The 57,671-nt window shown below is 35.5% G+C and carries 52 protein-coding genes, 4 tRNA genes and 1 riboswitch (2 of these 57 cut by a window edge); of the genes, 37 read left to right on the top strand and 19 right to left on the bottom strand.

Annotated features, from left to right (window positions below):
* From C1634_RS00860 to C1634_RS00770, 18 genes are all read left to right on the top strand, one after another.
* Window positions 1-3,089, top strand: the 3' portion of a protein-coding gene (locus tag C1634_RS00860; protein WP_109737775.1) for a CusA/CzcA family heavy metal efflux RND transporter. It extends 1,273 nt beyond the left edge of the window; only the last 3,089 of its 4,362 coding nucleotides appear in the window; its start codon lies off the left edge, out of view; its stop codon occupies window positions 3,087-3,089.
* Window positions 3,090-3,171: 82 nt separating this feature from the next.
* The gene (locus tag C1634_RS00855; protein ID WP_103234490.1) at window positions 3,172-4,401 is read left to right on the top strand and encodes an efflux RND transporter periplasmic adaptor subunit; all 1,230 of its coding nucleotides are present in this window, start codon (window positions 3,172-3,174) and stop codon (window positions 4,399-4,401) included.
* Window positions 4,402-4,522: 121 nt separating this feature from the next.
* Window positions 4,523-5,404 carry a bestrophin family protein gene (locus C1634_RS00850; protein WP_103234489.1) on the top strand — a complete coding sequence of 294 codons (882 nt, stop codon included), beginning with the start codon at window positions 4,523-4,525 and terminating at the stop codon, window positions 5,402-5,404.
* Between the two features lie 17 nt (window positions 5,405-5,421).
* Window positions 5,422-6,318 (top strand): cation diffusion facilitator family transporter, encoded by an 897-nt coding sequence (locus C1634_RS00845; RefSeq protein WP_103234488.1) that lies wholly within the window; start codon window positions 5,422-5,424, stop codon window positions 6,316-6,318.
* A gap of 11 nt (window positions 6,319-6,329) precedes the next feature.
* A complete protein-coding gene (locus C1634_RS00840; protein WP_034691375.1) occupies window positions 6,330-6,749 on the top strand; it encodes a Fur family transcriptional regulator in 420 nt (139 codons plus the stop codon).
* Window positions 6,750-6,793: 44 nt separating this feature from the next.
* Entirely contained in the window at window positions 6,794-8,776 is a 1,983-nt protein-coding gene (locus C1634_RS00835; protein ID WP_103234487.1) for a heavy metal translocating P-type ATPase, read from the top strand.
* A 759-nt stretch (window positions 8,777-9,535) separates the two neighbouring features.
* Window positions 9,536-9,898, top strand: coding sequence for a hypothetical protein (locus C1634_RS00830; RefSeq protein WP_109737774.1), 363 nt, complete (start codon window positions 9,536-9,538; stop codon window positions 9,896-9,898).
* Between the two features lie 209 nt (window positions 9,899-10,107).
* Window positions 10,108-10,383, top strand: a complete 276-nt coding sequence (locus C1634_RS26235; protein WP_185145107.1) for a YHS domain-containing protein — start codon at window positions 10,108-10,110, stop codon at window positions 10,381-10,383.
* A complete protein-coding gene (locus C1634_RS00815; RefSeq protein WP_103233375.1) occupies window positions 10,370-11,047 on the top strand; it encodes an SCO family protein in 678 nt (225 codons plus the stop codon). Before C1634_RS26235 ends, C1634_RS00815 begins: the two co-directional genes overlap by 14 nt.
* A 165-nt stretch (window positions 11,048-11,212) precedes the next feature.
* Window positions 11,213-11,887 (top strand): superoxide dismutase, encoded by a 675-nt coding sequence (locus C1634_RS00810; RefSeq protein ID WP_103233376.1) that lies wholly within the window; start codon window positions 11,213-11,215, stop codon window positions 11,885-11,887.
* Between the two features lie 4 nt (window positions 11,888-11,891).
* Complete coding sequence (locus C1634_RS00805; protein WP_228409902.1) at window positions 11,892-12,260, top strand: hypothetical protein; 369 nt, start codon at window positions 11,892-11,894, stop codon at window positions 12,258-12,260.
* 196 nt (window positions 12,261-12,456) lie between these two features.
* Window positions 12,457-13,287: an MbnP family protein gene (locus C1634_RS00800; RefSeq protein ID WP_103233378.1), complete on the top strand. Its 831-nt coding sequence runs from the start codon at window positions 12,457-12,459 to the stop codon at window positions 13,285-13,287.
* Window positions 13,280-14,329 carry a cytochrome-c peroxidase gene (locus C1634_RS00795; RefSeq protein WP_103233379.1) on the top strand — a complete coding sequence of 350 codons (1,050 nt, stop codon included), beginning with the start codon at window positions 13,280-13,282 and terminating at the stop codon, window positions 14,327-14,329. The genes C1634_RS00800 and C1634_RS00795 overlap by 8 nt, the downstream gene beginning before the upstream one ends.
* A gap of 12 nt (window positions 14,330-14,341) precedes the next feature.
* Window positions 14,342-15,289: a transporter gene (locus C1634_RS00790; protein WP_103233380.1), complete on the top strand. Its 948-nt coding sequence runs from the start codon at window positions 14,342-14,344 to the stop codon at window positions 15,287-15,289.
* Between the two features lie 92 nt (window positions 15,290-15,381).
* Window positions 15,382-15,567: riboswitch (cobalamin riboswitch) on the top strand.
* A gap of 109 nt (window positions 15,568-15,676) precedes the next feature.
* Window positions 15,677-17,710, top strand: coding sequence for a TonB-dependent receptor plug domain-containing protein (locus C1634_RS00785; protein ID WP_109737773.1), 2,034 nt, complete (start codon window positions 15,677-15,679; stop codon window positions 17,708-17,710).
* Entirely contained in the window at window positions 17,707-18,840 is a 1,134-nt protein-coding gene (locus C1634_RS00780; RefSeq protein ID WP_103233382.1) for a YncE family protein, read from the top strand. Before C1634_RS00785 ends, C1634_RS00780 begins: the two co-directional genes overlap by 4 nt.
* A 14-nt stretch (window positions 18,841-18,854) precedes the next feature.
* Window positions 18,855-20,048, top strand: coding sequence for a cell surface protein (locus tag C1634_RS00775; RefSeq protein ID WP_103233383.1), 1,194 nt, complete (start codon window positions 18,855-18,857; stop codon window positions 20,046-20,048).
* A 36-nt stretch (window positions 20,049-20,084) separates the two neighbouring features.
* Window positions 20,085-22,343: a T9SS type A sorting domain-containing protein gene (locus C1634_RS00770; protein WP_109737772.1), complete on the top strand. Its 2,259-nt coding sequence runs from the start codon at window positions 20,085-20,087 to the stop codon at window positions 22,341-22,343.
* A gap of 190 nt (window positions 22,344-22,533) precedes the next feature.
* Here the strand turns inward: C1634_RS00770 and C1634_RS00765 are convergent, their stop codons facing one another.
* The 8 genes from C1634_RS00765 to C1634_RS00730 all read right to left on the bottom strand — a co-directional run bounded on the left by C1634_RS00765 (window position 22,534) and on the right by C1634_RS00730 (window position 27,947).
* Window positions 22,534-23,322 (bottom strand): T9SS type A sorting domain-containing protein, encoded by a 789-nt coding sequence (locus tag C1634_RS00765; RefSeq protein WP_103233385.1) that lies wholly within the window; start codon window positions 23,320-23,322, stop codon window positions 22,534-22,536.
* A gap of 224 nt (window positions 23,323-23,546) precedes the next feature.
* Window positions 23,547-24,320, bottom strand: coding sequence for a T9SS type A sorting domain-containing protein (locus C1634_RS00760; protein ID WP_103233386.1), 774 nt, complete (start codon window positions 24,318-24,320; stop codon window positions 23,547-23,549).
* Window positions 24,321-24,638: 318 nt separating this feature from the next.
* A tRNA-Glu gene (locus C1634_RS00755) sits at window positions 24,639-24,710 on the bottom strand.
* Between the two features lie 66 nt (window positions 24,711-24,776).
* Window positions 24,777-24,848, bottom strand: a tRNA-Glu gene (locus C1634_RS00750).
* An 85-nt stretch (window positions 24,849-24,933) separates the two neighbouring features.
* A tRNA-Glu gene (locus C1634_RS00745) sits at window positions 24,934-25,005 on the bottom strand.
* 10 nt (window positions 25,006-25,015) lie between these two features.
* Window positions 25,016-25,270, bottom strand: coding sequence for a 30S ribosomal protein S20 (gene rpsT, locus C1634_RS00740; RefSeq protein WP_103235339.1), 255 nt, complete (start codon window positions 25,268-25,270; stop codon window positions 25,016-25,018).
* A gap of 66 nt (window positions 25,271-25,336) precedes the next feature.
* Window positions 25,337-25,657 carry a hypothetical protein gene (locus tag C1634_RS00735; protein ID WP_109737771.1) on the bottom strand — a complete coding sequence of 107 codons (321 nt, stop codon included), beginning with the start codon at window positions 25,655-25,657 and terminating at the stop codon, window positions 25,337-25,339.
* A gap of 961 nt (window positions 25,658-26,618) precedes the next feature.
* On the bottom strand, window positions 26,619-27,947 hold the full coding sequence (locus C1634_RS00730) for a hypothetical protein (RefSeq protein WP_103235337.1): 1,329 nt from the start codon (window positions 27,945-27,947) through the stop codon (window positions 26,619-26,621).
* Window positions 27,948-28,167: 220 nt separating this feature from the next.
* Here C1634_RS00730 and C1634_RS00725 point away from each other — a divergent pair, with 220 nt between their 5' ends.
* The 10 genes from C1634_RS00725 to C1634_RS00680 all read left to right on the top strand — a co-directional run bounded on the left by C1634_RS00725 (window position 28,168) and on the right by C1634_RS00680 (window position 39,161).
* Window positions 28,168-29,100: a helix-turn-helix transcriptional regulator gene (locus C1634_RS00725; RefSeq protein ID WP_109737770.1), complete on the top strand. Its 933-nt coding sequence runs from the start codon at window positions 28,168-28,170 to the stop codon at window positions 29,098-29,100.
* Between the two features lie 588 nt (window positions 29,101-29,688).
* Window positions 29,689-30,801 (top strand): site-specific integrase, encoded by a 1,113-nt coding sequence (locus tag C1634_RS00720; RefSeq protein WP_109737769.1) that lies wholly within the window; start codon window positions 29,689-29,691, stop codon window positions 30,799-30,801.
* A gap of 370 nt (window positions 30,802-31,171) precedes the next feature.
* Window positions 31,172-32,239 (top strand): tyrosine-type recombinase/integrase, encoded by a 1,068-nt coding sequence (locus tag C1634_RS00715; protein ID WP_103234613.1) that lies wholly within the window; start codon window positions 31,172-31,174, stop codon window positions 32,237-32,239.
* 14 nt (window positions 32,240-32,253) lie between these two features.
* Window positions 32,254-32,562, top strand: a complete 309-nt coding sequence (locus C1634_RS00710) for a helix-turn-helix transcriptional regulator (protein ID WP_103234612.1) — start codon at window positions 32,254-32,256, stop codon at window positions 32,560-32,562.
* 217 nt (window positions 32,563-32,779) lie between these two features.
* Complete coding sequence (locus tag C1634_RS00705) at window positions 32,780-33,769, top strand: hypothetical protein (RefSeq protein WP_123921338.1); 990 nt, start codon at window positions 32,780-32,782, stop codon at window positions 33,767-33,769.
* 390 nt (window positions 33,770-34,159) lie between these two features.
* Entirely contained in the window at window positions 34,160-35,398 is a 1,239-nt protein-coding gene (locus C1634_RS00700) for a hypothetical protein (protein WP_109737768.1), read from the top strand.
* Window positions 35,395-35,733: a hypothetical protein gene (locus C1634_RS00695; protein WP_103234609.1), complete on the top strand. Its 339-nt coding sequence runs from the start codon at window positions 35,395-35,397 to the stop codon at window positions 35,731-35,733. The genes C1634_RS00700 and C1634_RS00695 overlap by 4 nt, the downstream gene beginning before the upstream one ends.
* A gap of 71 nt (window positions 35,734-35,804) precedes the next feature.
* Window positions 35,805-37,979: an EndoU domain-containing protein gene (locus C1634_RS25855; protein ID WP_165835243.1), complete on the top strand. Its 2,175-nt coding sequence runs from the start codon at window positions 35,805-35,807 to the stop codon at window positions 37,977-37,979.
* A gap of 19 nt (window positions 37,980-37,998) precedes the next feature.
* Window positions 37,999-38,343 (top strand): hypothetical protein, encoded by a 345-nt coding sequence (locus C1634_RS00685; RefSeq protein WP_103232455.1) that lies wholly within the window; start codon window positions 37,999-38,001, stop codon window positions 38,341-38,343.
* Window positions 38,344-38,579: 236 nt separating this feature from the next.
* Window positions 38,580-39,161 (top strand): hypothetical protein, encoded by a 582-nt coding sequence (locus C1634_RS00680; RefSeq protein ID WP_103232456.1) that lies wholly within the window; start codon window positions 38,580-38,582, stop codon window positions 39,159-39,161.
* 26 nt (window positions 39,162-39,187) lie between these two features.
* On the opposite strand, the gene C1634_RS00675 is transcribed toward C1634_RS00680, so the two are convergent.
* Window positions 39,188-39,718: an ImmA/IrrE family metallo-endopeptidase gene (locus C1634_RS00675; RefSeq protein ID WP_103232457.1), complete on the bottom strand. Its 531-nt coding sequence runs from the start codon at window positions 39,716-39,718 to the stop codon at window positions 39,188-39,190.
* Entirely contained in the window at window positions 39,711-40,067 is a 357-nt protein-coding gene (locus C1634_RS00670) for a helix-turn-helix domain-containing protein (RefSeq protein WP_103232458.1), read from the bottom strand. The genes C1634_RS00675 and C1634_RS00670 overlap by 8 nt, the downstream gene beginning before the upstream one ends.
* A gap of 195 nt (window positions 40,068-40,262) precedes the next feature.
* Between C1634_RS00670 and C1634_RS00665 the strand changes: the two genes are divergently transcribed.
* The 3 genes from C1634_RS00665 to C1634_RS00655 are packed head-to-tail and all read left to right on the top strand — an operon-like array spanning window position 40,263 to window position 42,383.
* Window positions 40,263-40,748 (top strand): Pycsar system effector family protein, encoded by a 486-nt coding sequence (locus tag C1634_RS00665; protein ID WP_123921336.1) that lies wholly within the window; start codon window positions 40,263-40,265, stop codon window positions 40,746-40,748.
* 4 nt (window positions 40,749-40,752) lie between these two features.
* Window positions 40,753-41,745 carry an adenylate/guanylate cyclase domain-containing protein gene (locus C1634_RS00660; protein WP_123921334.1) on the top strand — a complete coding sequence of 331 codons (993 nt, stop codon included), beginning with the start codon at window positions 40,753-40,755 and terminating at the stop codon, window positions 41,743-41,745.
* Window positions 41,730-42,383 carry an SEC-C metal-binding domain-containing protein gene (locus tag C1634_RS00655; RefSeq protein ID WP_109737767.1) on the top strand — a complete coding sequence of 218 codons (654 nt, stop codon included), beginning with the start codon at window positions 41,730-41,732 and terminating at the stop codon, window positions 42,381-42,383. Before C1634_RS00660 ends, C1634_RS00655 begins: the two co-directional genes overlap by 16 nt.
* Window positions 42,384-42,743: 360 nt before the next feature.
* Here the strand turns inward: C1634_RS00655 and C1634_RS00650 are convergent.
* A tRNA-Glu gene (locus C1634_RS00650) sits at window positions 42,744-42,815 on the bottom strand.
* 59 nt (window positions 42,816-42,874) lie between these two features.
* Complete coding sequence (locus C1634_RS00645; RefSeq protein ID WP_103232462.1) at window positions 42,875-44,161, bottom strand: N-acetylmuramoyl-L-alanine amidase family protein; 1,287 nt, start codon at window positions 44,159-44,161, stop codon at window positions 42,875-42,877.
* A 44-nt stretch (window positions 44,162-44,205) separates the two neighbouring features.
* Between C1634_RS00645 and C1634_RS00640 the strand changes: the two genes are divergently transcribed.
* From C1634_RS00640 to C1634_RS00630, 3 genes are all read left to right on the top strand, one after another.
* Complete coding sequence (locus C1634_RS00640) at window positions 44,206-46,800, top strand: putative LPS assembly protein LptD (RefSeq protein ID WP_103232463.1); 2,595 nt, start codon at window positions 44,206-44,208, stop codon at window positions 46,798-46,800.
* A 143-nt stretch (window positions 46,801-46,943) separates the two neighbouring features.
* Complete coding sequence (locus C1634_RS00635; RefSeq protein ID WP_034694591.1) at window positions 46,944-47,324, top strand: RidA family protein; 381 nt, start codon at window positions 46,944-46,946, stop codon at window positions 47,322-47,324.
* On the top strand, window positions 47,324-47,779 hold the full coding sequence (locus tag C1634_RS00630; RefSeq protein ID WP_103232464.1) for a hypothetical protein: 456 nt from the start codon (window positions 47,324-47,326) through the stop codon (window positions 47,777-47,779). Before C1634_RS00635 ends, C1634_RS00630 begins: the two co-directional genes overlap by 1 nt.
* Window positions 47,780-47,850: 71 nt before the next feature.
* Here C1634_RS00630 and C1634_RS00625 read toward each other — a convergent pair whose 3' ends face one another.
* The gene (locus tag C1634_RS00625; protein WP_109737766.1) at window positions 47,851-49,380 is read right to left on the bottom strand and encodes a trypsin-like peptidase domain-containing protein; all 1,530 of its coding nucleotides are present in this window, start codon (window positions 49,378-49,380) and stop codon (window positions 47,851-47,853) included.
* A 337-nt stretch (window positions 49,381-49,717) separates the two neighbouring features.
* Here C1634_RS00625 and trhO point away from each other — a divergent pair, with 337 nt between their 5' ends.
* Entirely contained in the window at window positions 49,718-51,079 is a 1,362-nt protein-coding gene (gene trhO / locus C1634_RS00620; RefSeq protein WP_103232466.1) for an oxygen-dependent tRNA uridine(34) hydroxylase TrhO, read from the top strand.
* Between the two features lie 72 nt (window positions 51,080-51,151).
* Window positions 51,152-51,727, top strand: coding sequence for a 5-formyltetrahydrofolate cyclo-ligase (locus tag C1634_RS00615; protein ID WP_103232473.1), 576 nt, complete (start codon window positions 51,152-51,154; stop codon window positions 51,725-51,727).
* On the opposite strand, the gene C1634_RS00610 is transcribed toward C1634_RS00615, so the two are convergent.
* Window positions 51,676-52,257: a hypothetical protein gene (locus tag C1634_RS00610; protein ID WP_103232467.1), complete on the bottom strand. Its 582-nt coding sequence runs from the start codon at window positions 52,255-52,257 to the stop codon at window positions 51,676-51,678. The genes C1634_RS00615 and C1634_RS00610 overlap by 52 nt on opposite strands.
* Window positions 52,241-53,422 (bottom strand): hypothetical protein, encoded by a 1,182-nt coding sequence (locus tag C1634_RS00605; RefSeq protein ID WP_109737765.1) that lies wholly within the window; start codon window positions 53,420-53,422, stop codon window positions 52,241-52,243. Before C1634_RS00605 ends, C1634_RS00610 begins: the two co-directional genes overlap by 17 nt.
* A gap of 183 nt (window positions 53,423-53,605) precedes the next feature.
* Between C1634_RS00605 and C1634_RS00600 the strand changes: the two genes are divergently transcribed.
* A complete protein-coding gene (locus C1634_RS00600) occupies window positions 53,606-53,947 on the top strand; it encodes a hypothetical protein (protein WP_103232469.1) in 342 nt (113 codons plus the stop codon).
* A 145-nt stretch (window positions 53,948-54,092) separates the two neighbouring features.
* On the opposite strand, the gene C1634_RS00595 is transcribed toward C1634_RS00600, so the two are convergent.
* The 4 genes from C1634_RS00595 to rmuC all read right to left on the bottom strand — a co-directional run.
* Window positions 54,093-54,860, bottom strand: coding sequence for a TrmH family RNA methyltransferase (locus tag C1634_RS00595; RefSeq protein WP_103232470.1), 768 nt, complete (start codon window positions 54,858-54,860; stop codon window positions 54,093-54,095).
* A gap of 20 nt (window positions 54,861-54,880) precedes the next feature.
* Window positions 54,881-55,672 carry a CPBP family intramembrane glutamic endopeptidase gene (locus C1634_RS00590; RefSeq protein ID WP_103232471.1) on the bottom strand — a complete coding sequence of 264 codons (792 nt, stop codon included), beginning with the start codon at window positions 55,670-55,672 and terminating at the stop codon, window positions 54,881-54,883.
* A 90-nt stretch (window positions 55,673-55,762) separates the two neighbouring features.
* Complete coding sequence (locus C1634_RS00585; RefSeq protein WP_103232472.1) at window positions 55,763-56,602, bottom strand: LytTR family DNA-binding domain-containing protein; 840 nt, start codon at window positions 56,600-56,602, stop codon at window positions 55,763-55,765.
* Between the two features lie 12 nt (window positions 56,603-56,614).
* Window positions 56,615-57,671, bottom strand: partial view of a DNA recombination protein RmuC gene (gene rmuC / locus C1634_RS00580; RefSeq protein ID WP_109737764.1) — the 3' portion only. 449 nt of this gene lie beyond the right edge of the window; 1,057 of the gene's 1,506 nt are visible here — the last part of the coding sequence; its start codon lies beyond the right edge, outside the window; its stop codon occupies window positions 56,615-56,617.

The following is a 57,671-nucleotide window of genomic DNA, read 5'->3' as shown; positions in this document are numbered from 1 at the left end:
CTGTCCGCGCATTGACGCAATCTGAAATGGATGAAGAAGTATTCCTTTCTGCATCAAAAATAAGAAGCAGCGCAGCCTTCGGGGAAATTATCATCCTTATTGTATACATTCCGATTCTTACACTGGCTGGTGTAGAAGGGAAAATGTTTACTCCAATGGCAAAAACAGTAGGGTTTGCTATTTTGGGAGCATTGATTTTGTCTTTGACCTATATTCCAATGATGAGCGCCCTGTTTTTATCAAAGAAAATATCCCATAAAGAAACCTTTTCCGATAAAATGATGAACCGCCTGCAAAAGGTCTATCAGCCATTATTACATAAAGCCATTAAAATAAAATATATTATTGTTTCAGCTACAGCTGTGGTTTTTCTTATTTCAGCTTTCATTTTTAAAAATATGGGTGGTGAATTTATTCCGCAGTTACAGGAAGGAGATTATGCATTCCACTGTATTTTACCACAGGGAAGCTCGCTTAGCCAGAGTATAGAAACCTCCATGCAGGCATCAAGAATTATCAAACAATTTGATGAGGTGAAAATGGTGGTTGGCAAAACCGGTTCTGCTGAGGTTCCTACAGATCCGATGCCACCTGAAGCTACCGATATGATTGTCGTATTAAAACCGCAAAGTGAGTGGAAAACCAAAAAATCCTATGACGAACTTGCTGATGAGATCAGTGAAAAGCTGGAAACCATTCCGGGCGTATTCTTTGAGAAAAACCAGCCTATTCAGATGCGTTTCAATGAACTGATGACAGGGATCAGACAGGATGTTGCCGTAAAGATCTTTGGGGAAAATCTGGATTCTCTGGCGATGTACGCAGATAAAGTTGGGAAAATCATTCAGACTGTTGACGGAGCTACTGCCCCTCAGATTGAAAGAGTGAGTGGTCTTCCGCAGATCAATGTACAATACGACAGAACAAGAATTGCCAATTATGGATTAAATATCGAAGACGTCAATAATGCGGTAAGTACGGCCTTTGCAGGGAAATCGGCAGGGCAGGTTTTTGAAAATGAAAGACGTTTTGATCTTGTAGTCCGTCTGGACAGTCTTCATAGAACTGATATTTCAGATGTGAATAACCTCATGATCACTTCCAGTACGGGAGCACAGATTCCATTATCACAGGTGGCCAATATAAGCTACAAATTGGGACCTGCACAGATCAGTCGTGAACAGGGTAAACGGAGGATTGTAATCGGATTCAACGTAAAAGATCGTGATGTGGAAAGCGTAGTGAAAGATATTCAGGTAAAACTGAATAAAGTGAAGCTTCCCTCCGGATACTATTTTACCTACGGAGGACAGTTTGAAAACCTTCAAGAGGCTAGCAAGCGTCTGATGATCGCTGTTCCGGTATCGTTGCTTCTTATTTTTATGCTACTGTATTTTACTTTCCGCTCATTCAAACAGGCTGGATTAATTTTTACAGCAATTCCTATGAGTGCCATTGGTGGTGTATTCGCACTTATAATAAGAGATATGCCTTTCAGTATTAGCGCCGGAATTGGGTTTATTGCGCTCTTCGGAGTAGCTGTGCTTAACGGAATAGTTCTGATAGGAACATTCAACCAGCTGGAAAAAGAAGGTGAAACAGATATTCTGAAAAGAGTATTTGAAGGAACAAAAACCAGATTGAGACCGGTATTAATGACCGCTACAGTAGCCTCATTAGGATTTTTACCAATGGCGATTTCCACCGGTGCAGGAGCAGAAGTACAGAAACCTCTGGCAACGGTAGTAATTGGGGGGCTGGTGACAGCTACATTCCTTACTTTATTCGTTTTGCCAATGCTGTATATCATTTTTAACACAAAGATTTTGAAAAGAAAAAATAATAAGGCGGGAACATTTACTGCAGTTCTTGTTTTAGGATTTATGATGCTTGGACAGACTTTTAAAGCACAGTCCAGACCTATTTCTGTAGAACAGGCAGTAGAGCAGGCGGTGAATAATAATTTAACCCTGCAGTCAAAAGACTTAAGTATAAAATCTGCTGAAGCATTGAGGCCAACAGCAAAAGAGCTTCCTAAACTAGGCTTTGAAGCACAGCTAGGACAGTACAACAGTCCGAAGTTTGACCAGTCGTTTGCCATCTCACAGAGTATTCCTTTTCCAACACTGTTTAAAGCCAGGAAAGACTTAATCAATGAGAATATTAAAAGTAAAAAGATTGATAAAGAAATTACGTCCAACGAACTGATAAAGCAAGTCCGTACTTATTATTATCAGATTGAATATCTCCAATATAATAAAGCTCAGCTGACAAGTCTGGATAAGTATTATGAGGAATTTATCAGAATTGCAAGCGTAAGATTCAAAGCGGGAGATATCAAAAAGATTGAAATCAGTACAGCGGAAACTCAGAAAGGAGAAATTGATCTGCTGCTCAGACAAAATGAAGTGTATCTGAATAATGCTTATAAAAACTTAAAGACCCTTATGAACACTTCAGAAGATTTTGAAGTTCCGTTCAATAAAGACTATGCCCCTTTAAAGGCAGAAAATGTACTCGACAGTGCCGTGGTAGCAAACAATCCATCGGTAAGAGCCTTTTATCAGGAAATGGAAATTGCTGAAAAAAACAAAAAGGTAGAAAAATCCCTTGGATTGCCAGATTTCAGTTTAAAATATACCAATCAGTCCTTGATAGGTCTTCATACCATCAACGGTCAGGAGAATTTTTATGATTCAGGGAAACGTTTTCAGTCAGCAACTGTAGGAGTAGCAATTCCTTTGACATTTGGGGCTACAAAAGCAAGAATCCAGGCATTGGAATATGACAAGCAGGTAGCAGAAACCAATGCAAAGATGCAGCAGAAGCAGCTTTCAGCACAGCTGGAAAATGTTTTCAGTCAATATCAGCAGGATATCCAGCAGTACGAATATTATATAAGCCAGGCATTGCCGAACGCTGAGAAAATTGTAAAAGCAGCTCAATTAGGATACAAAACAGGAGAGATCTCGTATGTAGAATATCTTTTTGCACTGCAGACTGCAACCAATATTCAACTAAAATACCTGGAATCAATCCAGCAGGTGAACCAATCTGTCGTTACCATTAATTCAATCATTAATAAATAATATGAAATCGCTATTAATAGAATTTTCTGCCAGACAAATGAAGACGATAGCAGATAGCATAAGAAAAAATACATATTCGCATATGAAACTCAAATATAATATCATCCCCTTTATCCTGATCTCACTGTTGATAACAAGTTGTGGGAAAAAAGAAGCTACAGAAGAAAAAGCCCCTGAAAAAACAGAGCAGAAAGAAGCTGCCCATGAAGAAGCTCCGGCAACTATTGCTTCTCTCACAGAAGATCAGATGAAGTCTGTAGGGGTAGCTTTAGGAACGGTAGAAATGAAGGAGTTGACATCTACCATCAAAGCCAATGGTCTGCTGAGTGTACCCAACAGTAATAAAGCGACCATCACTTCTCTGTATGGAGGAATTATTAAAACCATCAATATCCAGGTAGGAAGTATTGTGAAAAAAGGACAGGTTATTGCCACTATTGCCAACCCGGAATATATACAGCTTCAGGAAGATTATCTGACCACAAACAGCAGGATTACTTATGCAGAACAGGAATACAGAAGACAAAGAGAGCTTTTTGATAATGATGCAGGAGCCAAGAAAAACCTTCAGAGTGCCGATGCTGAACTGAAAACTTTAAAAACAAAAAGAGCCTCCCTGTTGAAACAGCTTCAGATGATGGGAATAAGTCCGGGAAAAGTAAGCAATGGGAATATGAAATCCGGGTTGGTGATTACAGCACCTATCAGCGGGACGATCAGCAGTATTACTGCGCAGATTGGAAGCTATGTAGATATTTCTTCTCCCGTTGCAACAGTGATAGATAACGGTTCTATTCATCTCGATCTTCAGGTGTTTGAAAAAGATCTTCCGAAAATGAGAGTAGGGCAGATTGTTCACTTTAAGCTGACCAACAATCCGGAAACGGAATACGATGCAAGAATTTACAGCATAGGATCTTCTTTTGAAAATGAAAGTAAAACCATCTCTATGCACTGTGAAGTGATCGGAAACAAATCTGGTTTGATTGACGGAATGAATATCACCGGAATTGTAAGCCTTGATAAAAGTACAACTCCCGCAGTTCCTACGGAAGCTATTGTAGAAGCAGACGGAAAATACTATGTTTTTATCCAAACCGACAAAAAACAGGAAGAAGAACATGACGAAAAAGGAAAACCTCATCCGAAAACCTTAAACTTTGAAAAAATAGAAGTGGTAAAAGGAACATCCGATATGGGATATACAGCCATAACATCGGTAGGGAATATTCCTGACAATGCAAAAATTGTAGTGAAAGGAGCCTTTTTTGTAAATGCTAAACTGGTGAATTCAGGAGAACACGAACATTAATGAAAGCAGTCGGAACCAGTAAATGTCAATTTTTATCCTTAAATTAGAACTGTTTACGGAATTGTGTTAGGCTGGAAAAGAGTAAAGATCATCTCACCGAATTTTAATAAATAACCCGATTATGTTATTAAACAAAAAAATATCAGTCTGGTATTTCATCCGTGAAATAAAATCCCAAATTCTGTTTATCGGAATATTTGCCGTAGCCATTGGCCTTTTAGACATGCTGCCAGGGTTTCGTAAAATATCGCTTCCCTTGAATATTCCTGCATTACTGGGAACGGCAGTATCATTACTGCTGGCTTTCAGGACTTCCCAATCTTACGAAAGATGGTGGGAGGCAAGAACTGTTTGGGGTGCTATTGTGAATGATTCCCGAACTTTTGTAAGACTGATCATCCAGTTTGTGCCCGCAGGAGATGAAAAAGCAATAAAAGATTTCGCCGAAAGACAGATCATCTGGACCTATGCACTTGGAGAATCTCTGAGGAAATTACCGTTTTCAGAAAAAGTTCAGCAATATCTGGATAAACATCAGATCAAAGGAGCAAATATTCCCAACGCGATTCTGGATGAACACTCCAGACAGCTGAAAGAAATTGCAGCTTCCAAAGGATTGACCGATTTTCAGCAGATGCAGCTCAATGATATCATCACAAGACTCTGTGACAGTATGGGGAAATGCGAAAGACTAAAGAATACAGTTTTTCCGCGCTCCTACAGTGTTTTAGTTCATATTTTGATCTATGTTTTTGCGGCCATCCTTCCTTTTGGACTTGATGATTCTCAGCTGGTGGTAGAAATTGCAATTACTTTCCTGGTTCCGATTACCTTCATTGCTATTGAAAAAACATCCATCATCATGCAGGATCCATTTGAAAATGGTCCTGTAGACACTCCGATGACTTCTCTGGCGCAGACCATAGAAATCAATATCAGACAGATGATCGGTGAGCAGAATGTTCCTTCTAAAAAAGAAAATACATCCTATTATGAAATGTAATTAAACCATAATACAATATGGAAAACACACCAACACAAACAATCTCGGCAGCAAGCAGACATAAAAAAAACCTCCTGATCGTACTCTGCCTTAGCGGAACCTATCTCATTGCTGAGGTAATAGGAGGTGTCATTACCAATAGTCTCGCTTTACTGGCAGATGCAGCACATATGCTGACCGATGTGGTAGGCTTATTGCTGGCATTTATCGCCATAAAAATAGGAGAAAGAAAAGCAGATCCTTCCAGAACATATGGCTATTACCGGACAGAAATACTGGCGGCAGTCATCAATGCTGTTGTTTTATTGGGAATTTCGATCTATGTTTTGTTTGAAGCATATAAACGGTTTCAGGATCCACCGGAAGTGCAAAGCAAATCGATGCTGATTGTAGCCGGAATCGGATTGATCGTCAACATTGTCGGAATGATGATTCTAAGAAAAGACTCAGGAAGCAGTCTGAATATGAAAGGCGCCTATTTTGAAGTGCTTTCAGACATGCTTACTTCTGTAGGAGTGATGATTGCAGGAGTGATTATGCTGACAACAGGCTGGTATTACGCCGATCCGTTGATCTCAGCAGCAATTGGGCTATTAATCTTCCCAAGAACATGGAAGTTGCTGAAAGAAGCCATCAATGTTTTATTGGAAGGAACTCCTAAAGATGTGGATATTCATGAGCTTCGTCAATCATTGGAGAAAACTCCCGGAGTGAAAGATGTTCATGATCTGCATGTGTGGTCGCTTACATCAAGTGTCAATGCAATGAGTGCCCATGTCGTAAAAGATACCGGATATTCTCAAAATCAATTATTAAAAACATTGACGGATACTACGGTGAATAACTTTAAAATCAGTCATACCACTTTTCAGATAGAAGACGAAGGTTATGAAGAAAGTGAAGTCCATCTGTAAAATTTTAAACAATGAAAAAAGATATAGAACACAAGCTCATTGATAAAAATACCAAGCCTACGAGTATGAGGATTTTGGTCTACGATTTCTTAAGCTCTCAGGAAGCGGCTTTATCCCTTTCTGAAATAGAAAATCATTTTGAAAATGCTGACAGAATTACGATCTACAGAACATTAAAAACTTTTGAAGAAAAAGGAATTGTTCACAGCATTCAGGAAAATACAACCACAAAATATAAACTATGTGAAGACGACTGTGACGAAAAAACACATAAAGACTGGCACTTGCATTTTTACTGTAAAATATGCAAACAAACCACCTGCAAAGAAGATATTTCCTTCCCTGAAAACATACAGACCAATTTCAGGATTGACGAAATACGATTGTTTGCCAAAGGAATATGCGAAAACTGTCTTGAAAGTTTGCAATAGCATTGCATCAGTCTCACCTTTACATTTGTATAAAAATATTAGTTATGGAAAAATGCTGTAGTACAACCCCGGAAAAACCAGATACAAAAGGACACAAACATAATCACGCAGAAGGAGATGGGCATGACCATGACGGCCATGATCACTCTCACGACTCCGGAGATCAGACGGTCTTTCAGATGTTTCTTCCTGCTATTATATCCTTTATCATCTTATTATTAGGAATTGCCTTTGACAACTATATAAAACCCACATGGTTTACAGGCTGGGTACGTTTAGTATGGTTTCTGGCAGCCTATATTCCTGTAGGATTTCCGGTATTAAAAGATGCCTATAAAAGTATCATTAAAGGCGATGTGTTTTCAGAATTCTTTTTGATGAGTATCGCTACTATTGGAGCCTTTGCCATCGGAGAATATCCTGAAGGAGTAGCAGTAATGCTTTTTTATGCGGTAGGAGAGGTATTCCAGTCTATGGCGGTTACCAGAGCGAAAGGAAACATAAAAGCTTTATTGGATCAGCGTCCCGATGAGGTAACGATTATGGAAAATAATCAGCCCAAAACGGTAAAGGCAAAAGAAACTAAAATTGGAGATATCATTCAACTGAAACCCGGTGAGAAACTGGCGCTGGATGGCGAACTGCTTTCAGATTCAGCTTCATTCAATACAGCAGCCTTAACAGGGGAAAGTAAGCCGGATACCAAAAATAAAGGAGAAGTCGTTCTTGCAGGGATGATCAACATGAACAGTATCGCTTTGGTAAAAGTAACGACCGCTTATGAAGACAGTAAGCTGAGTAAAATTCTGGAGCTTGTTCAGAATGCTACGGCTCAAAAAGCCCCTACAGAATTATTCATCAGAAAATTTGCGAAAGTATATACCCCTATCGTTGTATTTCTGGCCATAGGAATATGTTTGCTGCCTTATTTCTTTGTAGATGACTATCAGTTCAGAGACTGGTTGTACAGAGCATTGATATTCCTTGTGATTTCTTGCCCTTGTGCCTTGGTGATCTCAATCCCGTTAGGATATTTCGGAGGAATTGGTGCGGCAAGCCGAAACGGAATTTTATTCAAAGGAAGTAATTTTCTGGACAGCATCGCGGAGATTCAGAATGTAGTGATGGACAAAACAGGAACCATGACAGAAGGCGTATTCAAAGTACAGGAAGTAAGTTTCAGCTCTGAATTTGATAAAAATGAAATCCTTCAGATGGTCAATGTTCTGGAAAGCAAAAGTACCCATCCGGTAGCGACCGCTATTCACAATTACGTAGGAGATATCAATCATGCTATTCCCTTAGAAAATGTAGAAGAAATTGCAGGCCACGGACTGAAAGCAACCGTTAACGGAAAAGAACTGATGGTAGGAAACTTTAAACTGATGGATAAGTTCAATATCAGTTACGATATCAACCACGCTAATATTGTGTATACTGTAATTGCAGTGGCGTATGATAAAAAGTTTGCAGGATATATCACAATCGCAGACAGCATAAAAGAAGATGCCAAAGAAACGGTAAACAATCTTCACAAAATGAACGTAAAGGCCACTATGTTAAGTGGTGATAAAAGTACCGTTGTAAAATATGTAGCAGATCAGTTGGGAATAGACAATGCATTCGGAGACCTGCTGCCGGAAGACAAAGTAAATAAGGTTAAAGAAATCAAAGCCAAAAAACAAACAGTAGCCTTCGTAGGAGACGGAGTGAACGATGCGCCAGTAGTTGCTTTGAGTGATGTAGGAATTGCAATGGGAGGTTTAGGAAGTGATGCTACCATTGAAACGGCAGATGTTGTGATTCAGGATGATAAACCAAGTAAAATCCCGATGGCCATCAATATCGGAAAACAAACGAAAAAGATCGTTTGGCAGAATATTATTCTCGCCTTTGCTGTAAAAGCAGTGGTATTAGTCCTTGGTGCAGGCGGTCTGGCAACGATGTGGGAAGCTGTTTTTGCGGATGTAGGAGTAGCGTTGCTGGCTATTTTAAATGCAGTAAGAATTCAGAGAATGAAATTTTAAGAAGCAAATAATAAACACAACTAAATTATATTCAATCAAAGCTCTGCTGAATTTCAGTAGGGCTTTTGTTTTTTTAAAATATACATCATGCTAGTCATTCCGTTGAAGTCCCAACAAAACAAACTTTATTCTATCAATACATCTGCTTAATCACTCTCATCTGCGAGAGAAAATAAACCCACCGTACAATTTTATCGCAGATAAAATCCTTGCGCCTTTAATATACAGTATCTATAAAAAAATTGCGTCTTTGCGTTTCAAACATAGCAGCCCAACATTTAATTTAAAAAAAGGAACATGTTTTTTGTTGGAAATCGCAAGGGCGCAAAGGAAATAAAAATTGTATTGCTTTTTAGGACGCAAGAAAATCAAAGATTTTCAGCAAGGTTACTTATTAATTCTCATTCTCATTCAGAATCATGATTAGGTTTATTAAATTTTATCGGAGATAAAATCCTTGCGCCTTTACTTATGTGGTATCTATAAAAATCTTGCGCCTTTGCGAATCCCAACAAAATAAGAAAAAGCTCTGCCAAAAACATCAGCAAAGCTTTTATCAACAAGATTAAATTTGATATAAAGAACTAAATTTTTCACTTAGATCTTAATTTTCAATCAAAGTTCGGGATAAAATAATACTGGTAACAGCCACAGTTTTGTAATTTTTGTGGGTAACAGTAAGCAACCCTAATGACATTCATCATAAATCATGCATAAAACAGTTTTGAAGTAGTATATTTGTAACAGAGAACAGAATCGTTGAGGTTATTCATTTCCATATTCATCATTTTTACTGTTGCAATACGTCCCGTTTTGCCATTGGTAAACTATGCTGTGAACTATGATTATATTGTGAAAAACCTTTGTGAGAACAGAAATGTACCACAATCAACGTGTAAGGGAAAATGCTACGTGGAAAAAGAACTGGCAAAAACAGAAAAACAATCCAATAGCTCCCAAACAATAAAGATTGCAGGATTAGATGTTTTTATTTCTCATGATATTCTTTCCTTCTCCTGTCATTTGAACTCAGAATCACTTTCTGAAATTCCTGATTCAAGTTACTTTAATTCTCATTCTTCAGAATACTTTTCAAGGATATTCCATCCTCCGTTAGCTTAATTTTTATCATAAACTATATTTTTAGTTAATGAAGTGAAAGTGCTTAAGGCTTTTATTAATAAGTCATTAAAGATATAGCCAACAATTAAAATGAACAATGGTAAGCCGTTAGAAATCCCTTGATTCTTTTGAAGAATTCTGTGGTTTTTCAGACTTGTACACTGTGTCATAACTTTATTTAACATTATTAATTTCAATTTAACATTAAAATGAAATCTCCCATTATTTTGACTGCCCTGCTGTCAATAGCATTACTGTCGTGTGCCAAGGAAACGCCTAAGGTAAAGCACGCAAGCCACATGGACTCCTCTGGAAAGCACGTGGAAAATGTACAGGTAGTGAATGAAGAAGATCCTATCTGCCACATGAAAACTGCCGGATCTATTAAAGATACAGCCGTATATAAAAATAAAACGTATGGTTTTTGCAGTGTATCCTGCAAACGTGAATTCAAAAAAAGCCCCGAGAAATATGCCCAAAAATAAAAAAAACAATAATAAAAGTAAGGTGATCATACCGATCGCGTTATTTGCATTGCTTTTCTTGGGAATTGGTGTAGGAATGGGGTATTTTAAAAAGAACCTTTATACCGTAATGAAAGTTCCCGATTTTGAACTGACAGATCAGAACAGTAAGAAAATTACCAATAAAGATATGTTAGGAAAGGTTTATCTAGTAGAGTTTTTCTTCAGCAAATGTCCTACGATATGCCCGGTGATGAATACCAATATGAAGGCTATTCAGAATCAGATCGATGATCCCAATTTCGGCATTATCTCCATCAGTATTGATCCGGAAAATGACACCCCTGCAGCATTGAAAGAACATGCTCAAAGAATAGGGGCAAAATCTCCAAACTGGCATTTCCTGACCGGAGACCGTACCTATATTGGTGATCTTGCTGATAAATTTAATATCTATGTAGGCGATAAAGAAGATGAAGGAGAAAGCCTGAATCACAGCGGAATGATTGCCCTGGTAGATCAGGACGGAAATATCCGATGCAGATACAACAAAGAAAATATGCCTATTCTGTATTATTCAGGATTAAACTATGAAGATCCGGAAGGTAAAACTCCCAAACTGACTGGGAAATACCACCCAGACAGAGAAATTCTGATTGAAGATATTAAGAAATTATTGAAATAGAGAAGAGGGAGGCTCGATGTTTGAAGCTCTGGCGATTTTTGAGATAGCTGTAAAAGCAAAATAGAAGTTGAAGAAGTTATTCTTTAAAAATAAATTGCTTCCAGCCTCCATCTCCCATCTTCCCGCTTAATAAGAAAACATTGTTAAACCATAAACAAAAACGTTATGAAGATTTTGAAAATAGCTGCTCTAAGTGCAGTTTTCGCGGCCCAGTTTGCAGTGGCTCAGTTTAAGCAGACACCTCTGCCATATGCTTATAATGCTTTGGAAGGAAATATTGATGCCCAAACGATGGAAATTCATTATTCAAAACATGCCGCAGCGTATGTAGCTAACCTGAATAAAGCCATTACAGGAACTCCACAGGAAAAAGAAACTTTGTTTCAGATTCTTTCCAATGCTTCAAAGCTGCCTGCTGCAGTGAGAAACAATGCAGGAGGACATTACAACCATGAACTGTTCTGGACTGTTCTTACGCCTCAGAAAAATACACAGCCTTCAGCAAAATTAGCAAAAGCCATCACTGAAACTTTTGGAAGTATGGATGCTTTTAAAGAAAAAATGGCTAAAGCCGGAGCAGACCGTTTTGGATCAGGATGGGCATGGCTTTCTGTGGATAAAAACGGAAAACTATTTGTTTCTTCAACACCCAATCAGGACAATCCTTTGATGGATGTAGTGGAAGAGAAAGGAACTCCTATCTTCGGAATTGATGTATGGGAACACGCTTATTATTTAAAATATCAGAATAAAAGAGCAGATTATCTTACCGCTATCTGGAATGTTACCAACTGGAAAGAGATCAGCAGAAGATATGATGAAGCGATAAGGAAGAAATAATCTGATGAAATTATTTTACAGCATACTTTTTACTTTTTATATGGTGCTAAGACCTTTGGTGCCATTGGTAGAGTATGCTGTAAATTATGATTATATTGTCAAAGTTCTCTGTATTAATAAAAGCAGGCCGGAGGTTCACTGTAACGGAAAATGTTACCTGAGTAAAGAATTGGCGAAAACCAATGATTCAGAATCTTCACCCTTTCAGAAAATAAAAAATTCAGGACAGAAAATCCTTGATACTTATATCCTGCCTGAAACCACAGAGATCATTACTACTGAAAAACGCCCGTTTTTCAATTTCAACTTTACTTACGAAGCAGCTTACTCTTTTCTGTTTCTTACCCATATTTTCAAACCACCGGTCTTTTAAGTTAAACTATCACTATTCAACCACAAAAGTCACAAAGCTTACATCAATTAAAAATCAAAGATTTTAAAAAGCTTAAGTGTTCTTAGTATGCATAAAGCTTATCACTTAAAATAACTTAAGTGTAAGAACTTTTGTGCCTTTTGTGGTAAAAAAATGTCCGCATTTCAACATTATAATTCAACTTAAAAAATCAACAATGAAAATTTATAAATTTTTATCACTATTCTTTATTGCCTTTACTTTATTCTCTTTTGTAGCCTGCGAAAGCAGCAGGGATGATGATAATCCACAGGATACCACCCCCGGAAATCTTCAGATCAAATTTGAAAACGGATTTAATAATGTAGGAGATATCGTCTTGAACCAAACGACTCAGACTTCTTCTAATGGACAGAAACATAATTTTTCCGCTTTGAAATATGTAATCAGTAATATCGCCCTGATAGACGAGAACGGAAATGAATTTAAATACAATGAAAACAATCCTGATAAAGGCGCTTTTATCGTTGACCAGGCAGATGCTGTAGCCGGAGTGATATATTTGAATTTAGATGGTATTCCAAAGAATAGTTACAAAAAAATAAGATTTGGATTGGGTATCAGTCAGAAAGCATACTTGCTGGGACAAGACGGACAAGCAGAATTCTGGACAAGAGCCAAGCAGAAAGGAATGACGTGGTCATGGGCTGCCGGATATGTCTTTGTAAAACTGGAAGGGAAATATGGGAATGATGCTCCTTCAAAGGAATTTATGAATCACACAGGAAATATGGGGAATGTTACAGCTAATGAGCAGCCTGACCTATACCGTGAAATTACATTGAATCTTCCGACAACAGCAAGAGTAACCGGAACAATCCGCCCTTCTGTTCATATTTTGGCAGATCTTAACCAGTTTCTGAGCGGAGAAAAAGCTCTTAGCCTGACAACAGCTAATGATATGTTGATGGGTTCAAACCAACACCTGGCAGATGTTACCAATAATCTTACAAAAATGTTTAAAGTAGACCACGTTCACAATGATTAATTTTTTTGTTAAAACGATACTGGTTCTGCTTGTATTTCTGTTGAGTTGTATTTCCTGTTCTGATGAGGTGATCCAGCCGTTGGAAAAGGATGAAGCATATAACCTGCAGTTTCCTTCTTATTTCCCGGAAATGACTTTTGATAAATCAACTAATCCTGTGACAAAAAATGGAGTGGAGTTGGGACGAAAATTATTCTATGAAGGCAGACTTTCCAGAAATAATACCATTTCATGCGGTTTCTGTCATATTCAGGAAAATGCGTTTACCCATCACGGGCATACTGTAAGTCATGGTGTGGATGACAGAATAGGAATCAGGAATGCACCACCTATTCAGAATATGGCTTTTCTGAAGAGATATATGTGGGACGGAGTGATTCATAATCTCAATGAACAGCCCATCAGTCCGATTACAGATGTCAATGAAATGGACAGCTCCATACCGGAAGCTATTTCAAAGATAAAAGATGATCAGAAGTATAAAAAACTTTTCAAAGAAGCCTATGGAGACGAAACGATTACAGGAGAACGAATTCTAAAAGCTTTGTCGCAGTTTATGGCCTCGTTGATCTCTGCGGATTCAAAATACGATAGATTCAAGCAGGGAAAAGAGCAGCTAACTTCAGCAGAATCCCAGGGAATGGCTTTGTTCGGGCAGAAGTGCGCTTCTTGTCATAGCGGAGAACTGTTTACTGATGAGAGTTTCCGGAATACAGGAATGTATTATAACACGGAATTCAAGGATGCAGGACGTTACAGAGTAACCCTTAATCAGGTAGATTGGATGAAATTCCGTGTTCCGAGTTTGAGAAATGTAGAATATACAGCGCCTTACATGCATGACGGGAGGTTTTACACCTTAGATGCGGTCCTTAATTTCTATTCGGATCAGGTAGAAGATAATACCAATCTGGATCCACAGCTGAAACAGAACGGTCATATAGGAATTGCCATGAACAGTCAGGAAAAACAGTCGATCATTGCATTCCTGAAAACACTCTCCGACAAAAGTTTTATATCCAATCCAAAATTTGCAGAATAATTTATAGAAAACATGAAGAAGATTATATTGATAGTAAGTTTGATCCTGTTTAGCCAGAATCAGGCGAAGACCATTAGAGACAGTGTTTATAGTGCTCCAAATACCTTTAGCAGATTCGATTTTGATGATGATTGTGATGCTTGCGGCTGTGCAGCAGGAAACGGATCTTCAGGTTTTGAGTCTTTATTGAATCCACAGTTTATCGGAATCAAATACTTTGCCCAGCATTACAAAGCCAAAGAAAATTTATTTGTAAAAGATCTTACGCAGGATCAGTATTTCAATACCCTGCAGCTTTGGGGGAAAATTCCATTGACTAAAAAACTGAGTGTATATGCAAGTCTGCCCTTCCATTTCCATGAAAAGAAAACCTTACAGGGAGATATCAAAATCAATGGAATAGGGGATCTGAATCTGATGGGAATCTACCAGCTGATGAGCTCTAAAGATAATTTCCACCATCTGAGTGGAGGTTTAGGAGTGAAAATTCCTTTGGGGAAATTTGATGAAAAAGGAGTTTCCGGTGTCAATCCGAGTTTTCAGCTGGGAACCGGAAGCTGGGATTATCAGGCCGCTTTGAATTATAAGTTTCAGCAAAATAAAGTGGCGGTAATGGTGAATACAGACTATACAGTCAAGACGGAAAATAAGAAAAATTACCGTTTTGGAAACCAATGGAACTATGCTGCGACAGGTTTTTATCAGGTTGCGGGAAATGAAAAATCTATATTATCTGTAAAGACGGGTGTTCAGGGAGAAGTGTATGCCCAGAATAAACAATTCGATGAAGCTTTACCCAATACTGCAGGAAGTGCGTTATATGGGAAACTAGGATTTGAAGCCTCTTATAAAAAACTGAGTTTGGGAAGTGAGCTCATGCTTCCCATGTACACTCATCTGGCAGGAGGAGATATTGAAGCAAAATCAAGATTCAGTATTTTTCTGAATATTGGAATTTAAAGTGAAACCCTTAATAAAATGATGTTAAAGCTCCTTCGGGAGCTTTAATTGTTTATGAATCATGATTTTAATTGGGGGTTAGGAATAATTCTTTATCTTTGCCGAAATTTGGTGAGCCCTAAAAAGCTCTTAAAAGGGAATCCGGTGAAAATCCGGGACAGACCCGCTGCTGTAAGCTCCACACCAAGATTTTTGAAGAATATATCCACTGTTTTTTTAATGGGAAGGATTTCAAAAATGGAGTAAGTCAGAAGACCTGCCAGAAAATAATCGTTTGACGCTTTCGTGGAATAAAGCTTAGGACATCAATGATTCTGTGCAGTGATAGCTGTGCTTTGTCGTTGTTTTCTTATATCCATTAGCGTCATCATTATCTTAAATGAGCTAATGGCAGCAAAACTAACTACTTCTACAATTCATAAAGCTGTTTTCACAATATTGGTGATAACATCTCAACTTTTGTTTTCTCAAACCAAGAAAAAAGATAGTCTGGAGGAAGAGACCATTAAAGGAATCAATCTTTATAAAAAGAATTTTAAAGAAATCCTTCCGGCACAAACCTTACAGGGCGAACAGCTGGAAAGACTGAATAGCCACTCTGTAGCAGATGCTCTGCGGTATTTCTCCGGTGTTCAGATCAAAGACTATGGTGGATTGGGTGGTTTGAAGACCATTAATATTCGAAGTATGGGAAGTCAGCACGTTGGTGTTTTCTATGATGGAATTCAACTGGGAAATGCCCAAAACGGACTGGTAGATCTGGGAAGATATTCTTTGGACGATCTGGAAGAAATATCATTGTATAACGGCCAGAAAAGTGAAATTTTCCAACCTGCAAAGGATTTCGGATCTTCGGGATCTATCTATTTACAGCCGAAAACACCGGTATTTAAAGGAACAAGAAAAACCAATCTTGTGATCCGAGCAAAAAGTGCTTCCATTGATCTTTTCAATCCGTCATTCCGATTGGAACAGAAGATTTCAGGCAGGGTTTCTGCCAGCTTCAGTGGAGAATTTATGCAGAGTGACGGAATTTACAGATTTCGGTATGCAAAGAAATATCCCGATGGTCAACAGGCTTATGATACCATTGCAAAAAGACAGGATTCGGATATCAGAGCAAAGCGTTTTGAAACTTCTCTCAACGGAACTTTAAATAACGGAAGCTGGAATATCAGAGGCTATGGTTATATTTCAGACCGAGGAATGCCGGCGCCTATTGTGAATGGTCGTTTTGGAGGAAGAGGTGCAAGACTTTCCGATGAAAATTATTTCGTACAGGCCAATCTTCGAAAAAAGCTTTTCCCAAAATTTGAAACCCAGCTGAAAGCAAAATTTGCTTACGATTATACCCATTTTATGGATACCGTTCGTTCGCAGTCTATTATTCATACTGATAACACCTATATCCAACGAGAGCTTTATCTTTCCTCATCCAATATCTATTCTATCACCCCCAATTGGGATGTCAGTCTGAGTGGGGATTTTCAGTACAATAATCTGGATGCCAATCTGGATAACTTTTCTTATCCTACCCGTTACACCACATTGGTAGCATTGGCAACAACGTATCAGTGGAATAGGTTCAAAATTCTGGGAAGCCTTTTAGGAACTTTTACTTTTGAAGAAGTAAGAAAAAACAAAAGACCGGGAGATGCAAGAGAGTGGACCCCTGCCGTATTTATGAGCTATCAGCCGGAAATTATTCCAGAGCTTACTCTAAGAGCTTTCTATAAAAGGATTTTCCGACTTCCAACCTTCAATGATTTGTATTATACCAATATCGGAAATACGTATCTGAAGCCGGAATTTACCAATCAATATGATGTAGGATTTACCTATCAGAAGAATTATAACAACCGTTTCTTTAAAACCTTTTATGCTAAAGTAGATGGTTACTATAACAAAGTACAGGATAAAATCGTAGCTGCACCTAACGGAAGCATGTTCCGCTGGCTGATGATGAACCTGGGAATGGTTGAAATCATTGGAGCAGATGTAAATCTTCAGACTGAAATGCAGTTGGGGCAAGTAAAACTAAGACCATTGCTTTCTTATACTTACCAAAGTGCAAGAGATATGAGTGATCCTGAAGATACCTTCTATCGCAATCAGATTGCTTACACCCCTTGGCATAGCGGATCATTCAGTCTGATGGCAGATTATAAAGACTGGAGTTTCAATTACAGTGCGATGTACGTAGGAGAAAGATATGATGTGAACCAAGACAATATTCAATACAATTATGTGCAGCCCTGGTATACTCATGATCTATCTGTTCAGAAAAAATTCAACTGGGCCAATCATCAATTTAAAGTAAGCCTTGAAATGAATAATATTTTCAACCAATATTATGATGTCGTGATCAATTATCCGATGCCCGGAAGAAACTTTAAACTTATTCTAAACTTCACCCTATGAGAAAACTAAACTTTTATTTTTTATTTCTTGTATTAGCTTTTCTTACTTCATGCCGTACAGATGAAATTATCGTCCGTCAGGAAGTGGTAGAAGGACTTCCTTCAGAAAATACTGCTATAAAAGGCTTTTACATGCTGAATGAAGGAAATATGGGCAGCAATAAATGTACCCTGGATTTTTTTGATTATACCAAAGGAACTTATTACCGGAATATCTATGCAGAAATAAACCCGAATGTGGTAAAAGAACTGGGAGATGTAGGAAATGATATCAAAGCCTACGGAAGCAAACTCTACATTGTTGTGAATGTTTCCAATAAAATTGAAGTTCTGGATGCTAAAACCGCTAAACGTATTACTTCTATTCCTCTGCAAAACTGCAGATATCTTGCCTTCAAAGACGGGAAAGCTTATGCAAGCAGCTATGCCGGACCGGTAGCTATTAATCCAAAAGCACCTAAAGGAAAAGTAGTGGAAATTGACACCACTTCTCTTTCCATCCAGCGGGAAGTCGTAGTAGGCTATCAGCCGGAAGAAATGGAGATTGTAGGGAATCAATTATTTGTTGCCAATTCCGGAGGATATAAAGCTCCCGATTATGACAATACCGTTTCTGTAATAGACCTGAACACTTTTACAGAACTCAAAAAAATAAAAGTGGCCATCAATCTTCACCACATTAAAAAAGACAATTATGGGGATCTGTATGTAACCTCAAGAGGAGATTATTATAACGTTCCTTCCAGTCTTTATTTAATAGATGCGGCCACAGGAACTGTCAAAAAAGATTTTCATCTCTCAGTGAGTGAAATGACGATCGTTAATGATAAGCTCTATTTCTACGGAAATGAATTCAATTACAATACTCATAGCTATAAAAAAACCTTTGGGATCATTGATGTAAAAACCGAAGAGATTATTGCCAACAGGATTTTTGACAAGGAATACGAAACTGCCATTAAAACACCTTACGGAATTGCAGTAAACCCTATCACAGAAGATATCTATATGACAGATGCCAGGAATTACGTTTCCATGGGATTTGTGTATTGCTTTGATAAAAACGGACGCTTTAAATGGAAAACGGAAGGTGGAAATATTCCTGCCCACTTCGCTTTTTTATACAAATAACCAAACTTTAAGAAATGAACAGAAATACCTTTACTTATTTAAAAATCGGAGTTTTATCATGCTTCCTGGTAGGTGTGATAGCCTGTAAACATGATGATGAAGATGAGTTTACATTTAACGGCCTTGATGATTCCTATTCCATTGAACGTCTTAGAGTGTTGAGCATTCCTACCAATGCTTCAGGAGCTGTCACATGGAGTATTAATGATTCTATTATTTCTCAAAATTCAGAACTTGAATTTATCAGTCCGAAGGCAGATGCTTATCCTTTGACTTTAAAAATTAACAATAAAGGAAACGAGCAGGTTTATCATTCCAAAATCATCGTTACCAAAGAAAAAACACCTTACAGTAAATATATCGCTAAAGTATTGGAATTCCGTCCTGCTGTAGGACAGTTCATGAACGAAATCCCGGAATACTTACCAGGATATACAACCGCAAATATGCTTCAGAAAGCAAACGAATCATTGGTAGGGGGTAATTCTACCATGATCACTCTTGGCGGATATGGCGGATATGTTGTTTTCGGATTTGATCACACGATTCCGAACCTGAATGGACGAGATTTTAAAATACTGGGAAATGCATTCTTTGGAAGTGATGCCAGTGATCAGCGCTCAGGATCCTGTGAGCCGGGAATTATTATGGTTGCCTACGATAGAAACAAAAATGGAAAACCTGATAACGATGAGTGGTACGAAATTGCAGGCAGTGAATACTTCAAAAATACAACCGTAAAAGAGTACAGCATTACCTATCATAAACCAGATGAAAATAAAACTCCTGTACCCGGAACTGAATTCTGGCAGACCGATGTAGAATATATCAAATGGAATGATAATCTGGGAAATCAGGGTTTTAAAACAAAAAATACTTTTCACGTACAAAGTTATTATCCTCTATGGTTTACAGATCCTTCTTACAGTTTTTCAGGAACCAGGCTGGCAAACAATTTTTATGATCAGAGCGGGAATGGATCCTATTGGGTAGGAAAATCATATGATTTCGGATATGCAGATAATGCTCCGAATAATGATGAAGCTTCCAATATTGATATTTCCTGGGCAGTAGACAGAAGTGGGAAATATGTGAAACTTCCGGGTGTTGATTTTATGAAAATATATACAGGAGTCAATCAGGAAGCAGGCTGGCTGGGTGAAGTTTCTACAGAAGTTGCTGGAGCTTATGATTTACATTTCAAATAACGATTCAATAATACAATCTATTTAAATTAATAAAGAATGAAAAAGTTTTATCTTTTTATGATGCTTTTTCTGTTTGCATGCGTATCGAATGCACAGATAAAAGTTCAAGGTGTACCGCGAAATGATATTTCCGGGATTAGCAAGCTTAATACTACTACGATCAGTTTTTCTGACATCCAGTATTGGGTGGGGTCTGGAGCAAACCAGGCTGCTTTTGTAGTACAGTGGAATGATGGTAAGAATCCTGATGCGATGGTTTGGGGATTCAAATGGGATGGAAATGCTACGGGTGAAGATATGCTGAAAGCTATTGCTAAAGCAGATCACAGATTATTTACTCTTCTGTATCAGGGAACACAGTTCGGTTCAGCAATTGGAGGAATAGGTTTTGACCTGAACGGGCAAAATACCAATGCATTGATCAAAAGTGGAAATATCACTTATCCGTTGTATCCGGTAAATGGTTTTGTGAATACCACTGCCTATGATTTTGACAGCTATACCATTGTGGATGCTGCCAATGATCACTGGCAATCTGGCTGGACAGTGAATGGATATTGGGCATATTGGGTGAAGAATCCAGCAGATGCCGATTTTGGATATTCCAGCGTAGGAGCTTCCTCACGTGCATTGGAAAACGGTTCATGGGATGTTTGGAATTTTAATGTAGGATTTAATGAAACTCCTATTTCTTCCACCATCACACCGGTTTCGCCATATGTAGCTTCTACCAACTTTACCAATGGATATTTCATGGTGAATGAAGAATGGTTTGGTCATACCAACGGTTCTGTGAATTTCATTGACAATAACGGCCAGATCAATTACCGTGTGTACAGTAACGCCAACAATAACCAGGCCTTCGGAGCAACTACACAGTATGGAACGATCTACGGAGGTAAATTCTATTTCATATCAAAACAGGCTGCTGATGGAGGAGATACTCAGTATACTCCGGGAGGAAGACTGGTGGTTGCTAATGCTCAGACAATGCAGAAAATTGCTGGATTCAACAATATTGGAGGAGGTGACGGTAGATCTTTTGTAGGTGTGAATGAACATAAAGGATACATTGGAACTTCTACAGGAATTGTTCTTTTCAATATTGATAATTTACAGGTAGGTACCCTGATCAGCGGAACAGGTGGAACCGGACAGATCGGAAATATGATCCGTACTTCACAATATGTATTTGCAGTGAAACAAGGGGCGGGGATTCTAGTAATCGATCCTAATACAGATACAGTAGTGAGTACAATTGCCGGAGGTTTCTATTCAGTGGCTCAGGCTAAAGACGGAAGTGTGTGGGGAATTCAGGATCAAAAACTGATTAACATCAATCCTACCACTTTTGCTACACAGATCTACAATATTCCAACTACTAAATATATCGGTGATTGGGGAGCATGGAATGCAGGTAAATTTTCAGCAAGTAATAAAGAAAACGCTTTATACTGGATCAACTCAATAAGCAGCTGGAGTTCAGGAACACAGATTGTAAGATTTGATGTAACGACGAAAACATTTAACGAAAACTTTGCTGCAATTCCAGGACAGACAGGACAATTTAAGCAGATCCCTTACGGTGCAGCTCTTCGTGTAAATCCTATTACAGGAGAATTGGTTCTGAATACAACAGAAAGCGGATACGGAGCACACTATCAGAAAAACTGGATTCATACTTATGATATGACCGGAGCTCTTATCAATACCAAAACTCTGAATGATTACTATTGGTTCCCTTCATTGACAGTGTTTACCAATAATTCAGTTCCTGTGGTGAGTAACGTTTTGCCTTCACAGGTTACCGCTGGAAATACTACAGCAATTGACCTGAAGTCAATAGTTTCTGATGCAGATAACATGGCAGTATCTGTTGTAAAATCTATCAAATCGAACAGCAATCCTACAGTAGTTTCTGTAGCTATTAATAATAATGACGAATTAGTTCTTACGCCAATTACTTCGGGAACATCTGATATTGTCATCAGCTTCAACTCGAATGGTAAATTGGTTGAGAAAACAATTACAGTAAACAGTACAGCTTCAACATTGGCTACTGCTGAGGTGAAGAAACTTGAGTTCAGTATTTACCCTAATCCGGTTACTGATATTCTTACGATTAAAACACAGGAGAAAATCCAGAATGTTTCTATCTATGATGCTTCAGGTAGAGCCGTTAATGCACAGCTGAACAACGGACAGATCAATGTAAGTGCACTTCCAAAAGGTATTTACATTTTGAAAGCTGTTACAGATAAAGCAGTATATCAGCAAAAACTGATTAAAAATTAAGAATACTTTAGATAGCTAATCTTATCAATATAACCCCAACCATTTTTTTTGGTTGGGGTTTTTATTAAGTTAAAAAGACAATATAAATGATAAAAGTAACCTTACACTGATAAGATCGCGAAACATCAGAGATATAAAAAACCCGGCAAGCTTGAAAAGCTTGCCGGGTTCGATTTGTTATGGATCTTTTTTATTTGATGATCACCTTTTTAGAATATGACTTACCTTCTTTTGTGGTAAAGTTCATAATATATACTCCTTGTGGCTGTTTAGTTTCAAACGTGTTTGAGGTCAGCTTAGAACGGAATACTTCTTTTCCTGAAGTATTGGTTAAAGAAACCTCTGAACCTTCTGCAGAAATATTTTTGTCAAGAGTAAACAACCCGTTTTGGCTGTGAGCCTTGAAATTGATAAATGGATCTTTGTATTGGTAAGAATAGTACACTCTAAGCTCACCACCAATATTCAATAATCCTGAATTCACGTTTATTTTAACACGGTCAAAAGGAATATTCATCGTAAGTTCGATTTCAGCTTTGCTTGGATCTGAGTCTCCAAGTTTGATTAGAGTAGAACCAAGACTCTGGTAATCGTTGTTGGAAACATCTCCGTTAAATGTTTCAATAGATACACCTCCCAATACCTGAGCAGATAATGGAGTTCCGTTTGAGCCAATTCCAATCACAAGTTTATTGGTGTTGTTAGCGATATTAGAAGTAGGGAAGATCAAGGTCTGTTCTGTTCTTGCCAGAAGACCCACTGAAACCTGTATGGTAGAGTAGTCGGTTTCGTTACTTCCTACTGCATTTTGAGGGTTTAATACTCCACAGCCCAGGCATACTCCCAGTACCTGATTGGTTTGACTGCTTGCATATGTTTTTACAATCTGTGCAAAAGACATGGTGCCTGTTAGGAATAATAATGATGCCAGAACAGCAGCTTTCATTGTGCGTTGGCTAAGTAATAAATAAGTTTTCATATATAGAAAATTTTGGGTTTTAGCTTTTCGTAAATTTATAAATAAAATGATTATGTTGCTTATTTTATTTCATATTTGTGTGATTTGTTAATAATTTGTTGATATTTATGATTATGAATTTATTTTTATTTAATGAATGTTTCTTTGTATTCCTCTGAAAATGGATGCAAAAAAAATACGGCAAACTTTTCAAGTTTGCCGTATTGTGTTTATCTCTTATTTAATTATTTGATCAAAATTTTTCTTGAATACGTTTTTCCTTCTTTTGTTTGTACGTTCATAATATAAACGCCTTCAGACTGTCTGGGCTCAAATGTATTTGATTTTAGTGTAGAACGGAATACTTCTTTCCCGGAAGTATTGAACAATGTAATTTCAGAACCTTCCACAGAAACATTTCCGCCAAGAGTTACCTGTCCGTTTTGGCTGTGAGCCATGATATTGATCAATGGATCTTGGTAAGCATAATAAATTCTGAAACCGCCACCAAGACTTAATACACCTCCAGTTAAGCCAACTCTAATTCCGTCATAAGGTTTTGTTGGTTTGAACTCTACCGTACCTCTGTTAGGGGTTGCTCCCAGTTTAAGAAGGCTTACATCAACAGTTCTGCGGTCATCATTGGAAGTTCCCCCATTCATGGTCTCAAGAGTTACTCCACTTAATAATTGTACAGATAAAGGGATGTTGTCTGTTCCGATTCCCACAACCAGTCTGGTGTCCGATCTTAAATCAGGAAAAGCCAGGGTTTGCTGGATTCCTCCTAATAATACTGTACCCAATACCATTGTTGAATAGTCATCTTCGTTGCTTCCGATTGCATTCTGAGGATTGTCTACACGACAGCCAAGGCATGCTACTCCAAATACACCAGAGCTTTGAGCGTGTGCATAAATTCTATTCTGCGCAAAAGATAATGTGCTGGCAGAAAATAAAAATAAAGCTGTTAATCCGGCTTTAAAAGAGAATGGGTTTCTCAAAAGTAAATTAAATTTCATGTTATTTATTTTTAGAATGAATAGTTTTATCCAAATTTAGGGATTAATGTGAAAAGTAGAACATAATATTTCTATTATTGGTGATATTTTTAATGAAAATTAATATAGCTTCACAATTAGGAGTAGAAATAACATGGTCCTTGATTGATGGGGAATTTTAAGTGAAGGGAAATAGTATTACTTTGATCTCGCTGTAGTGTAGCTTGGAAAATCAATATAATGATGGCCTAAAGAGGTGGATCTTTTTGAATCGGGTTTACTTGTAATAGAGTCTTACTATATAGAAACGAAAAAAAGACTTTCGAAAAAGTCTTTTTGTAGCCCGTAGGGGAATCGAACCCCTCTTACCAGAATGAAAATCTGAGGTCCTAACCGATAGACGAACGGGCCCTCTATCTTCCGTTACCGAAATAACGTGTTAGTTTTTGTTTTTATAAGTATCAACTCTTAATCTTGTAGCCCGTAGGGGAATCGAACCCCTCTTACCAGAATGAAAATCTGAGGTCCTAACCGATAGACGAACGGGCCGGTTAGATTTTTGTTGTAAAGAATAGCTTTTCTACTTTGTGTTTAAAAAACCACTGATGTTATACAGTGGTTTTTTAAATTGAAGTAGCCCGTAGGGGAATTGAACCCCTCTTACCAGAATGAAAATCTGAGGTCCTAACCGATAGACGAACGGGCCAGCTATACTTTTACGCTAATTTATTAACGTGCTTTGTTAATTTACTCTTCAAGTTAGCCGCTTTGTTTTTGTGGATAATATTTTTCTTAGCTAATTTATCCAATAAAGCGATAACTTTTGGTAGTTGCTCTGTAGCAACAGCTTTGTTTTCTTCACCTCTTAAGGCTTTCAATGCTGTTCTAGCAGTCTTGTGGTAATATCTGTTACGAAGTCTTTTAGTTTCGTTTTGTCTGATTCTTTTTAACGCTGATTTATGATTTGCCATATCGTTTAAATGTGAGTGCAAAACTATAAACTTTTTTTTAAACTACCAAATTTATTTTGAAAATTTTTAATTTTCTTCTGATAGGTATTTTCTAAGCTTATTTATTGCTTGTTCTATTTTTAAATTTTCTTGTTCTTTCTCTATTTTTTTGATCGTATTTCCTAGCATGATCAGTGCATTATTCCATTCTCCAGTGGTATTGGTGAAAGTAAGTCCGTCAATTGTTACTTCAAAAGCAATCCTTTCTCCAGTCCTATAAAGTCTGAAACTGATTTTATCATCTTTGCCTGTAATCCCGCCTTCATTGATTTGTAAATCATAACTTTTTGGGTTAGAGTGGATTTTCTTAAAAAGCAATTTCGCTTCTTGAATTTTTAAATCCGGCATGATATAAAATTTGATAGCCTGTAGAAAACTACAGACAATGATTTATCAATATTGTTTTTCATCAGTGTGACCATATTTGTGTGACCAATTATGGCTGAAATTTTTGCAAATATAATACTTTTGTAATATATAAAGTAAATAGAAGGATATTTTCATTATCCATAATAGTAATTCTCAGATTGTCAGTATGCTATAACTGCATACATTTAATTGTTTTATCAGATTACCTAAAAACAATCCTATTTAAAATGATTTTGAAAGGAAAGGAGAGTAGAAAATAGCCGATAAAAAAACTTTAACTGATCCAGTGTATAAGTCCACAAGGATTAGATAGTGAATTTTTTTTACGATGGTCCGAATTATTAAAGTATAATTTTTTAGATTATATTCTCACCACTTAATTTTATATTCTTAACTATCTTCAAATAATTTTAATTTAAAGACAGCAACAGAACTTCCGCAATTTCGTAAAAATATGTTTACTAAAGAGTTGATTACTTTTAGTATAGTACAAATTCAAAAATAAATAAAAACAAAAAGTCAAGTGATTGAGGAGTAAGGAATTCCTAAAATTACTTTATATAAATGGCTGATCAAATATCAGAAATAAAGTATATATCATTAGGGTACAAAGGTTATAAATAATTCCTTCATAAAGTTTCCGTTAAAATAATTCCAGTTTTCCGTAATTCTATTACACAGATTAGATTTTATACTAGCTGTGTCCTTCTTATGAATTTCTTTCTTTAGCTATTAAAAATTTGAATTTGCATTAAGAAATATCCTATGTTGCTCTATACCTATTAAAAAATCTCAAAGGCTATAGAATATTTTGGAAATCAATATATTATTTTATAATCATGGAGTTTGTTTTCTTCTGGATCCTATAAATTAAAGAATACAATTTTTGATTTATCAAAAATTGTATTCTTTAATTTTATTTGTATGTATTAAATTTTATTTAGTCCGTAATATAAGCTTTAGCTGGGACACTGTTTACAGCAAATGCCACTAAGTTAGCAAACCATCTTGTGCCTCTTAATGTATATGCACCTCCCGTACAATTGGTTGTTGATTTTGGACTTGTATTACTACAGGAAATACTAGCCTGACCTAATCCATCGTCATCACCGGAATAAAATAAATAATTTGTCGGATCCCAAAAGCCTACAATAGGATTTCCAGCAGTTGAAGAGCGTAGAAAAGCAAGATCCGTACGAGCGGTTGTTACTGACCAGGCCTGACCATTAGGGTTAGAGTATCCTAAACCAGTCACATTGCCAAATGTTCCTTTAATTGGAGAATTTTGAAAATTTGTCAGTGGAGAATCCCAATACATAAATCCTGAATATCCAGCATTAACTGCTGTTACGCTAATTTTGGATAATATTGTTACCCAATCATAATTGACATTATAATCATCTCCCTCCATAATAATAACAGACTTGTGCGTTGCCATATATGAAACGAGAGCATTTTCGGTAGCATCATTCCATACATTTGCAGAGGCTGCTCCTACTCCTGAAAAATAAACAATGTCATATTGAGAAAATGTAGTTGCTAAATTCGATTGGTTTATGGTATTATAAGCAACCGCATCAAATTGCACATTCGCCAATTTAACGACCCCACCCGAACCAAATTCAGAGGCATTGCTGTTGACCAGGTTATTAAACCATCCTCCTCCTACTGTTCCCAAATTATAGCCCCCAGTCAATGAAAGGACTTTTACAATTCGTGCTGATTTTGCTTGTTGTACCGTTGTGCTTACCAGACAGGTAGATCCTCCGGAAGTAATCGACCAAGTATAGCTTCCTGCATCAGTAGGAGTTCCTAATGGAGAAAGTATAACCGTTTGTATGCCGGTAGATGTAAAATCACCATTTCCCACAAATTGTACCCCATCCGTAACACTGGATGCAATATTATAAGGTCCTATAGAGCTGACATTCACGGTCATTGTTATCGTTGCAGTCGGTGGATCTCCGGCGCTTAATGTTCCATTAAGCGTTGTATTCGTACAATCCGTTGTAAAACTGGTGCCGGTAGTACTCGATAAACATTTCCATCCTTGTGATGGTCCCGACCCTGTATAAACCTGGAGCTCTCCTCCGGATGTATTACAGTTTGTACAGTCGGTACAATAAATAACTAATCCGGCAGCGGGACTCGGAATTGCATTTTTTTGAGCATTGAGCATTCTGGGAGGGAGTAATCCTTTTTGTACAGAAACGATATCCAAAACAGCAGAAGGATCTGGGGTTTGGGTATTAATGCCTACTTGAGCCATTATTGAATTTAGAGACATAATAAATACAATAATGAGGTTTCTTCTTGCGAGGGAATAATTTTTTTTTTCATAATTTCACACTTTTATGTATGGTTCAAATTTATCTATAAATAAGAAGATGTGTGTGATATTTTAATATCCACATTTATCCAATAAGCTCAAAAAGATGCTGGATAAGTATGGATATCTTTCTTATATTTGTAATATATCAATGAATTACATGAAAGGAATAGAAATTATAAATAAGCTGGAAGATAAGATTTTCAACATTGGAATTGATGAAACTCAAGGTATAATTGAAAAAGAGAAAAATAAATTAATTAATATTTATATATTTTTTATTACCATTACAATTCCTCTATTAATTTTAGCATTTTTAATATGGACGCCAGGTTATAATTTTTTCTTTAACGTGATTGGATTTATGATCCTTTTTGGAAGCTATTTTGTGTTTACCAATTTGAGATTTAATACTTTTGTAAAGTTCCTTTATATATTAGCTAATATATTTGAGATTTTTTTCAACTCATCTTTTTATGGCACTGGCTTTATTCTGGAATTATATTTTATTCCCTATTTATTAGCAACATCTTTTTTATTTGACTTTAAAAAAGATATTTATTATGTCACATTAATTTTTTCATTAGTTTTTTTCCTCATTATAGTAAATCATATTACCGATTTCAGATTATTTTACAATAAAAGATATACAGCCGATTTTCATGAGAACCTGGGTGATATTACTAGTATATATTCTCTGCTTTTTATAATATTAAATATATATTTTATCAATAGAAAAGATAATATAATAAAGACTAATATTGATGCAAATAATCCACTACAAAAAGAGAGTATGAATGTAGATCAGTTGCAAGATTTTATTTCAAAATCTAAAAAAAGCAATGATGGATTTATGACTGAGTTTAATTATTTTTTTTCGGATTTTATTAAAAAGCTATTAGCAATCAATCCTAAACTTATCGCATCAGAACTTGAAGTGTGCGCTATGTTAAAACTAAATTTTTCCACAAAAGAAATCGCTGTTTCTACCAATTCAACTATCGCAGCAATCAATAGAAAGAAAAATAGATTAAGAAAAAAATTAAATATCTCAAGTACTGAAGATCTTAATATCTGGATTATTAAACTATAGATGTAACTATTTCAATTTCTATAGTTTGAGGATGAAATTATTGCTTTCTTCTCTATAGGATTTATTAAAAGCTTGCTAAGATTGACCAAGTCATGCAGCTGTTTTCCTATTTGTTTAAAGGTAATATTAAGGCATAAAAAAAAGGACTTGTTGAAAAGTCCTTTTTTATGGGTTGTAGCCTATAGGTTAAATAATAGGCTAGTTTTCTTTGTTCAAATAATTTTGAGTTGGCAAATATAACAAAAGTTTTTTGATTTTCACTTCTTTTATTTGATACTCTCCCCATACACGTTTTGTCGAAGTTTCGTAGATGTGCCGTGAACTTTTCGTGAACTTATTTTTCCACAAGAAAATCCAATACCTTCAAAGGTTAATAAATGTTAAAGAAATCTATGTTAAAGAGCTTTAACATTTCCTCGTGCGAAAAAACTGAAAATGTTAACAAAAGTTAAATTTTATGTAAAGTAGCCCAAAACAGGCAAAAATCGGGAGTCTCGAATCAACAGGGAAGTTATATAAACTGTAAGGCTTACATATTATTGAAGTGTAAACTTACAAAAAAGAAATAAATAATTAAAAAATTACATTATGTCAGTAAGTTATCGTGAAATTAAATTGAAAGACAACAAGAGAGTGACTCTTGAATTTGATTTAAACCTCAACGGCAAAAGAAGAATGTTCAGACCTAAGATCACCTATGTCGAAAGTCCAAGGACAGCAGCAGAACGTCAGGAAAGAAAAGAAAAGCGCCAATTGGCAGACAGGATGAGGGCAAGATTGGAGGTTGATGAGTTGTATGCAACCAATATGCTTGACAAAGGTTTTCAGTGCAACAAAGACTTCTTTGAATATTGCAAGGAATTTATAGTAAGGAAAGCACCTCATTGCGAAATGCGTACTTACAATGCAATGGTTGAAAAGCTTAAGACATTCAATAAAAGGAAAAAGCTGCATTGTTCAGAAATTAATGAAGAATTTTTGATCTCCTTTAAAGATTATCTCAATTCAACATTAAATGGAAGTACCCCATTCAACTATTTCAAAAAGCTGAAAAGAATTATCAAAGAAGCAACCATTGCCAAGCATTTCAAGGCTGATCCTTGCCAGCACTTAAAAAACATCAAAGGAATTTCTGCTGAAAAAGATGTTTTGACACTAGAAGAAACCATCTCATTATCAGATACCCAATGCTCCAATGACAACGTAAAAAGAGCCTTTCTTTTCAGTTGCTTGTCGGGACTTAGATTTTGCGATGTAAAAGCTCTTGTTTGGAGTAACATTAGCAGAGATAATGTTTTAACAATAGTTCAGATAAAAACTAAAGAAAAACTTGTAATGCCTCTCCACCCCAATGCGGTCGATTTATTGGGAAACCGGAAAAAATCAGGAGACTCGTTGGTTTTTAACCTGCCTACACATACAGGCTGTTTGAAAATCCTTAAGAAATGGACATCCGATGCAGAAATTGACAAGCACATCACTTGGCACTGTTCAAGACATACTTTTGCAACCTCATTGGTTTTTGAAGAAGTTGGTATCAATACCGTTTCATCACTGCTCGGACATAAAGACCTGAAACAAACACAAATTTATGTCCGTACCGCTGAATTGTCAAAAACCAATGCGATTAATAAGCTGCCAGACATATTCATAAACAACACCAATCGAGCGAACAAGCAAAGCAGAATCAATGGGAAATAACAAATTCCCATGATCTTTCAGGAAGGTGCTTTTGATTAAGACTTGCAATCTCTTTGGAGCTATTCAATTTTTGTTGATCACAGAATTTTGCAATCAAATTTTCTCTTTGTCAATCAATTAAATTTTTTTCTTGACTTTTGTTTCTTTTGTTCGACCTTGTTCCTTGGTGTATATTTTTGTGAAGTTTTCACGATGTTTTTTGATTGTTAAAGTTAGTTAATTATTGGCTAAAAAACCTCCAAAATAGTTAAAGTTTTAAAAAAAATCAAGAATTCAGTTGAAATAACCCCTCCAAGAAACGACATCGAAGTTATCCTAAATGTAAGCTTACACAAAATGAATTATAAATTTTACAAAAAAGGACAACATTATGTCAGTAAAGTATAGAAAAATCTTATCAAAAGACAAGAAGAGGTACATGATTGAATTTGACTTCAACATGAACGGCATAAGAAAGAAATTCAGACCTGGGATCACCTTTCCTGCCAATCCAAGGACAGCACAAGAGCGTCAGGAGATAAAAGCAAAGCTTCAATTGGCAGATAAAATGAAAGCACAAATGGAAATTGATGAGCTGTATGCTATCAATATGATAGGGAAAGGTTTTCAATGGAACAAAGATTTTTTTGAATACCTTGAAGATTTCATAGAGAGAAAAGTTCAACCTTCTGAAAAGAGAACCTACTTAGCAATGCTAAAAAAATTCAAGCGCTATGTTGGAAGAAACAAGCTCCCTTGCTCTGATATTGACGAGGAGTTCTTGTTGGGGTTCAAAGATTATCTTGATCTGGAACTATCGGGTGTTTCTGCCTACAACTATTTCAAAAAGCTGAAAAGAGTCATCAAAGAGGCAACTATTGCTAAGTATTTCAGGACAAATCCCATGGCTGAAATTGTCAACAGCAAAGGTAAATCAAAAGAAAAAGAAACTTTGGTATTTGAAGAGGTGAAAGCCCTATTGGAAACAGAATGCCGAAATGAAGAAATCAAAACAGCCTTTCTGTTCTGCTGTTATACAGGTATTCGTTTTTGTGATGTTCAGGCATTGACATGGAATAGCATAAAAAATAATACCTTAGACCTTGTTCAAATCAAAACCAAAGAACGCTTAACAATGGATCTTCACCAAGATGCTGTCAGACTTTTGGAAATCTCCAAAAGACAGAACAATGACAAGCTTGTTTTTCAACTGCCGACCAGTACCACCTGTCTGAAAGTTTTGAGGGAGTGGGTTGCAAAGGCAGGAATCAATAAACATATCACTTGGCACTGTTCAAGGCATACCTTTGCTACACTTTTAAATTACCAGAATCAAAATATCACCACGATTTCCAAGCTGTTGGGTCACAAAAGCCTGAAAGAAACGGAAATCTATATAAGAGTGGCAGAAAACGCAAAATCAAAAGCTGTCAAAAGTCTTCGCTCAATGTTTAAATAATACAATAATATACAATGAAACAACCAGAACAACCTACCAACAACAAATTTTATGATATTTTAGTTGAAATCAGAAATCTGATGCTTTTGAAAAAGGAAATCCTCAATATTGACGAGGTTGCTTTGTACACAGGGTTTGAAAAATCCTACCTCTACAAACTGACAAGCAGGAGAGCCATTCCGCACTACAAAACCCCTGGAGGGAAAAGTATATTTTTCAAAAGGGAAGAAATCAACGATTGGCTTACTCAGATCAAAATACCAACTAATGATGAAATTGAGACTGAGGCTACTTTAATAAATCAACGGATCAAACGGAAATAGAAAAGGGCAACCCAACTTCAAAACAAAAGTTGGGTTTTTCAAAACACAAGAATTTTTAAATAATCTGACCTATCTCCTTTCTGAAATCAGAATTTCAGTTTTTGAAATTCTCTGAAAAAATTTTCAGACCTCACTTTTTGAGTGAAAATAGATAAAAAGCGTACTAAATTTCTGATAAAAGAAAGATAGATAGGTATTAATACAAGTGGCAAAAAAAATGACAGACACAGTGAAATTTATTTTGTTGCCCTCATATACGAAAGAGGGCTGGAATGTGGATGAAATCAAATCGAAACTTGAACCTTTTGAGAAGTTCCACAGAATTGGTTTTAAACCTGATGGTTTCATAAAAAATATGGCAATTTGGGTTAATGAGAGGAAAATAGTTGTTGAAGGAAGTATTGCCAAATATTGGCAGAAAAATAATGTTGAAAATTTTGATTGGAGAAATTTTAGAAAAGCCATTGATTTGCTTTCCTATGAATTGGGTGTACCATTGGAGAATGGAAAAATTATTAGGCTTGATATTGGAGTAAATATTGGCTTGAATCAGGAAGTTGTTGATTATTTTCCTGAGTTGCAACGTTTGGAATTTTTTCAGCGAAATACTGCCAGAGAAACAACACTTCGGTATCAGGGAAATAGTGTTGGGATTAATTATCTTTTGTATGACAAACTATCTGAATTTAGAAGCAGGGAGAAGCTAATTGATGATGATTTGAGTTTTTTAACTGATGAAAAACACTTGATGCGAATTGAAATACAGATGCAATCAAGAATTTCTGAGATTGTGGGTATAAAAGATGTTAGAATTTACGATTTGTTTGAGGAAGAAACCTGCAAGCATATTTTGAGGCTATGGTATAATACATACTTTGATATTGAAAAAGAGGCTTTGCTGATCTATCCAGAAAGATTGAAAGGTTTGCCAGGATTTGACAAATTTATGCGAAGATATATAGTACAGACAATGGGCTGGGAACGATTGGATTTTTTGATGAAACAAGGAGTGAAGAAAAAATGTCTTTATTCGAGTGATAAATCAAAAAGACTTGCGTTGTTTAAAGATGCAATGTTGGATAATTTCAGCTTTGAATTTGAACAACATACCAAGGAACTGAGCCACAAAGTGAAAGTTGCCTATGTTGAAGGCTTAAAACAGATTTTCAGAATGAAGAAGAAATCTGTTGAAAAATTAGTCAAGTAGGTCGTTGTTGACCTACTTTGTGCTTTTTAAAAGAAATCAAAGAGAATCAAAGAAAAAATGTCAAATCCTTGAAATTCTCTTTGTTGAAACGAAACAGAGAAAGAAATTAGAAAAATTTCTATCTTTGCAATTCAAATTTTATCGAAAAATAAAAGTGTAAAACTTTTGCTTTTGTCTTGAGAATCGGCAAAATTCTAAATACTACAAAATGCAAACAGTTTCAGCGCACTTGTCTATATGGCAAGTGGCTTATCCTGTTTTTATGTAGTATGGGCTTTGCCGAGCCTTCAAGACTAAAAGCATGTGATAACCACTTGCTTTTCTTTTTTTCCAGAAAAGCTGTTTTACGATAGACTTCATCATATCATTGAAGATTAAAACAGTAACAATATGAAAAACAATTATGGTTTTTTCTTCCTTTTATTGACTTTGACGGTCTTTTGTCAAGGCGTAAAGGGACAAGAAACAGAAAAGCTGGAACAATGGATTTTTCCAGCCAAAAACAATTTTCTTTCTCTGAAATCCAAAACAAATTCAGAAGACTTTTTCAGGATCAACTACTTCAAAATTTCAAATCAGCTTGTCGGAACAACCCTTGAAATCGGATTCATGAACTCAGACCCCAGTGCTAAGCTCTTTGAGATCGGGAATGATGAAATTTCATTGATTAGAACAAAAGACGGAGCTTTTGGGGACATGGGTGGAGAGGAACATGATTTTGGGAAAAATAACATTTATTTCAAGCTTCCTACCCCAATGGGAACAACCAAATGGAGCTATGCAGATTATGGCGGAACAATTTATTATGGTCAGTGCTATTGGAAAACAGGAAAAGAAAAACTTCTTGTTATTGAAAGGCAAATGTCAGGAAGACAGCAATTCCCTGAAAAAACAGTTGAATACTATTCTAAGGACGGAGGATTGGTAAAACAGGAAAATTTCAACATAAAAACGAGCAAAATTACAGAATCCTACGCTGTTGAAGAATCAGGATTTGATTCTGAGACGAATATTCAGGATTTTCCTTTGTTTGGTTATTTAGAATCAATTGAAAAAGACAAGTCATCCCAGACAAAAGAACAATCAAATACCGCTAATCAACCTCAAAACAACATATCATATCCAGACGGAACAATCCCGAAAGAATATGTAGTGCAGGTGTTTTTAGACAAAGGTTTGCCTTACACTGTCAAAGATACTCTCATCATCAGAAACAAACGAGGAGTATCAGGAATACCAGCACCAAAATATTTCAAAGGTGAGCAAGGGGTTTACTATGACGGAAATACAATACCTCACGGTGATTGGATGATTGATGCAAAAATAGTGAGTATTTCCTATTTCAAACAACCCTTTTCATTTGTTCAACAGTTGTATTATTCAGACGGAGAGGGGAATTTGAGAAAAGTTACCAATCCAAGATTCTACGTTGATATTGATTACAAACTCAATAATACATCAACCTCAAAAGACTTTGTTATGAGAGATACACTTGATAAATGTTCTGACTTATACAAAGAGCTAAGTCCGAAAATGCAGAAACAAGGAATTTATTTGGTAGTCAACAAAACCAGTGAGGAAAATGTGAAATCACAGAAAATTGTACGAATAAACTTTGAGGAAGAATGAAAAAGACTGCTGTAATATCAACAACTATCCTCCTCCTGTTTTCCTGCTCCAAAAGAACAACAATAGAGCAGGTAGATTATGATTTGAAAGGAATACTTGAAAACAAGGTGGAGGTTCAGAATCTTGAACTCAGCAAAATCTCACCTTTTTCTGAAAACGGTCAGGAATTAGACAGCGTTTATTTTGATTGTGAACTTTTGTTTATCGAGGACTTGTTTTCAGAAGATTTCAAATTCAACAAAGGTATGAATGTATCTGCTCAAAACAGTGTGTTTATTTATGACAAATCAAACAGATTGGTGGGCTTGAAGTTTGGAAAAACAAAATTGAAATAAAATTAAAATGTAATACGTCAAGTTCTGTCGTTACCCGAATCTACATTTGGCTCATAATAAATTCAAATGATATGATACAAAGATTAGATTACGTTCTGAGTAGGAATCTCGACAGTCCTTATGGAAAAAACAGTGTGTTTTTTGAAACATTTGTTGTTCCTCCCGAAGATTTCGATAAAATCCCCGAAACTAAAGAAACAGATCGCATAAAATATACTTTCATACTATGTAAGAGTGGTGTTGAAGTGTTTGATAGATACGAAAAAGAGGAGGTAGAAGAGAAACAATTTAAAGTTTTCTATGAAGAAGATGACCCTAAAAAAAGTAACTTTTTTGGTACTGCCTGTCGGGTAAAAATGGGAAAAGATGCCAAAAACTTCTTTAACAGAATTTATAGTAATAATCAAAATACCACATATGTAACTCCAACAGAATCAATAACAGTAAGTGGGTTTGATAATCTTGTTAGAGAGCTTGCAGATGATAAAAAGATAAACGAAACTCTTTTAAAGGGTGCCATCTATTTGGAAATTGCAGAACAAACCAAATTGAATGAAGCCTTTAAAAAGGTATTTTCTTTAAATAATCAATTGGCTGATTGGCTTAGAGGAGGTATTGAAACTGTTGAAAATTGGAAATTCACGGAAGAAAATTATGATTACGAGAAGTATTTTGTATTACCGATGTACAGTACTTATCAAAATAAAGTAGGTACAAGCGGATTTCAAAAACAAGAAGCAAAATATAAGCCTATCATTCCTGTTCCTATTTCTGCCAGAGAATACAAAACTATGCAGAATGCTTCTGAAATAGCAAGTGAAGGATTTAACAAGCTCAAAGACTTTGTAGATTATTTTGATGAAATTTCCCTAGCAATAGTTTCAACTGTTGTTAAAGCAACCCCAACAATAGCGGACGATATTTTCTTTGCTGTAGTCTTCTATTTAAAGAATTTCATAGAAGTTAATATCCCTGAAAGCATTAAAAATGTATATAATAAACTCAAATCATTCTTTACGGATGTTTTAGATGTCATTTCTGGGATTGGAGCGTTTATAGGAGAAAAAATCAATCAGGAAATAGCAAAAATCAATGCTTTTTTATGTGGATTACTTAATGGTCTTATCTCATTGGCTCAAACAGTAATTATGTTATTAGCCATGATTACTGACAATCTTCCTTTTTTAAATATGGAGAAATTAAGCCCTGTAGAACTTACAAAACATCAAGAAAAGTTAGAGTTTATTGAAGATTTTGTAGATTTATTTGCTGAAAATTCAAAAGAGTTTCTTAGTGGAATTAAAAATATTTTTAGCACAGGTAAAATTTGGAAAGAAATTTCACAATTTACTGACATGCTAAAAAAGAAATTTTCAGAACTTAATGACTATTTTTGGGCATACTTTGTAGGTGCTATTGCTTTTGAACTTATTTTGGATGCTATTATTGCATATTTTACAGGAGGCGCATCTCTTGCTGGAAAAATCTCTGAGAAGATAGCACAGGCAGCAGGTAAAATTAGTAGAGTATCTCAAAAATCAGCAAAATTAGGAAAAGCGATAAATTTTTCTAAAAACATAGGTAAGAAAATTGGTAATTCATTGGCAGACCTTTGGAAATGGTTAAAAAAGGAATTTTTAGAGTTAGTAGAAGCAGTAAAAAGTGGGAATTTAGCTCATTATTTGAAGAAAAAATTTTACGAATTAACAGATGATGTGGAAGGTTTGCGTAAATTGGCTTTTGGAAGATGGCTCAGTAAATTTGACAAAGGTTTTTTCAATCATCTTGAAGGAGAGTTTAATACTGAACTTTTTATAAAAAACCTGCCTTCGGGTTTCAAATACACAGATGAAGTTTTAGTTTCCCAAGGAGGACACAGAGGTTCGGGAATCTTCAACGGAGCAATAGACGTAGAGAAAATATTAGACCCTGAAGGAGTTTATTCTATGGCACAATTGGCAGATGATGTTCCTTTTAAGGCTAAAATCAGTATAAAATACAAAGATGGTTATTTAGTAAAAAATGCAGAATCTTCTATGTTCCCTAAAAATTGGGACGTTAAAAGAATACAGGAGGAAATAGCATATGTGTATGAAAATACCGTAGTTAAAGGACAAGGAGTAAATCCAGCCTCATTGGGCAAAAAATTTAAACAATATAAGTTCAAAGACTCTTCAGGTAGGTTTGACATATTAATTGAGGTTGATGATGCAGGAAATATTATGAATGCATATCCACTGCTGTAAAATAAAAATATTATACAAAATGAAATATACATTTAAAAAAGATATGTGGGGAGACACAATCTTACACTCTATTCAGAGTGAAGAAAGTACTATAAACCACTTTGGTAGTTGGAATTGGACACCACAAAAAATTCAAAGTTTAATTGACGGTGTGGAACAAAGCAAAAACAAAGATTCTGATGAATCCTTTGACTGGCAAAACGAGGATGTTTTCTTCCGAAGCAATAAATATGGGGTTTTCTTTGTAGATCTAATGAAGCAAAGAGCAGGAGAAAAGTCTAAAAAACAGGATTTAGATTTGAATCATGATGAGTTCATTAAATTTTTGCAGGATTTTAAAAAATTTGTTGAAGAAAATAGTTGATAAATTTGAATAATAACAAGTAATTTTTAGTTTACTCTTAACATAAAGAGACTGTCTTAATCAAAGGTATGAATATATATGCTCAAAACAATGTTTATTTATGGTAAATTAAATAGGTTAAAAGCTTTGAAATTTTGAAGAACGAGATTAATGGAAGTGCTTGATGAAATGGAAAATTTTTAGAATCAATTTTAACTTGTATATTTAAAAAATTAATAACCATAAAAATTTCAACAATGAATTTATTACAAGCAAAAGAAAAAATTAGATTGTACAGAAGATTAAATGAGCAGGATTTATCATTTAGACATCGAGATTTTGATAATTACAATGAATTTTTTACTGATGAAAAATTAGATTCTTTTCAAGAAACGCTTCTTGAATATGAACAAAAAAAAGTTTCACAAGCTTTAAATCCAGAAAACCAATTTTTTGCTCTTTATGGAGGTCAATATATAGATAAATATTTGGCGGCAAAAGTTGATGGGGGGTATAGGCTACACTTTGAATTTAATCACATATTATTTTATGAGCTATTTAATTTTTTTAAAGAAGGAGTAGAAAAATTAATTGCTGTTTTAAAAGAAAGGTTTTGGATTTATCATGTTGAAAGTAAAAATGCCTATTATATTCCTTACAATGCTTACCAAGATTTTTTTTCACAGCTGGGCGACGAAGATATTAAGGAAGCGATAAGGTTTTTGGTAAGAACAGTAACGTATACAGTTGTTTCAGATGAAGATCAATTTGAGACAAAAATAGATATAGGATTGATAAATAGGTATTTGTCAAATCTTGACAGATATATATCAAATTAAAAAAACTGTCTCAATTGAGACAGTTTTTAGTATAAGCCAATATCATATCCAAGATTTGCTAATCTAAAAGTCATTGCTTGTTCACTTACAATAAATTTTTTTGCTAAGTAGTCTATAGGGTTTATATTGTCTGTAATTGCTGCATTTTCAATCTCAAGTTTTAATAATGTTTTAGGCATTAATAAAGCCGCCGCAAAATGATTAGCTTCTCTTTCTTGAAGTTGTTCACCGCTAGATGATGCACTATTTCTAAACATAACCTTTGGAGTTTTGTCAATAAATAATGGTTTATCAGAATGAAGAATAAAATGCCCCAATTCATGTGCTATGGTAAATCTTCTTCTTGCTTGATTTTTTTCACCTTTATTATAAGAAATTACAGGTCTGTCATTAATTCTGACAAAAAGTCCAGAAATGTCATCGTTTAAATTCTCAGGAACAACATCAACATTTAATTGTTTTGCTAACGCTACAACATCAAACCCTGCCTCAAAAAAACCTTGCTGTTTTAATATTTGTTCAGCTTTTGTTTCAATGTAACTATAAGTGTTAGTCATTTTTTAAATTTTTATTGATTAATTTTTCAAGAAATTTTTTTGTTTTATCATCTAGATTTTGATCATTTAAAAATTTTTCTACCTCACCTTTATTTTTTGATTCAATTTCTTTCTCTATTTCAGAATATGCGGGTAAGATAGATTGAATATCAATATCCAATTCATTACATATTTGATATAGTATATGTAATGGAGGGTGCTGCTTACCTTTCTCTATATTTGATATAGAGGTTCTGCCAATATTGGGGATTTTTGCTGATAATTCAGTTTGACTCAATTTTTTATTGATTCTTAATGATTTGAGTTTCCCCCCAACCATCGAATATAAGACTTTACTGAATGTACTCATACTATGATAAACGATTCTTTCCTTTATTTATTTTGTAAATCTACAATATCCTACTCAATTAAACAATGATTTTTGTTATATGACACATTGTCATATTTTTTAACTTGGTATAAGTTTTGTTATTTTGTAGTGAAATGTCAATATTTAGTGCATTTGTTTAATGATGTCAATTAAAATGGAATTTTAAGAATGATTATGAATGAAAATTTAAAATTTGTGCTGGAAAGATGTGATCACTACATTGAAAGTATTCAATCTAAAAGTAATTTATATATTGCTTTAAACACGTTTATATTAACAGGTGTAATAACATTGATTCTATCAGTGGACAAAAATAAAGTGGATAATCTAATGTACTTTATATTAGTTTCAATGGTTATTGTTAGTTGTTGTTCAATAATCAAAGTACTTGTTGCTTTAACTCCGTACCTAAAAACAAAAAATAATCGATCTCTAATATTTTTTGGTGACGTTTCAAAAACTGAGTTTTCAACTTTTGAAAATTCTTATAAGAATGTTACTGAAGAAGAATTTAGGGATGATTTGATTTGTCAAGTTCATAGTGTCTCGACAGGTTTAAGTAAAAAATATAAAGAACTTAACTCTGCGGGTAGGTTAGTAGTAGTCCAATTTGTATTAATTATATTTTGGATTTTTTTATATGTATTTAAAAATTTATAATATTATGGAGGTTTTTAACTCTTACAAAAAAATCATTGAGTCTGCGTTGAACAATGATAATTCTTTAAACTTGTCACTTAATGAAAGTGCATATGCAAGAACGAAGTTTTTCTCTTTAAATGATTATGAAAGTTCTAAGAAAGAACTATCAAGACCAAGAGATTTAGAACTATTGGCTTCTGGATTAGGTATAAAAGAAATCACAGAACAAAAAGTTGGGCATCATCCTGATTTTGTTCATCTGAAAGGAACAAAGAATAAGGAGAATCATAATATTGTGTCTGTTTTCATTGATGTAAAGGGATCGACAAATCTTTACAAAAAATATGATAATGAAACGATCTTTATTATTACGGATACCATTCAACTTCTAGGTATTAATTTAGTCAAAATATTTGGTGGTTTTATCCATAGGCTGCAGGGTGACGGTTTATTTGTTTATTTTGGAGGAAAAGGTGTAGATAAAAAGTCTGCAAATACACATGCTTTAATTGCAACCAGTTTATTTAATGCCTTTTTAGAAAACGACTTAAAGCAATTATTTGAACAGCACGGTATCGAGAAAATTAAAACAAGAATTGGAATTGATTTCGGAGATGATAAGGATGTTTTGTGGGCGATGTCAGGAATTGGAGAATCAAGTGAAGTAACTACTGTTAGTTTACATACTAGTCTTGCTCCAAAAATGCAACACTATGCGGATTCTAATGGGACTGTTATTGGTAAAAATGTTATTGATTTTGGAGAAGTTGATAAAGATTTATACACTCCTGTTGATGATGAAAGGTACATTTATAAAGACCCTCAAAAAAGTTTTTATTACGGACAATATAAATTTAATTGGTTGAAATTTTTAAAGCAGTTAGACTTTGTGGTAACCTCACATTTTAATGGAAATATCGAAATTAAGCCAAACAGACCTAATTATTTGTCGGAATTACAATCTTCCACTATAAAACCCATTGCAGAAGTTAATAGACCATGGCTAAACAGGTAATCAAAAATGACTTTAATAAAGCAGCACTAAAATACCCTAAAATCAAACTTTTTTGGGAAGAGGATAATTTTATATGTAGAGGAAGTGTTGATATATTTGATAAAATGAATGTCTATTGGGATTCATTTAATATTAAGATTGTCATTAACATTAAAAAATATCCATACTATTTTCCTGTTGTTTATTTAGAAGATGCAAGAATTCCTAAAAATGAAAAAAGGCATATACATTCTGATAATAGTTGCTGTGTTGAAGTTGAGCAAAAACAATCATTAAGAGCAAGAAAAGGAATAACAATACTTCAGTTTTTGGACGAATATGTTGTTCCTTATTTTGCCAATCAATTGTATTTTGAAAAGGAGAAGATGTGGGCTAATGGTGATTATCAGCATGGATTTGATGGGAAACTACAAGATTATTTTGAAATGACTGGTATAAAGAATCTCCTGGAGTTGCAGTATTTACTATCTAATCTTGAAAAAACATTTAATCTAAAGATGTATGAGGTTTGTTTTTGTGGATCAGGAAAAAAATTAAAGTATTGTCATAAAGAGTCATTAAAGAAAATTTTGTCTTTGCCTAAAACTCAAATTGGAAATGATTTGAATGCTATTGAATCAATGATGTCAAAGAGGTGATTTTTAAATTTGTAAATATATTAAACCAATAAAAATATTTCCGAAATCTATCAATTGGTAAACAGGCTTATTTTAAGCCTGTTTTTTGTTTTTTCAATCGCAATCCTCTTTTTCAGACAAAAAAGAAAATTCAAGGAGCTTCCAAGCCTTAGAGCGAGAGAATGTTTCCGAATCAATTTCAAGAAACAAAAATATAACAAAAGGAAAGGGAAATTTTAGAAATCAAAAAAGATTTTCGAAATTCGCCTTGTACAAAGCGTGTACGAGAGTTCTTTTAAAATTCGTGGAGATTCCGTTGACTTTTGGAATAAAAAAATCCCTGAACCTTGTATTGATTAGGGATTGAGTGGTATAGTTTAGTAGCCTATAGGGGAATCGAACCCCTGTTGCAAGAATGAAAATCTTGAGTCCTGACCACTAGACGAATAGGCCAAATTTTGAGGTTGCAAAAATAACAATTAACTTTTTAACCTCAAAATTTCTTTTTAAAATTATTTATAAACTTTTTGTATCACGGTGTTTTTTACACCTTTAGCCTCAAGATCTTTTTGAAGCTTTGCTGCATCTTCAAGGGTGTATACTTTACCATAGGTGTAATAAAAGACTCCATTATCTTTCTCCCTTTCTACATCTTTCAAGTTTTGAAGGATATAAGAATTACCATTCAATTTATCACCGGCATAGACTTCTATCGTATAATATCCCATGCTGATTCTTTGGTTGGGCATGAACCCTACCGCAAAAGAGTTTCTGAAACCTGCATCTTTAGCTGTTTTAAGATTGATGTCTTTTACAGAAGCCATGTTGGTTACAGCATAGTAATACTTGTATTGACCATTTTCTTTAAGGGTAAGAATATAATTCAGACCTTTCAGGGCAGGATCATTTTCATTGTATTTTGTAGGAGAGCTCATCAATAGAATTCTGAAATCATTTTTCAAAGGTGCTTCAGCTGGTTTTTCTGGCTCAGGCTTTTTAACGGTGAGAGAACCTCCTGATTTTCTATCAATTGCTTTCTTATAATCTATAATCGCATTGTAGATACTTTCTGCAATCTCCGTCTGTCCTTTGTCTGAAGCAATATAATGACTTTCTTCAGGATGGTTGATGAAACCAGTTTCAATAAGTACAGATGGCATGGCATTCATACGGAGAACGTGAAGGTTCTTCTGGAAAACCCCTCTGGAAGATCTTTTGTCTTTGTTCACAAAATTATCTTCTACTAATCCTCCCAAAAGAAGACTTGATTCCAGATATTTATTCTGCTGAAGTTTTAAGGCAATTAATGACTCGGGAGAATCAGCATTGTAAGATCCGAATGTCTGCTTGTCTTTTTCATCCAGGAAGATCACGTCATTTTCTCTTTTGGCAACCTCAAGGTTCTCATTGTTCTGGTTAGGTCCCTGAACATAGGTTTCTGTACCATAAGCTGTAGGTCTTTGAGAAGAATTACAGTGAATGGATATAAAAAGATCAGCTTTACTTCTGTTAGCCAGATTGGTTCTGTCGGATAGAGAAGGGTACTCGTCGATTTTACGGGTGTATATTACTTTGAAGTCTCTGTTTTTTTCTAACATGGCTCCTACTTTTAGTGTAATAGCAAGTGTAATATCTTTTTCTGCGACTCTTCCGATGTCTGCATAGGCCCTGTTGGCGCCATGATCACTTCCTCCGTGTCCCGCATCCAGAACGATAGTAAACTTCTTCTGAGAGAGAATAAAGTTGCTGGTAAGGAGAAGGAGAAATGATAAAATTATTTTAAAATTTTGTTTGTGCATCTTACAGTTATAAAAATTATATTAATTTTGGGCCTTAATCATATATGACAAAATTGGCCAAAACCGTCCTCAAAAATATATTACAAATTTTAATTATCCTAATTTTTAACAATTTTTTAGCACAGAAAACTCCTGAAAAATTGCCTAAAAATGCGGTTAATGATACTATTTCCAAAAAGGATACCATAGTTGTAAAAAAAGAATCTCTTGATGATATTCTTCGTACAAAAGCTGACGATCAGAGGAGAGACATCCCTAAAAAGATGACTTTCCTGAACAAAAATGCGCAGGTAAAGTACCAGGATATGCAGATTGATGCAGATTATATTTCTATTGATGATAATAAAAGTCTGATCTACGCGAGAGGAAAACAAGACTCTTTAGGAAAAATCATCGAGCCCGTAATCACCACACAGGCTGGGAAGAAATACGAAACTAACGAGTTCAGCTATAACACAAAAACCAAACAAGCCATCGCTTTCAACGCAAGAACAGAAGAAAGTGAGGGGGTAATTATCGCTCAGAAAACAAAAAAATATAACGATTCTGTATTCGCGATGAGAAAAGCGGATTATACGACGGATGATTATTTCATTAAGAAAAAAGATACCGCTGCGGATTATTTTATGAGAGCTTATAATATTAAGCTGATAAAAACCAAAAATAAATCGCAGATCGTTACAGGTCCTATTCAAATGTTTATCGAACAGGTTCCGACTCCTCTTTATCTTCCGTTTGCTATTTTGCCGTTTTCAGATAAAAGGGCAGCAGGAATCCTGATCCCAAGTTTCGGGGAAAGAGAAGATGTAGGATTTTTCCTTAACGGAATAGGGTATTACCAGCCGATTGGGGAGCATTTTGATCTTAAAGTACTGGCTGATATTTATACGAAAGGAAGCTGGAATATACGTCCTCAGATAAATTATCAGAAAAAATACCGATACTCCGGAAACTTTACGGCAGATATTGGTACGATGGTGAGAGGAATCAAAGGTTTGGATGATTATACCAAAAACAGTACTTATAGAATCAACTGGACGCACTCTCAGGATTCTAAAGCTAATCCGTTTCTTACCTTCAGTGCTTCCGTAGATATTGTGAGTACAAAGTTTTATAACAACCCGCTTAACAACAACTATATTTTCAACCAGAATGTATTGAATACCCAGCAGAACTCTACGGTAACCCTTACCAAAAGATTTCTGAAACTTCCGGCAACGATTACAGGAACGGCTTCTTATTCTCAAAACTTTGCAACAGGACTGGCGGATCTTCGTCTTCCACAGATGAACGTAGCCATCAACCAGTTTTATCTATTCAAATCAAGAACGGGTATAAGAACGGGACTTCTTGAAAATATTACGGTGAATACAGGTTTCAACCTTACGAATTTTGTAAATACTCAGGAGAATGAGTTGTTTAAGAAAGAAATGTGGGATAAAATGCAGACGGGTCTTAAAAATAACATCGCATTGGCAACCAATACAACTTTAGCAAAGTATTTCACGTTCAGTTTAAGTGCCAATATCGATAATGCTTTGACCACGAAAACGCTTAACAGATATTATGATCCAATAAAGAATGTAACCGTTGACGAGATTAATAAAAACCTTACCGGATATTCTACTTTCTCTACTTCAGCCAGTCTTCAGACCACGCTTTATGGAATGTTGAAATTCAAAAAAGGATCTGCTGTGGAAGCGGTGAGACACATGATGACTCCAAGTATTGGTTTCACGTATGCACCGGATTTCTCAAGTCCTAACTTCGGATATTATAAAAACTATTATAACGCAACCGGAGCTTTGACTCCTTATTCTATTTTCGAAAAAGGAATCATCGGAAGTCCGTCAAGCGGAATGGTAGGTGCTTTAGGTTTCAATATCGGGAACAATATTGAGATGAAAGTAAAGTCTAAGAGCGATTCTACAGGAGTGAAAAAAATCAAGATCTTTGAATCTTTAAACCTTGCAGGAAGCTACAACTTTGCTGCTAAAGATCACCCTTGGTCTGTATTTTCAATCAACGGACAATCTTCTTTCTTCAATAATAAACTTACTGTAAATACCAGTCTTTCATTGGAGCCGTATAGGATAGATTATTCTTCGGGGCAGGATACAGGAATAAGAACAGAACAGTTCGGACATTTTAGTGTACAGGGATTCAATGTTCAGTTATCGTATCCTTTGAGCAGCGAGATTTTTGGAGAGAAGACCGATTATGCTAAAAAATATTCTTCAAAAGGAGAGGTCCGAAATGAGAATTATTATTTTGATGATGATCATTACGCCCATTTTGATCAGGCATGGACTTTAAATATCAGTGCGAACTATGCTTACTCAAAAGGATTGAGCAGGTTTGCCAATAAAATTGCATCCATTGGGTTGGATGGTAGTATCAAGCTGACTCCTTACTGGAATATCAACGGAAGTACACATTATGACATGGTGACTAAGGAATTGGCGTATACTAGAATTGGTTTTTCAAGAGATCAGCGAAGTTTTACGATCAATTTTAACTGGGTTCCTTTCGGTCAGTACAAAGTATATGACTTCTTTATTGGTATAAAAGCCAATATCTTAAGTGATGCATTGAAGTACAAAGACAGAAGCTTTACCCAACCAAATGCACCTTTCTAATATCAGATTGGCATTTGCGAATATAAATTTTATATTTGCAACCAAAATAAATTCTAATGAAATCACTGTTGGCGAAATTTTCATACCAACGAATACAGCAGATAGTGATTGTATATGACCTTAGAAAAAAATAAATATCCGCTATGAAACAAATAATCAACACAGTTAATGCACCTGCAGCTATCGGGCCTTATTCACAAGCTAATATGGCAAACGGAGTTTTATATATCTCCGGACAGATCCCTGTAGATCCTGCAACTGGTAAATTGGTAGAAGGAATTGAAAAAGAAACGCACCAGGTAATGAAAAACCTTGAAGCTATTCTTACGGAAGCAGGAATGACTTTCAAAAACGTTGTAAAAGCGACTATCTTCCTTAAGAGTATGGATGATTTTGCTGTAATGAATGATATCTATGCATCTTATTTAGATTCTGAAAGCTACCCTGCACGTGAAACAGTACAGGTTTCTTGTCTGCCTAAAAATGTGGATATCGAAATTTCTATGATTGCACATCAGGATTAATGAATTTTTTTAGAAATACAATTGCGGTTTTGTTGGGCCTTGGTATAGCAGGGCTTATTATTACTCTTGGTATAAGAGCTTTTCCGCAATGGATTACTTTTGATGCTTTTGCTCCGTTTGAGCATTGGCAGAGGTTTCTTTTCAGTATGAAAGATGATAAGGCGTTTTTCGGTTTCCTGTTGTTTATTTCCGGATTGGGTACGACCATTGGCGGTGTGGCAACAGCTATTATCGTTAAATATGCTAAAGTAGCCTACGCTATTCTGATCGGCTTTATTATGCTGTTTATTGCAATGTTGGATGTCATTATATTTCCTTATCATCCTACATTTTATAAGATTTCTATTTTCCTTACTTTCTTTCCGTTTTCCTGGATCGGGGGTAAAATTGTAGAGATTATTTACGAGCGGAACAAGAAGAAAAGAATCGCTGAAAAAATGAATAAACCTAAATAAAATAATAAAAAAACGCTGCAGATCTCTGCAGCGTTTTTTTGTTGATATGAAAAACTAACTTTGTTTTTTGATTAAGGCATTTTAAATCCTTTTGTGTAGATTCTTCCGTAGTCATCCACAAACTTCACCTGTACATTTCCTTGGTATTTATCCAGGATCTTTTCTACATCTTTCTGTGAATTGACTGGCTTACCATTGACTTCAATGATGATATAGTTGTCTACGATTCCGATTTTAGCCATTTCGCTGCCCTCAGATACGCTTTTAGCAACTACACCACTGTTCAGTCCGTATTCTGTTTTGAAACGTTCTGTAAGAGGGTCAAATTCAGCTCCGATTTTTTCAGTTACCGTAAGGTCTGCTTTCGTCTTCGTGGAAGTTCCTCCTTTCTGATCCCTAAGAGTAACGCTGGTTGTATTTACTTTACCATCTCTGGTATACGTTAGCTGTACTTTATCACCTGGACGTTTGCTTCCTATAGACATAGACAGATCAGCAAAATCTGTGATGTCATAGCTGTCTATTTTAGTAATGATATCTCCTTTTTTCAGACCTGCATCTTCAGCCCCACTTTTCTCACCAAATCCTGTAACATATACTCCGGATCCTATTTTAAGATTAGTCTTGAACTGTTTATTATAGGAATTCACCAATTGATCATTCGAAAGATCTAAAGATTGCACCCCTAAGAATCCTCTCTGTACAATTCCGAATTTTTTGATATCCTCAATAATTTTTCTCGCTAAGTTAGAAGGAATTGCGAATCCATATCCCTGATAATATCCTGTTGTAGATTGGATTGCAGAGTTGATTCCGATCAATTCTCCATTGGTGTTGACAAGAGCTCCTCCTGAGTTACCCGGGTTGATTGCTGCATCTGTTTGGATAAAGCTTTCAATAGGGTTTGTTGCTTTTCCCTGACCTCCAAGAATACCAATACCTCTTCCTTTAGCGGAAACGATACCCGCTGTTACAGTAGAATTCAATCCAAGTGGATTTCCTACGGCAAGCACCCATTGTCCTACATCGATATTATCCGAATTCGCAAAATTTAAATAAGGAAGACCTTTTTCTTCAATCTTTAATAGAGAAATGTCCGTATTAGGGTCTGTTCCTACCAAAGTAGCGATGTATGATTTCTTATTGCTCAATACAACTTCCAGCTTATTCGCACCTGCAACCACGTGGTTGTTGGAAATAATGTAACCGTCTGGAGAGATGATGACACCAGAACCCATTCCGGATGGCATATTGTCAGGAGCCTGCTGCGGCTTCTGTCTCTGCTGCCCTTTTCCTCCGAAAGGATCTCCGAAGAAAAAGTCGAACAGATCCTGTTCTGAAGCTCTGCTTGCGGTTCTGCTTTGGTAATTTTTAATAGTAACTACAGCCGGAACCGTTGTTTTAGCTGCTTTTACAAAATCATCGCCTACTGCTCCGGTGTTCATTCCTGCAAATGAGGTGTTCGGTGCTGACGTTGTGAAATAAGATTGATCTCCATTGTTGGAGGTGTGTCCAAAATATTGTAAGGCTCCAACGGTAGTAGCTCCGGAGATTACTCCTACTACTGCAAATGGTAATAGTTTTTTTAAAGTACTCTTCATTGTATATCTTTCTGGTTTAGTAATTAATTTCTTTTTTATGTTTTTGAGTAAACAAATTTACTGTTAAATAAGTAAGCAATTAGCATGCTATGTTTCAACTTTAACTAAAATTTAACTGCTATTGTGTCATTTTGTGTCTTATGTCGTAATTGTTAATGTCAGAGTTAACAAAACTTAAAAAAAGCTTAAAGAAAAATAGGTCAGACTTATTGAGATAAAGTACACATTTCTTTTATAATCTCCTTTACAGGTAGTCCGTGATTTGTGTCATAGACAGACTTAATTCAAAAATTATTATCTTTGCAAAAATTTTATTCTCACTTAAAACGTTTATAGCATGCAACTGTATAACACCTTAAGCGCAGAAGAAAGAGCTCAACTTATTGATGAAGCCGGTAAAGACCGTCTTACTTTGTCTTTCTATGCGTATGCCAAAATTGAAGATCCCAAAAAATTTCGCGACGAATTATTTATAGCCTGGAACGTACTGGATGCGCTTGGCCGTATTTATGTTGCTCATGAAGGAATTAATGCTCAGATGAGTGTTCCTGCGGATCAGTTTGAGGCATTTCGTAATACGCTGGAAGCTTACGACTTCATGAAAGGAATCCGCCTGAATGTAGCGGTAGATCAAGACAATTATTCTTTTTTAAAATTAACGATAAAGGTCAGAAATAAAATTGTTGCTGACGGATTGAATGACGAAACTTTTGATGTTACCAATAAAGGAATACACTTAAAAGCACAGGAATTCAATAATTTATTGGATGATCCGAATACGATTGTGGTCGATTTCAGAAATCACTACGAAAGTGAAGTAGGACACTTTGAAGGAGCAATTACTCCGGATGTGGAGAATTTCAGAGAAAGTTTGCCGATTATCAATGAACAATTACAGGACTTTAAAGAAGATAAAAACCTGTTGATGTATTGTACGGGAGGAATTCGTTGTGAAAAAGCCAGTGCTTACTTCAAACATAAGGGCTTTAAAAATGTCTATCAATTGGAAGGTGGAATTATTGAATATACGCGCCAGATAAAAGAAGAAGGAATAGAGAGCAAGTTTATCGGTAAAAACTTCGTATTTGACCACCGTTTAGGAGAGCGAATTACTGACGATATTATTTCACAATGCCACCAGTGTGGAAAACCTTGTGATAACCATACCAATTGTGCGAATGATGCCTGTCATCTTTTATTTATCCAGTGTGATGAATGTAAGACCGCGATGGAGAACTGTTGTTCTACAGAATGTCTTGAAACAATACATTTGCCTTTGGAAGAGCAGGTAGCATTAAGAAAAGGACTGCAGGTTGGAAATAAAGTGTTCAGAAAAGGAAAATCCGATGCGCTGAAATTCAAAAATTCAGGAGATTTATCAGACAAACCTTTAGCAAAAGCTGAAACGAAAAATATCCGTCAAAAGATTGCTGTCAAAAAAGAATTGATTGGTAAGGCAGAACATTATTTCTCAAAATCAAAAATTGCACAGTTTTTAATTGAAAATAAAGATTTGTCAGTAGGTGATAAAGTATTAATTTCAGGTCCTACAACAGGAGAACAGGAAATTACAATTACTGAAATCTACGCCAATGGAGGTCCTTGTGAAACCGCACAAATAGGAGATCAGGTTACTTTCGAACTTCCATTCAGAGTTCGTTTATCTGATAAAATGTACAGAATTTTGCAAAACGCATAATTCATCATAAGTGATAAAGCTTCAAAAAGCTTGTCCGGTAAGAATTATTTCAGTTACAATAACTTAATAATGATGCTAAAAGCCGAGCTTAGAAAAAAATATATGCAAAAAAGAAAAGCCTTGTCTACAGATGAGGCTTTCTTGTTATCTGAAAAGATTTTTGAGAATTTCATTCATTATTTCAAACCTAAAGAATCGGAAAAAGCACATGTTTTTATCCCGATTGCGGCTAGAAAAGAAATTGACACCCAAATCTTCATTCAATATTTTATAGCGAATAATATCCGTGTTTACGTTCCTAAAATTGTGGGTGATCAGTTGATTAATATCGAGATTTTTGAAGACACTGTTTTTGAAACCAACAGCTGGGGGATCTCAGAACCTGTTTCCAATGAGGATTCCGGTGAAACGGATTTCGACTATGTCATTATCCCTTTGTTGTATTGTGATAGAAAAGGAAATCGGGTAGGGTATGGGAAAGGTTTTTATGACGGAATGTTCCAAAGCATATCAATGGATACAAAAAAAATCGGAGTCAATTACTTTGACCCCGATGAGTATGTGGATGATGTCTGGGAAAATGATATTCCCCTGGACTATTTGGTGACTCCTACAGATGTGCTGTCTTTCTTAAGCGGTTTGGAATAAAAATCTAAAAAGTAGAATTTAAATTCCTTTTTAAGCTTTGAAGTAGACAACAGAATATATTGTGCATTCTTTTCAAAGCTTCCTAAAGACTTGTTTTTATTGTCAAAATATTCCACATTGAACTTGGCGTAGTCCAATGTATCTTTTTTATAAAACTCTTTATAAACATTCAGATTGCTCACCTTTGCTGTTTTTGCTTTCATACTGTCCAGTTCTTTCAACAGTTTTTTAAAGGTCAAAGAATCGGGTTTGTGGAAATAGCTTTCCATCTGGGAGTAAATAACAGTATCTATTTCTGTATTTCTGTTTCCGGTAAGATACAGAGTAGAAAGATCAAGAAGTTCCTGAACTTTCTGTTTTGTGATGGAGTTGATCGCTTGCATGCTGTCCATCTGTACGGCAGGATAGCTTTTTTCGTTGTTGCTGTTTCGTAGTTTATCGAGGTCGCTTACCTCTGAGGTTTTATTATTACAGGCAATGAATAAAGTCAGAAGCACGGTGAAAATTAAAAAATTATTTATTCTTTTCATCTGTGGTAGCAATTTTAAATTTGATGGATACAATTTTTCCTTTCGTATCCTTTTTCATTTCTATTACATTCAGGTTTTTCAGTGAGGTCGTTGGAGTGGTTACCAGAGTGATATATTTCTGTTTATCCAGTCTTTCTATTCCATAGGTATCATTGTCATATACCTGATAGATCACAGCATTGCTGCTGATAAGATTTTCCAATTGATTTCTTTTCTGCTTAATGAGCGCAAACTGTTCATCTGGATTTCCTCCTTTTATATCTTTTATAGAGAAATAATAGACCGCCATTTTATAATCATCCGGCTTGAGCTCTATTTTTTCTTCTTCAGGCGCATTTTCAAGGCTTCTGTTCACCTCCAGAGGTTCATAGAAAGGTGCACTGATCCGCATTTTCAGATTCTTATCCTTGGTAGAATAATAAAAACAATCACCCGGCTTTATTTTATACATCAATGGTGATTCATTTTCTTTTACCACCATTATTTCTAAAGTGTTGATCACAGAAACTCCTCTGTCCTTATCAATGAAACAATATTTATAAGTTTTTGAAAAAAGAACATCTTTAAATCCTAAAAGACCCGTAATGGTAATCAAGACCGAAGTAACCAGTGCCCAGGCATTCTTTTTAAAGAAATTTTTCTTGGGTGGAACGGATAAAATTTCAACGTTGTTTGTTGTTGTAGTGTTTTGTGTAACTTTTTGATTTTCAGTGTTTGTTTTTTGTAAATCAGTGTTTTCAGCGGTGTTTATTTCAATTTTTTTAGGTTGAACTTCGCTTTTTGGAAGTTCAGGAGCTGCTGAAACTATTTTTTCAAGTTCATCGATTTCTTCCTCCTCCAGATTCTCATTTTCCTGTAGCAGTTCACCCGCAAAAAGATGCGTTTTTTTGAACTCATACCAAGAGTCATAACCCGCATAGATACTCAATAAATTGAGCATGTCTATCCTTGGTAATTTAGTGACTGGAGAATTTTTGAAATAGGTGTAAAATGACTTTTCACTGATGTTCCCTTTTGCTTTTTTGCGCAGGTCTTCCTGAAAATATATTATATCTATACCCTTCCACTTGGAAATATCATCCTGTGAAGGGGTATACTCTTTTAAGTATTGACCCTGAACATCCCTTTTTAGCTGCTCAAAGTGTAAAAGATCTAAATCTGTCAATTTTTCAAAAAATAATTAAATTATTGATTATCAGTTGTTTTTATTTGTAAAACTATTTTACAAAGGTATTACAATTATTTTTCATAAACAAACTTTCCAACTGCTCTACCTTTGTCTTGTTCAAATAACAGAACAGAATAAAATTTTATAAAACAATATTAACAAAATTAAATTTAATTTATTATGAAAAAGTCATTATTCGTAGCTGCTATCGCTGCAATCTCTCTAGTTGCTTGTAAAAAAACTGAAGCTACTTCTACTGAAGGAGCAACTGATTCTGCTGCTGCTAACGTAGCTGATTCTGCTGCTGTAGTTTCTGATTCTGCTGCTAAAGTTGTTGATTCTGCTGCAACTACTGCTGTAGAAGCTACTAAAGATGCTGCTGCTGCTACTACTGCTGCTGGTGCTGAAGTTGCTAAAGATGCTGCTAAAGGAGCTGGAGAAGCTGCTAAAGGTGCTGCTGATGCTGCTAAAGGTGCTGCAACTGCTGCTAAAGATGCTGCAAAAGACGCTGCTAAGAAATAATTCTAAGCAAACGCTTAACAATAAAAGAACCGTTTCACCCAGTGAAACGGTTTTTTTATGCTTAGTCATTGCGAGCCGAAGGCGAAGCAATCTCATTGAGAACAAAGTTTAATAGAGAATCATATAAATAATACTCAAACCTTATTTATCCTTTCTTCTGTTTTAAAGATTCATAGCAGGTAATGGCCACCGCATTACTTAGATTTAAAGAATCAATACTTCCTGCCATAGGAATTAACGTATTTTTTCCTTTTCCAATCCAGAAATCACTGAGCCCCGAATGCTCTGTACCGAATAATACAGCAGAACGCTGTTTGAAATCTCTCTTATAAAGATCTTCAGCGCTTTCATCCATAAGCGTAGTATAGATATTGAAACTGTTCTTTTGCAAAAACTCTAAGGTTTCTTCATTTTCGGCCTGGTATACTTCCATCCCGAAAAGACAACCTACACTGGATCTGATCACATTGGGGTTGTAGAAATCGGTTTTCCCGTCAGCAACAATCAGTGCATCTACACCAAATGCTTCACAGCTTCTTAAAATAGCACCAAGATTTCCCGGTTTTTCTACTCCTTCAACAATAATTACGGTAGAATTTTCTTTAGGTACAAATGAAGAAAGTGGGGTGTCTTTTGCAGTATAAATCCCGATAATCCCTTCTGAACTCCCTCTGTAAGCTATTTTTTCGTATACTTTTTCACTTACATAATGAATTTTCTCTCCAGGAAGACTTCCTCTAAAGATATTTTCACAGATAAAGAACTCCAGCGGTTCAAAATCATACTGCATCGCTCTTTCATTCTCCTGCTGGCCCTCTACTACAAAAACATTTGATTTCTTACGAAACCTGTTGTCAGTAAGGAGCTTAGTGACATTTTTTATTTTATCGTTTTGAAAACTTTCTATCAACATTCCGCAAAATTATGCAAAATTTATGATTGAAGTTCTCTGGTTTTGATAAAAAGACTTTTCCAGGTTATCTCAAATGAGATTTTATTTTTTCTTTTAAAATAAATAACAACCGCTATCATCACGATAATGGAGAGTATTTTATAGAGATTTCCATAGAGGTTTCCTGAAACATTTTCCGATACATTGAAGATTTCCCAGTACAGATTCATAAAAAAATGAAGGAAGATTGCTGTCCATAAGTTGTATTCTGATTCAAAATATACCCAGGCAAAGAATAATGATCCCAAAAATGTAATAACAAATATCTCGGCAAGTTCTGTTATATCCTGACTTTGGTATAAATGTACCTGTGCAAACAGCAATGAACCCAATAAAGCGGAAGATAGAAAACCAAGTCTGGTAAACCGATAGAGTATTCCGATAAGAAAAGCTCTGAAGATGACTTCTTCAAAAAAGGCTGAAGAAACCGTATTGATAAACAAAGATTCAACGTTGATGGTACTGGTAAATCTAAAATGAATCAGATATCCAATAAGCATGGGAAGGGTTCCGATAAGAGTGAGGAAAAATCCTTTGATTATAGACTTATTTAATGAAAATATATCCAAAATATTTCTTTTGGGCAACAAGAGTTTTGAAGTGATCACCAATGGAATTAGAGACACAGAATAGGCAATAACATGCGCTATGGCTTTGCTCTGAAAAAGATTTTTTGAGAAGCTCTGAATACTTTTGAAATACAAAAGATCAAAAAAATAATAGGTCGTAAAGCCCAGAATGAAAATTGAAAAGAAGCGGATGTTTTTACTCATGTCATTTAATTTTTGAGCAAAAATGTGGCTTTAAATCAATGCTTTAAAATTAATGTGATGAATAGCAAGGAATAGTGACGATTGACACAATTATGAATTCTGCTGCTGCAGTTGAGGGATGATTGCCGGAATGAAACTTCTTGAAACCGGGATTTCAAAATCTATTTCCGGAAGTATTAGTTTATATCCCTGAGCGTTTCCTTTGAGATTTTTTACCTTCCCAAGATTCACAATATAAGAACGGTGACATTTTTTGATGGAACCGGATTCTATTTGTTGTAAAGCGTTGGATAAACTGATTCTGACTACCATTTTTTTTACACGAGTATTCTCTAAAAAGTAAAATGTACAGTAATTTTCCATGGATTGGGCACACAGAAAATCATTCTCATTGATGGTAAGCTCAGTATTCTGTGTGGATATTTTCAATAGACTTTGTGGCTGATCAGGAAGAGAAACAGCTAGATGCTGAGAAATATCTTTAGCCCTATTTTCATGAACGTTTTTCAAATAAATATACCTTGATAAAATATAAATGACCGATATCGGAATGCCGACTGCCAGAGAATAAAGAAGCATATAGAAGTAATTTCCAAGGTTAAGTTCTACATGACTTAAAAATAATGAATTGTAAAAGTAGGAGAGTACAGATCCCAGGAATAAAATGACAATTATTTTCACCAATTCTGATCCAATATTCCATTTGGTGAACCTTGAAGTGGTAAGATTGGCAATAAAAAAAGCAGCACCAAAAATAATGCAGTATGGGAAAAGTAAGACAAACTTATAAGGATGATGAAAGTTTTCCGTACCGAAAGGCTGAAAAATAATCAGAAACAAATACACAGAAATTCCAGCCCCCAGAGAAGAAACAAGAATTTCTTTGAAGGATTCGGATATTGGATAAGGATATGAGGCAAAAGAAAACATAAAATCCAGGATTTAGTTTTCTGATGGTTCAATAAGATTACTGTTGTCAATAAGACTTTGTGGCAGATCTTTTTTGTTTTTGATTCCTAATGATTTCAGTTTCTGAGTCTGGATTACAAGATTATCATTTCCGGTATGAAGTTGTTTATAGGCATCATTAAATACATTCTTCGCCTGGTCGAGATTTCGCCCAACTTTCTCCAGGTTTTCCACAAAACCTACAAATTTATCATATAGTTTGGCACCACGTTCAGCAATTTCCATGGAGTTTCTGTTTTGGTACTCGCGTTTCCAAAGATCAGCAATTAGCTTAAGTGAAGTGATCAGGTTACTTGGGTTAAGCAATAAGATTCTTCTTTCATAAGCATAATTCCAGAGGTTTTGGTCTGCCTGCATGGCTGCAATATAAGCCGGTTCACTGGGAATAAACATCATCACGAAATCCAGTGATTTTCCATAGTCGTCATAGGCTTTTTGGCTCAGTTGTGTGATGTGATTTTTGATAGATCCAAGGTGCTGGCTTACTTTTATGGCGTACACATCAGCATCGGTTTCGTCTACCAATTCTGTGAAAGCGGTAAGGGAAACTTTAGAATCGACGATGACATTTCTTTCATCCGGGTATTTTATCACAGCATCCGGACGCATTTTTTTTCCTGAAAATTCAGAGAATAAAGCATTATTATCTTCGTCACGTAATTCATGTTCCAGGAAATATTCTCGCCCTTTTACGAGCCCTGATTTTTCTAGAATACTTTCCAGAATCATTTCGCCCCAGTTCCCCTGAGTTTTGCTTTCCCCTTTCAGAGCGCGCGTCAGTTTTTTGGCATCCTCAGAAATCTGTTGGTTCAATTCAGCCAGTTCTTTCACTTTTTCAGCGAGAGAGAAACGTTCTTTATTTTCCTTTTCATAAGCTTCGTTCACTTTGTTTTTTAAATCAGCAATTTTCTCCTGAAAAGGCTCCAGGATGTTTTTTAAGTTATTTTGATTTAAAGTGGTGAATTTTTCTGTTTTTTCCTCTAAAATCTTATTCGCCAGATTTTCAAACTGTAGCTTAGACTCCTCCTGG

Source organism: Chryseobacterium viscerum, from assembly GCF_002899945.2.
Classification (GTDB): Bacteria; Bacteroidota; Bacteroidia; order Flavobacteriales; family Weeksellaceae; genus Chryseobacterium; species Chryseobacterium viscerum.
The sequence above is the reverse complement of the archived record's forward strand: the minus strand, read 5'-3'. Positions and strand labels throughout refer to the sequence as shown.

Coding starts and splice junctions, on each gene's coding strand:
- C1634_RS00800 (WP_103233378.1), top strand. CDS start 12,457: ATGAAAATTTATAAATTTTTATCACTATTCTTTATTGCCTTTACTTTA.
- C1634_RS00805 (WP_228409902.1), top strand. CDS start 11,892: ATGAAATTATTTTACAGCATACTTTTTACTTTTTATATGGTGCTAAGA.
- C1634_RS00705 (WP_123921338.1), top strand. CDS start 32,780: ATGACAGACACAGTGAAATTTATTTTGTTGCCCTCATATACGAAAGAG.
- C1634_RS00730 (WP_103235337.1), bottom strand. CDS start 27,947: ATGGCTCAAGTAGGCATTAATACCCAAACCCCAGATCCTTCTGCTGTT.
- C1634_RS00715 (WP_103234613.1), top strand. CDS start 31,172: ATGTCAGTAAAGTATAGAAAAATCTTATCAAAAGACAAGAAGAGGTAC.
- C1634_RS00665 (WP_123921336.1), top strand. CDS start 40,263: ATGAATGAAAATTTAAAATTTGTGCTGGAAAGATGTGATCACTACATT.
- C1634_RS00845 (WP_103234488.1), top strand. CDS start 5,422: ATGGAAAACACACCAACACAAACAATCTCGGCAGCAAGCAGACATAAA.
- C1634_RS00630 (WP_103232464.1), top strand. CDS start 47,324: ATGAATTTTTTTAGAAATACAATTGCGGTTTTGTTGGGCCTTGGTATA.
- C1634_RS00735 (WP_109737771.1), bottom strand. CDS start 25,657: ATGCCGGATTTAAAAATTCAAGAAGCGAAATTGCTTTTTAAGAAAATC.
- C1634_RS00610 (WP_103232467.1), bottom strand. CDS start 52,257: ATGAAAAGAATAAATAATTTTTTAATTTTCACCGTGCTTCTGACTTTA.
- trhO (WP_103232466.1), top strand. CDS start 49,718: ATGCAACTGTATAACACCTTAAGCGCAGAAGAAAGAGCTCAACTTATT.
- C1634_RS00675 (WP_103232457.1), bottom strand. CDS start 39,718: ATGACTAACACTTATAGTTACATTGAAACAAAAGCTGAACAAATATTA.
- C1634_RS00725 (WP_109737770.1), top strand. CDS start 28,168: ATGAAAGGAATAGAAATTATAAATAAGCTGGAAGATAAGATTTTCAAC.
- C1634_RS00680 (WP_103232456.1), top strand. CDS start 38,580: ATGAATTTATTACAAGCAAAAGAAAAAATTAGATTGTACAGAAGATTA.
- C1634_RS00770 (WP_109737772.1), top strand. CDS start 20,085: ATGAAAAAGTTTTATCTTTTTATGATGCTTTTTCTGTTTGCATGCGTA.
- C1634_RS00835 (WP_103234487.1), top strand. CDS start 6,794: ATGGAAAAATGCTGTAGTACAACCCCGGAAAAACCAGATACAAAAGGA.
- C1634_RS00720 (WP_109737769.1), top strand. CDS start 29,689: ATGTCAGTAAGTTATCGTGAAATTAAATTGAAAGACAACAAGAGAGTG.
- C1634_RS00815 (WP_103233375.1), top strand. CDS start 10,370: ATGCCCAAAAATAAAAAAAACAATAATAAAAGTAAGGTGATCATACCG.
- C1634_RS00785 (WP_109737773.1), top strand. CDS start 15,677: ATGGCAGCAAAACTAACTACTTCTACAATTCATAAAGCTGTTTTCACA.
- C1634_RS00585 (WP_103232472.1), bottom strand. CDS start 56,602: ATGTTTTCTTTTGCCTCATATCCTTATCCAATATCCGAATCCTTCAAA.
- C1634_RS00775 (WP_103233383.1), top strand. CDS start 18,855: ATGAACAGAAATACCTTTACTTATTTAAAAATCGGAGTTTTATCATGC.
- C1634_RS00695 (WP_103234609.1), top strand. CDS start 35,395: ATGAAAAAGACTGCTGTAATATCAACAACTATCCTCCTCCTGTTTTCC.
- C1634_RS00790 (WP_103233380.1), top strand. CDS start 14,342: ATGAAGAAGATTATATTGATAGTAAGTTTGATCCTGTTTAGCCAGAAT.
- C1634_RS00660 (WP_123921334.1), top strand. CDS start 40,753: ATGGAGGTTTTTAACTCTTACAAAAAAATCATTGAGTCTGCGTTGAAC.
- C1634_RS00810 (WP_103233376.1), top strand. CDS start 11,213: ATGAAGATTTTGAAAATAGCTGCTCTAAGTGCAGTTTTCGCGGCCCAG.
- C1634_RS00655 (WP_109737767.1), top strand. CDS start 41,730: ATGGCTAAACAGGTAATCAAAAATGACTTTAATAAAGCAGCACTAAAA.
- C1634_RS00700 (WP_109737768.1), top strand. CDS start 34,160: ATGAAAAACAATTATGGTTTTTTCTTCCTTTTATTGACTTTGACGGTC.
- C1634_RS00795 (WP_103233379.1), top strand. CDS start 13,280: ATGATTAATTTTTTTGTTAAAACGATACTGGTTCTGCTTGTATTTCTG.
- C1634_RS00640 (WP_103232463.1), top strand. CDS start 44,206: ATGACAAAATTGGCCAAAACCGTCCTCAAAAATATATTACAAATTTTA.
- C1634_RS00780 (WP_103233382.1), top strand. CDS start 17,707: ATGAGAAAACTAAACTTTTATTTTTTATTTCTTGTATTAGCTTTTCTT.
- C1634_RS00710 (WP_103234612.1), top strand. CDS start 32,254: ATGAAACAACCAGAACAACCTACCAACAACAAATTTTATGATATTTTA.
- C1634_RS00850 (WP_103234489.1), top strand. CDS start 4,523: ATGTTATTAAACAAAAAAATATCAGTCTGGTATTTCATCCGTGAAATA.
- rpsT (WP_103235339.1), bottom strand. CDS start 25,270: ATGGCAAATCATAAATCAGCGTTAAAAAGAATCAGACAAAACGAAACT.
- C1634_RS26235 (WP_185145107.1), top strand. CDS start 10,108: ATGAAATCTCCCATTATTTTGACTGCCCTGCTGTCAATAGCATTACTG.
- C1634_RS00855 (WP_103234490.1), top strand. CDS start 3,172: ATGAAACTCAAATATAATATCATCCCCTTTATCCTGATCTCACTGTTG.
- C1634_RS00685 (WP_103232455.1), top strand. CDS start 37,999: ATGAAATATACATTTAAAAAAGATATGTGGGGAGACACAATCTTACAC.
- C1634_RS00760 (WP_103233386.1), bottom strand. CDS start 24,320: ATGAAATTTAATTTACTTTTGAGAAACCCATTCTCTTTTAAAGCCGGA.
- C1634_RS25855 (WP_165835243.1), top strand. CDS start 35,805: ATGATACAAAGATTAGATTACGTTCTGAGTAGGAATCTCGACAGTCCT.
- C1634_RS00840 (WP_034691375.1), top strand. CDS start 6,330: ATGAAAAAAGATATAGAACACAAGCTCATTGATAAAAATACCAAGCCT.
- C1634_RS00625 (WP_109737766.1), bottom strand. CDS start 49,380: ATGAAGAGTACTTTAAAAAAACTATTACCATTTGCAGTAGTAGGAGTA.
- C1634_RS00595 (WP_103232470.1), bottom strand. CDS start 54,860: ATGTTGATAGAAAGTTTTCAAAACGATAAAATAAAAAATGTCACTAAG.
- C1634_RS00590 (WP_103232471.1), bottom strand. CDS start 55,672: ATGAGTAAAAACATCCGCTTCTTTTCAATTTTCATTCTGGGCTTTACG.
- C1634_RS00615 (WP_103232473.1), top strand. CDS start 51,152: ATGCTAAAAGCCGAGCTTAGAAAAAAATATATGCAAAAAAGAAAAGCC.
- C1634_RS00600 (WP_103232469.1), top strand. CDS start 53,606: ATGAAAAAGTCATTATTCGTAGCTGCTATCGCTGCAATCTCTCTAGTT.
- C1634_RS00765 (WP_103233385.1), bottom strand. CDS start 23,322: ATGAAAACTTATTTATTACTTAGCCAACGCACAATGAAAGCTGCTGTT.
- C1634_RS00635 (WP_034694591.1), top strand. CDS start 46,944: ATGAAACAAATAATCAACACAGTTAATGCACCTGCAGCTATCGGGCCT.
- C1634_RS00670 (WP_103232458.1), bottom strand. CDS start 40,067: ATGAGTACATTCAGTAAAGTCTTATATTCGATGGTTGGGGGGAAACTC.
- C1634_RS00645 (WP_103232462.1), bottom strand. CDS start 44,161: ATGCACAAACAAAATTTTAAAATAATTTTATCATTTCTCCTTCTCCTT.